Annotated in this window: 54 protein-coding genes; 28 read left to right on the top strand and 26 right to left on the bottom strand. The window is 70.1% G+C overall.

The window, feature by feature from the left end:
* Window positions 1–115 precede the first annotated feature (115 nt).
* Window positions 116–1,153 (top strand): C40 family peptidase, encoded by a 1,038-nt coding sequence (locus ACFT9I_RS02850; RefSeq protein ID WP_382559777.1) that lies wholly within the window; start codon window positions 116–118, stop codon window positions 1,151–1,153.
* On the opposite strand, the gene ACFT9I_RS02845 is transcribed toward ACFT9I_RS02850, so the two are convergent.
* The 6 genes from ACFT9I_RS02845 to ACFT9I_RS02820 form a co-directional block, all read right to left on the bottom strand.
* Window positions 1,150–2,064 (bottom strand): M56 family metallopeptidase, encoded by a 915-nt coding sequence (locus ACFT9I_RS02845; protein ID WP_382559775.1) that lies wholly within the window; start codon window positions 2,062–2,064, stop codon window positions 1,150–1,152. The two genes, ACFT9I_RS02850 and ACFT9I_RS02845, sit on opposite strands and share 4 nt — an antisense overlap.
* Entirely contained in the window at window positions 2,061–2,441 is a 381-nt protein-coding gene (locus ACFT9I_RS02840) for a BlaI/MecI/CopY family transcriptional regulator (RefSeq protein ID WP_382559772.1), read from the bottom strand. The genes ACFT9I_RS02845 and ACFT9I_RS02840 overlap by 4 nt, the downstream gene beginning before the upstream one ends.
* 79 nt (window positions 2,442–2,520) lie before the next feature.
* Entirely contained in the window at window positions 2,521–3,180 is a 660-nt protein-coding gene (locus tag ACFT9I_RS02835; RefSeq protein ID WP_382559769.1) for a DsbA family protein, read from the bottom strand.
* Between the two features lie 34 nt (window positions 3,181–3,214).
* A complete protein-coding gene (locus ACFT9I_RS02830; RefSeq protein WP_382559767.1) occupies window positions 3,215–5,251 on the bottom strand; it encodes a cytochrome c oxidase assembly protein in 2,037 nt (678 codons plus the stop codon).
* On the bottom strand, window positions 5,241–5,864 hold the full coding sequence (locus tag ACFT9I_RS02825) for a copper resistance protein CopC (protein WP_382559764.1): 624 nt from the start codon (window positions 5,862–5,864) through the stop codon (window positions 5,241–5,243). Before ACFT9I_RS02825 ends, ACFT9I_RS02830 begins: the two co-directional genes overlap by 11 nt.
* A 78-nt stretch (window positions 5,865–5,942) precedes the next feature.
* On the bottom strand, window positions 5,943–6,539 hold the full coding sequence (locus tag ACFT9I_RS02820; RefSeq protein ID WP_382559761.1) for a hypothetical protein: 597 nt from the start codon (window positions 6,537–6,539) through the stop codon (window positions 5,943–5,945).
* 332 nt (window positions 6,540–6,871) lie between these two features.
* Between ACFT9I_RS02820 and ACFT9I_RS02815 the strand changes: the two genes are divergently transcribed.
* From ACFT9I_RS02815 to ACFT9I_RS02805, 3 genes are all read left to right on the top strand, one after another.
* Window positions 6,872–7,207 (top strand): ArsR/SmtB family transcription factor, encoded by a 336-nt coding sequence (locus ACFT9I_RS02815; RefSeq protein WP_382559758.1) that lies wholly within the window; start codon window positions 6,872–6,874, stop codon window positions 7,205–7,207.
* Window positions 7,207–7,932, top strand: coding sequence for a cation transporter (locus ACFT9I_RS02810; RefSeq protein WP_382560231.1), 726 nt, complete (start codon window positions 7,207–7,209; stop codon window positions 7,930–7,932). Before ACFT9I_RS02815 ends, ACFT9I_RS02810 begins: the two co-directional genes overlap by 1 nt.
* Window positions 7,933–8,239: 307 nt before the next feature.
* Window positions 8,240–9,835, top strand: coding sequence for a DHA2 family efflux MFS transporter permease subunit (locus ACFT9I_RS02805; RefSeq protein ID WP_382559755.1), 1,596 nt, complete (start codon window positions 8,240–8,242; stop codon window positions 9,833–9,835).
* Window positions 9,836–9,982: 147 nt separating this feature from the next.
* Here ACFT9I_RS02805 and ACFT9I_RS02800 read toward each other — a convergent pair whose 3' ends face one another.
* The 3 genes from ACFT9I_RS02800 to ACFT9I_RS02790 all read right to left on the bottom strand — a co-directional run bounded on the left by ACFT9I_RS02800 (window position 9,983) and on the right by ACFT9I_RS02790 (window position 11,936).
* Window positions 9,983–10,456: an SRPBCC family protein gene (locus ACFT9I_RS02800; RefSeq protein ID WP_382559752.1), complete on the bottom strand. Its 474-nt coding sequence runs from the start codon at window positions 10,454–10,456 to the stop codon at window positions 9,983–9,985.
* Between the two features lie 84 nt (window positions 10,457–10,540).
* Complete coding sequence (locus ACFT9I_RS02795) at window positions 10,541–11,404, bottom strand: M56 family metallopeptidase (protein ID WP_382559749.1); 864 nt, start codon at window positions 11,402–11,404, stop codon at window positions 10,541–10,543.
* Between the two features lie 169 nt (window positions 11,405–11,573).
* Window positions 11,574–11,936, bottom strand: coding sequence for a BlaI/MecI/CopY family transcriptional regulator (locus tag ACFT9I_RS02790; protein ID WP_382559746.1), 363 nt, complete (start codon window positions 11,934–11,936; stop codon window positions 11,574–11,576).
* A 142-nt stretch (window positions 11,937–12,078) separates the two neighbouring features.
* Between ACFT9I_RS02790 and ACFT9I_RS02785 the strand changes: the two genes are divergently transcribed.
* The 9 genes from ACFT9I_RS02785 to ACFT9I_RS02745 all read left to right on the top strand — a co-directional run bounded on the left by ACFT9I_RS02785 (window position 12,079) and on the right by ACFT9I_RS02745 (window position 20,681).
* Window positions 12,079–13,230, top strand: coding sequence for a hypothetical protein (locus tag ACFT9I_RS02785; RefSeq protein WP_382559744.1), 1,152 nt, complete (start codon window positions 12,079–12,081; stop codon window positions 13,228–13,230).
* Window positions 13,231–13,236: 6 nt separating this feature from the next.
* Window positions 13,237–13,635 carry an iron-sulfur cluster assembly scaffold protein gene (locus ACFT9I_RS02780; RefSeq protein ID WP_382559741.1) on the top strand — a complete coding sequence of 133 codons (399 nt, stop codon included), beginning with the start codon at window positions 13,237–13,239 and terminating at the stop codon, window positions 13,633–13,635.
* Window positions 13,610–14,827, top strand: coding sequence for a cysteine desulfurase family protein (locus tag ACFT9I_RS02775; RefSeq protein WP_382559739.1), 1,218 nt, complete (start codon window positions 13,610–13,612; stop codon window positions 14,825–14,827). The genes ACFT9I_RS02780 and ACFT9I_RS02775 overlap by 26 nt, the downstream gene beginning before the upstream one ends.
* 127 nt (window positions 14,828–14,954) lie before the next feature.
* Window positions 14,955–15,998, top strand: coding sequence for a peptidase U32 family protein (locus tag ACFT9I_RS02770; RefSeq protein WP_382559736.1), 1,044 nt, complete (start codon window positions 14,955–14,957; stop codon window positions 15,996–15,998).
* A gap of 28 nt (window positions 15,999–16,026) precedes the next feature.
* The gene (locus ACFT9I_RS02765; RefSeq protein ID WP_382559733.1) at window positions 16,027–16,920 is read left to right on the top strand and encodes a hypothetical protein; all 894 of its coding nucleotides are present in this window, start codon (window positions 16,027–16,029) and stop codon (window positions 16,918–16,920) included.
* On the top strand, window positions 16,902–18,101 hold the full coding sequence (locus tag ACFT9I_RS02760; RefSeq protein ID WP_382559730.1) for an acyl-CoA dehydrogenase family protein: 1,200 nt from the start codon (window positions 16,902–16,904) through the stop codon (window positions 18,099–18,101). The genes ACFT9I_RS02765 and ACFT9I_RS02760 overlap by 19 nt, the downstream gene beginning before the upstream one ends.
* The gene (locus tag ACFT9I_RS02755) at window positions 18,098–18,439 is read left to right on the top strand and encodes an acyl carrier protein (protein ID WP_382559727.1); all 342 of its coding nucleotides are present in this window, start codon (window positions 18,098–18,100) and stop codon (window positions 18,437–18,439) included. Before ACFT9I_RS02760 ends, ACFT9I_RS02755 begins: the two co-directional genes overlap by 4 nt.
* Before the next feature lie 13 nt (window positions 18,440–18,452).
* Window positions 18,453–20,159, top strand: a complete 1,707-nt coding sequence (locus ACFT9I_RS02750; RefSeq protein WP_382559725.1) for an AMP-binding protein — start codon at window positions 18,453–18,455, stop codon at window positions 20,157–20,159.
* Window positions 20,160–20,195: 36 nt separating this feature from the next.
* Window positions 20,196–20,681 (top strand): flavin reductase family protein, encoded by a 486-nt coding sequence (locus tag ACFT9I_RS02745; protein WP_382559724.1) that lies wholly within the window; start codon window positions 20,196–20,198, stop codon window positions 20,679–20,681.
* Window positions 20,682–20,726: 45 nt separating this feature from the next.
* On the opposite strand, the gene ACFT9I_RS02740 is transcribed toward ACFT9I_RS02745, so the two are convergent.
* Complete coding sequence (locus tag ACFT9I_RS02740) at window positions 20,727–21,500, bottom strand: FadR/GntR family transcriptional regulator (RefSeq protein ID WP_382559721.1); 774 nt, start codon at window positions 21,498–21,500, stop codon at window positions 20,727–20,729.
* 240 nt (window positions 21,501–21,740) lie between these two features.
* Between ACFT9I_RS02740 and ACFT9I_RS02735 the strand changes: the two genes are divergently transcribed.
* Window positions 21,741–23,342 carry a bifunctional 3-(3-hydroxy-phenyl)propionate/3-hydroxycinnamic acid hydroxylase gene (locus ACFT9I_RS02735; RefSeq protein WP_382559719.1) on the top strand — a complete coding sequence of 534 codons (1,602 nt, stop codon included), beginning with the start codon at window positions 21,741–21,743 and terminating at the stop codon, window positions 23,340–23,342.
* Window positions 23,343–23,437: 95 nt separating this feature from the next.
* On the opposite strand, the gene ACFT9I_RS02730 is transcribed toward ACFT9I_RS02735, so the two are convergent.
* The 4 genes from ACFT9I_RS02730 to ACFT9I_RS02715 form a co-directional block, all read right to left on the bottom strand.
* Window positions 23,438–24,517, bottom strand: a complete 1,080-nt coding sequence (locus ACFT9I_RS02730; protein WP_382559716.1) for a pyridoxamine 5'-phosphate oxidase family protein — start codon at window positions 24,515–24,517, stop codon at window positions 23,438–23,440.
* A 249-nt stretch (window positions 24,518–24,766) separates the two neighbouring features.
* The gene (locus tag ACFT9I_RS02725) at window positions 24,767–25,213 is read right to left on the bottom strand and encodes a MarR family winged helix-turn-helix transcriptional regulator (protein ID WP_382559713.1); all 447 of its coding nucleotides are present in this window, start codon (window positions 25,211–25,213) and stop codon (window positions 24,767–24,769) included.
* A 45-nt stretch (window positions 25,214–25,258) separates the two neighbouring features.
* Window positions 25,259–25,630 carry an antibiotic biosynthesis monooxygenase family protein gene (locus ACFT9I_RS02720; protein ID WP_382559711.1) on the bottom strand — a complete coding sequence of 124 codons (372 nt, stop codon included), beginning with the start codon at window positions 25,628–25,630 and terminating at the stop codon, window positions 25,259–25,261.
* A 242-nt stretch (window positions 25,631–25,872) separates the two neighbouring features.
* Window positions 25,873–26,739, bottom strand: coding sequence for a fumarylacetoacetate hydrolase family protein (locus tag ACFT9I_RS02715; protein ID WP_382559707.1), 867 nt, complete (start codon window positions 26,737–26,739; stop codon window positions 25,873–25,875).
* A gap of 109 nt (window positions 26,740–26,848) precedes the next feature.
* Here ACFT9I_RS02715 and ACFT9I_RS02710 point away from each other — a divergent pair, with 109 nt between their 5' ends.
* On the top strand, window positions 26,849–27,343 hold the full coding sequence (locus ACFT9I_RS02710; protein ID WP_382559704.1) for a VOC family protein: 495 nt from the start codon (window positions 26,849–26,851) through the stop codon (window positions 27,341–27,343).
* Between the two features lie 83 nt (window positions 27,344–27,426).
* Entirely contained in the window at window positions 27,427–28,230 is an 804-nt protein-coding gene (locus ACFT9I_RS02705) for an IclR family transcriptional regulator (RefSeq protein WP_382559701.1), read from the top strand.
* A 38-nt stretch (window positions 28,231–28,268) separates the two neighbouring features.
* Here ACFT9I_RS02705 and ACFT9I_RS02700 read toward each other — a convergent pair whose 3' ends face one another.
* From ACFT9I_RS02700 to ACFT9I_RS02690, 3 genes are read right to left on the bottom strand one after another with little or no spacing between them, the layout of a single operon-like run.
* The gene (locus ACFT9I_RS02700) at window positions 28,269–29,189 is read right to left on the bottom strand and encodes a VOC family protein (protein ID WP_382559699.1); all 921 of its coding nucleotides are present in this window, start codon (window positions 29,187–29,189) and stop codon (window positions 28,269–28,271) included.
* A gap of 15 nt (window positions 29,190–29,204) precedes the next feature.
* Complete coding sequence (locus tag ACFT9I_RS02695) at window positions 29,205–30,062, bottom strand: fumarylacetoacetate hydrolase family protein (protein ID WP_382559696.1); 858 nt, start codon at window positions 30,060–30,062, stop codon at window positions 29,205–29,207.
* Window positions 30,063–30,101: 39 nt separating this feature from the next.
* Window positions 30,102–31,334 (bottom strand): acyl-CoA dehydrogenase family protein, encoded by a 1,233-nt coding sequence (locus tag ACFT9I_RS02690; RefSeq protein ID WP_382559693.1) that lies wholly within the window; start codon window positions 31,332–31,334, stop codon window positions 30,102–30,104.
* Between the two features lie 83 nt (window positions 31,335–31,417).
* On the opposite strand from ACFT9I_RS02690, the gene ACFT9I_RS02685 reads away from it, so the two are divergent.
* The 7 genes from ACFT9I_RS02685 (at window position 31,418) to ACFT9I_RS02655 (ending at window position 38,873) form a co-directional block, all read left to right on the top strand.
* Window positions 31,418–32,248, top strand: coding sequence for a FadR/GntR family transcriptional regulator (locus ACFT9I_RS02685; protein WP_382559690.1), 831 nt, complete (start codon window positions 31,418–31,420; stop codon window positions 32,246–32,248).
* A 279-nt stretch (window positions 32,249–32,527) separates the two neighbouring features.
* A complete protein-coding gene (locus tag ACFT9I_RS02680) occupies window positions 32,528–33,508 on the top strand; it encodes a TAXI family TRAP transporter solute-binding subunit (RefSeq protein WP_382559687.1) in 981 nt (326 codons plus the stop codon).
* Entirely contained in the window at window positions 33,505–34,212 is a 708-nt protein-coding gene (locus tag ACFT9I_RS02675; protein ID WP_382559684.1) for a class II aldolase/adducin family protein, read from the top strand. The genes ACFT9I_RS02680 and ACFT9I_RS02675 overlap by 4 nt, the downstream gene beginning before the upstream one ends.
* Window positions 34,213–34,255: 43 nt before the next feature.
* Window positions 34,256–35,002, top strand: coding sequence for a dienelactone hydrolase family protein (locus tag ACFT9I_RS02670; protein WP_382559682.1), 747 nt, complete (start codon window positions 34,256–34,258; stop codon window positions 35,000–35,002).
* 59 nt (window positions 35,003–35,061) lie between these two features.
* Entirely contained in the window at window positions 35,062–36,063 is a 1,002-nt protein-coding gene (locus ACFT9I_RS02665; RefSeq protein ID WP_382559681.1) for a hypothetical protein, read from the top strand.
* Window positions 36,064–36,126: 63 nt separating this feature from the next.
* Complete coding sequence (locus ACFT9I_RS02660) at window positions 36,127–37,227, top strand: alcohol dehydrogenase catalytic domain-containing protein (protein ID WP_382559678.1); 1,101 nt, start codon at window positions 36,127–36,129, stop codon at window positions 37,225–37,227.
* Entirely contained in the window at window positions 37,224–38,873 is a 1,650-nt protein-coding gene (locus ACFT9I_RS02655) for an FAD-dependent monooxygenase (protein WP_382559676.1), read from the top strand. The genes ACFT9I_RS02660 and ACFT9I_RS02655 overlap by 4 nt, the downstream gene beginning before the upstream one ends.
* A 183-nt stretch (window positions 38,874–39,056) precedes the next feature.
* Here the strand turns inward: ACFT9I_RS02655 and npdG are convergent, their stop codons facing one another.
* Together npdG and ACFT9I_RS02645 are read right to left on the bottom strand one after the other, a co-directional pair.
* Window positions 39,057–39,776, bottom strand: coding sequence for an NADPH-dependent F420 reductase (npdG, locus tag ACFT9I_RS02650; protein WP_382559674.1), 720 nt, complete (start codon window positions 39,774–39,776; stop codon window positions 39,057–39,059).
* Between the two features lie 58 nt (window positions 39,777–39,834).
* Window positions 39,835–41,283, bottom strand: coding sequence for an MFS transporter (locus ACFT9I_RS02645; RefSeq protein ID WP_382559672.1), 1,449 nt, complete (start codon window positions 41,281–41,283; stop codon window positions 39,835–39,837).
* Window positions 41,284–41,687: 404 nt separating this feature from the next.
* On the opposite strand from ACFT9I_RS02645, the gene ACFT9I_RS02640 reads away from it, so the two are divergent.
* From ACFT9I_RS02640 to ACFT9I_RS02630, 3 genes are all read left to right on the top strand, one after another.
* Entirely contained in the window at window positions 41,688–43,949 is a 2,262-nt protein-coding gene (locus ACFT9I_RS02640; protein WP_382559670.1) for an MMPL family transporter, read from the top strand.
* 129 nt (window positions 43,950–44,078) lie between these two features.
* Window positions 44,079–45,278: a sensor histidine kinase gene (locus tag ACFT9I_RS02635; RefSeq protein ID WP_382559668.1), complete on the top strand. Its 1,200-nt coding sequence runs from the start codon at window positions 44,079–44,081 to the stop codon at window positions 45,276–45,278.
* Window positions 45,275–45,940 (top strand): response regulator, encoded by a 666-nt coding sequence (locus ACFT9I_RS02630; protein ID WP_382559665.1) that lies wholly within the window; start codon window positions 45,275–45,277, stop codon window positions 45,938–45,940. The genes ACFT9I_RS02635 and ACFT9I_RS02630 overlap by 4 nt, the downstream gene beginning before the upstream one ends.
* Before the next feature lie 25 nt (window positions 45,941–45,965).
* On the opposite strand, the gene ACFT9I_RS02625 is transcribed toward ACFT9I_RS02630, so the two are convergent.
* Together ACFT9I_RS02625 and ACFT9I_RS02620 are read right to left on the bottom strand one after the other, a co-directional pair.
* A complete protein-coding gene (locus ACFT9I_RS02625) occupies window positions 45,966–46,904 on the bottom strand; it encodes an NADP-dependent oxidoreductase (protein ID WP_382559663.1) in 939 nt (312 codons plus the stop codon).
* Between the two features lie 208 nt (window positions 46,905–47,112).
* Complete coding sequence (locus tag ACFT9I_RS02620; RefSeq protein WP_382559660.1) at window positions 47,113–47,523, bottom strand: winged helix-turn-helix transcriptional regulator; 411 nt, start codon at window positions 47,521–47,523, stop codon at window positions 47,113–47,115.
* Window positions 47,524–47,752: 229 nt separating this feature from the next.
* On the opposite strand from ACFT9I_RS02620, the gene ACFT9I_RS02615 reads away from it, so the two are divergent.
* Entirely contained in the window at window positions 47,753–48,358 is a 606-nt protein-coding gene (locus ACFT9I_RS02615) for a TetR/AcrR family transcriptional regulator (protein ID WP_382559657.1), read from the top strand.
* Between the two features lie 137 nt (window positions 48,359–48,495).
* On the opposite strand, the gene ACFT9I_RS02610 is transcribed toward ACFT9I_RS02615, so the two are convergent.
* The 5 genes from ACFT9I_RS02610 to glnA all read right to left on the bottom strand — a co-directional run bounded on the left by ACFT9I_RS02610 (window position 48,496) and on the right by glnA (window position 55,558).
* Window positions 48,496–49,458 carry a quinone oxidoreductase family protein gene (locus tag ACFT9I_RS02610; RefSeq protein WP_382559654.1) on the bottom strand — a complete coding sequence of 321 codons (963 nt, stop codon included), beginning with the start codon at window positions 49,456–49,458 and terminating at the stop codon, window positions 48,496–48,498.
* A gap of 325 nt (window positions 49,459–49,783) precedes the next feature.
* A complete protein-coding gene (locus tag ACFT9I_RS02605; protein WP_382559652.1) occupies window positions 49,784–51,262 on the bottom strand; it encodes a hypothetical protein in 1,479 nt (492 codons plus the stop codon).
* A gap of 625 nt (window positions 51,263–51,887) precedes the next feature.
* Window positions 51,888–52,373 (bottom strand): hypothetical protein, encoded by a 486-nt coding sequence (locus ACFT9I_RS02600; RefSeq protein WP_382559650.1) that lies wholly within the window; start codon window positions 52,371–52,373, stop codon window positions 51,888–51,890.
* Window positions 52,374–53,405: 1,032 nt separating this feature from the next.
* On the bottom strand, window positions 53,406–53,819 hold the full coding sequence (locus tag ACFT9I_RS02595) for a hypothetical protein (protein ID WP_382559647.1): 414 nt from the start codon (window positions 53,817–53,819) through the stop codon (window positions 53,406–53,408).
* 329 nt (window positions 53,820–54,148) lie between these two features.
* Entirely contained in the window at window positions 54,149–55,558 is a 1,410-nt protein-coding gene (gene glnA, locus ACFT9I_RS02590; protein ID WP_382559644.1) for a type I glutamate--ammonia ligase, read from the bottom strand.
* A gap of 284 nt (window positions 55,559–55,842) precedes the next feature.
* On the opposite strand from glnA, the gene ACFT9I_RS02585 reads away from it, so the two are divergent.
* On the top strand, window positions 55,843–56,307 hold the full coding sequence (locus tag ACFT9I_RS02585) for an RDD family protein (RefSeq protein ID WP_382559641.1): 465 nt from the start codon (window positions 55,843–55,845) through the stop codon (window positions 56,305–56,307).
* Window positions 56,308–56,351 lie beyond the last annotated feature (44 nt).

The raw sequence follows: 56,351 nt of genomic DNA, 5'->3' as shown, positions 1-56,351 counted from the left end.
ATCACGCATCCGGGTCGGCAGTGAAGGTGCCGCCAAATCCGTTGCGCCCGCGCGGAGTCGGAGGACAGCCGAGTTGTCCGTCCGGCAGCGGCCGAGGAAGAAGGAGCTCGCCTCCATGGCGTCCCACCGTCGTCCGAAGCAGCCGACCCCCGCGTACACGGGCGTGCTCACCGTGACTGCCGCCGCGGCCGTGGCGCTGTCGACCCAGTCGGCGTCCGCCGACCCGCTTCCCGATCCCAACGCGAAGGGCGTCCAGGCACAGATCGACCGCCTGTACGAGGAGGCGACCCAGGCCACGGAGAAGTACACCGGGGCGCAGGAGAAGGCCGGCAAGCTGGAGAAGCAGGTCGAGAACCTCCAGGACGGGGCGGCCCGCCGCCAGGACGGTCTCAACGAACTCCGCAACAGCCTCGGCTCGGTGGCCACCGCCCAGTACCGCAGCGGCGGGCTCGACCCCTCGCTCCAGTTGATGCTCTCCACCGACCCGGACACCTATCTGGACAAGGCGTCGGACATGGACCGGCTGAGCGACCGGCAGGCCGAGACGCTGAAGCAGTACCTCTCCCAGCAGCGCGCCTACCAGCAGCAGCGGGCACGGGCCGGCGAACAGCTCAAGGCGCTGCAGGACACCCGTAAGGAACTGGGCAGCAAGAAGAAGGAGATCCAGGGCAAGCTGGCGAAGGCCCAGACGCTCCTCAACTCGCTGACGGCCGAAGAACGCGCGGAGCGAACGGCCAAGGAGGAGCGGATCAACCGCGACAGCGACCGTGTCGACCTCGGCAACGAGGCCAGCGGGTCACAGCGCGGCGCGTCGGCGTTCGACGCGGCGAAGAGCCGGGTCGGCATGCCGTACGTATGGGGAGCGTCCGGCCCGAACTCCTTCGACTGCTCCGGACTGACGTCCTGGGCGTTCCAGCAGGCCGGCGTCTCCATACCCCGTACCTCCCAGGCCCAGGCCAATGTCGGCACCCGTATCAACTCCCTGAGCGCGCTCAAGCCCGGCGACCTCATCATCATGCGCACCGACCTCAGCCATGTCGGCTTCTACGCCGGGAACGGCCAGATCCTCCACTCCCCGAAGCCGGGCGCCCAGGTGCGCTACGAGTCGATCGCCCGCAGCGGCATGCCGTTCATGTGGGGCGTACGCCTCTAATACACGCCCTGAGCCAGTCCGGGAGGGCAGGCGAGCAGCAGGGGCAGCACCGGCATCAGCACGGCCGACCCGGCCACAACGGCCCGGAACGCGGGATGCGTACGCCGTGTCGGCGCCAGAATCCGGCGCAGCCGTACATGCACCGTGCGCCCCCCTGCCGACAGCGCGCCCTTCGGGACCGCGCCCGCCGAGGCCATCTCGAACATGGCGGTGACCAGCGTCCGTCGCGGATGGACGTGCAGGGCGCCGTCGTCGGCGGCCATCTCCAGCAGAAGGGGAATCTGCTCCCCCGTCCGCCGGGCCAGCGGCACTCCTCTGAACACGACGGCGAAGGAGCGCGCCGCCGCGAGCAGGAGATGATGCCGGCCGGCGATATGGGCCCGCTCGTGCGCCACGACAGCGGCGATCTCCGCGTCGGACAGCAACTCGACGGCGCCGCTGCTCACCACGATCCGGGAGCGGTGCCCCGGCAGACAGTAGGCGGTCGGGGTCAGGTGATCGAGGACCGTGGCGCCCAGCCGCGCCGACGGCCGGCCCACCTTGTCGAGGACCTTGCGGTGCCGGGTACGAGCCACGCGGGCGCGCAGCACGTGATACACGAAGGCGGCGGCCTGAGCCGTCGGTACGGCCACCGAGACGCCGACCCCCAACCGCCGCACCGCACCGGCGTCGGGCGGCCCGACTCCCAGGGCGACACCGCACGAGTAGAGGATGCCGTGCAGATGGGCGCCGGGCGTCGCGAGGTGCAACGCGGCGAGCGCGACACACACGGAGAACGAGGCGGCGAGCGCGAACCACACGGCGGCGGCCAGCACCGGCGCCCGGTGCGGCCACGCGCTGCGCAGCATCACGCGCGGCGCGAGCACGCCCACGGCGGCGGCGTAGCCGAGCAGCGCGGGAGCCGCGTTCACGGCTCGACGTCCCGGTCGACGTCGCGGTCGACGGCCCGCAACGCCTCGCGCAGCGCGGCCACTTCGTCGTCCGACATGCGTTCCACGAAGTACGCCAACGCGGCCGGGCGGTCCTCGCTGGCTCCCAGCGCGTCCTCCATGAGGGCGGCCGAGTACGCCTCCCGGCTGCGCACCGGCGTGTAGAGCCACGCCTGGCCCTGCTTCTGCCGGGTCAGCCAGCCCTTGGTGTGGAGGATCGAGGCGACCGTCATGACAGTCGTGTACGCGGCGGGGCGGCGCGTGTTGATGTCGTCGACCACCTCACGAACGGTGGCGGGCCGTCCCCACTTCCACAGACAGTCCAGGATCTCGGCCTCCAGATTCCCCAGCCACCGCACTTCCCCGAGTTCCTTCCGCCATCTGCCGCGCCGTCGCCTGCACGACCATCGTAGGCGCGCTCCGGAAGGCAGGACGCGTTCACCGGGCGAGCCCGGTCTCGATGAGATCCCTGAACTCCTCGTACGAGCCCGGTGTCGGGATCTTGGCACCGTCCACGACGAAGGTCGGCGTGCCCTGTACGCCGAGGCCCAGGCCGTCGCGCTGGTCGGTCCGGACCCGCTCGTCGGTCCGGGGATCGGCGACGGCCGAGTCGAACTTCTCCATGTCGAGGCCGAGGTCCTTCGCGTAACCGCGGAAGGTCGCCGCCTTGGACTCCCGCGCCTCGCCCCATTGCTTCTGGGTGTCGAACAGCTTGCTGTACATCTGCTCGAACTTCCCCTGCCCTGCGGCGGCTTCGACGGCCAGCGCGGCCGTCTGGCTGTTGCGGTGACCGGGCATCGGGAAGTAGCGGGCCACGAACGTGACGCGGTCCTTGTACTCCTCGCGGAGCCGTTCGACGACGGGATACATCGCCCCACAGCCCTCGCACTCGAAGTCCAGGAACTCCACCACGGTCAGCTCGCTGCGTGCGGGATCGGTCAGGCGATGGCTCGACGCGCGAACGGGCTGGGCATCGGCGGCGGGCTCGGCGTCGACCGTGCCGGAAGTCGAACTGTTCGCGGAGAGTGCGAGAGCGACACCGAAGCCGACAGTCAGCACGGCCAGGAGAGCCGCCGCGACAAGGAAATGCTTCTTCATGAGTCCTCAGTCCTCAGTCCTCGGTTCTCGGTTCTCAGTTCTCGGGGGTCTTTGGGGATCGGGCGGGGGCGCGGGGCCTCCGGTCGCGTGCGTGCAGACTCGCGAGGTACGCGTTGTACGCCGCCAGCGGGTCGTTGGCGTCACCCCGGTCGATCCGGCGGTCGACCCGCCGCGCCTCGCGGGCGTCGGAGCGGACCCACTGGGCCGCGAGAACGATGGTGGTGATCAGTACGGGGATGTCGCCGGTCGCCCAGGCGATGGCTCCTCCGTTGTACTGATCGTCCGCGAGGGACTCGCCCCACCTCCGGCCCACGTCCGTCCACCAGCCCTCGCCGATGATGTCCGTCGAACTCATGACCGAGATGCTGAACCAGGAGTGGAACGGCATGGTCAGGATCAGTACGAACAGCCGCCCCAGGTAAGGCAGTCGGCGTGGTCCGGGATCCACCCCGATGATCACCCAGAAGAACAGCAGCCCCACGGCGAGGAAGTGCACCAGCATCGCCGTGTGACCCAGGTGGCTGCGCATCAGGCCCTCGAAGAGCGAGGTGTAGTAGACGGCGAAGGCGCTGGCGATGAACAGGACGCTCGCCACCACCGGATGCGAGATCACCTTCACGTAGCGGCTCCGCAACAGCGCCAGCAGCAGCTCGCGCGGGCCCGCCGTCCCGCCCTTGGCCGCGGCGGGCAGGGTACGCAGGGCGAGGGTCGCCGGCGCTCCGAGGACCAGGAGGACGGGGGCGGTCATCGCGAGGATCATGTGCTGCCCCATGTGCACGCTGAACATCACCTTGCCGTAGACCGCGAGGCCGCTCATCGTGGCGAGTACGGTCACCGCCAGCCCGGCCATCCACGCGATCGTGCGCCCGAGGGGCCAACTGTCGCCCCGGGCACGGAGCTTGCGTACGGCAGCCAGGTAGGCGAGGGCGGCGGCAGCCGTACCGAACGCGAACAGCGGGTCGAAGTGCCACTGGGTGAACAGCGGCGTCCACGGGAAATCGCCCAGCGGCGGCGGCATCGCGAAGCCCAGCAGCTCCTCGGCGGGCGACAGCGCCGAAGCCTCGGCGCCGGGCGGCGGTGTACGGGACAGTGCCGCCGCGAGTCCCGTCGCGGCTGCCATCACCAGCAGTTCACCGGCGGCGAGCTTGATGAAGGGCCGTCTCGATCCGCCGCTCAAGGTGGGCAGGACGCGTTGTCGATGCCACCACCCCAGACCGCCCAGGACCAGCAGCGCCACCGTCTTGAGCAGCACCATCAGGCCGTACCGGCTGCTGAACACGTCGGCGGCGGAAGGCAGTCGTACGACCGCGTTGACCACGCCGCTGGCGGCGACCGCGAGGAACGCCCCGGCGGCCAGCGGGCTGAAGCGCCGTACGGCCGTATCCAGACCGGCGTCCCGTTTCACGGCGGCGACCAGCAGCAGCGCCAGCCCACCGACCCAGACCGCGACACCGACCAGATGCAGCGCGAGACTGGTGACGGCGGCGTCGTGATTCCCCGCCCCCGCGGAGTGGCCGGTGAAGGCGGGCGGCAGCAGTCCGGCGACGGCGAGCAGGAGCGCGGCCCCCGCCCAGCGCACGGTGCCGATGCCCAGGCACACCGTGGCCAGGATCGCTCCGGCACCCGTCATCAGCGCGTACGAACGCCCCTGCGCGTCCGTGAGGACGAAGTCCGCCAGTACATCGGGGGCGAGGACCTGGCCGACGGGCCGGGCGAAGAGGTCGGACAGGGTGAACACCAGCAGGGCCGCCGACGCGACCGCCCACACCGCCGCCGCGCACGCCGCCCAAGTCATATAGCGCAACCGCGAATCGTCGAGCCGCCGGCCTCCCGGCAGCAGAACGGTCACGAGCAGCAGCGCGCCGATGACGACGACAGCGGCGGCGTTCGCGACCGTACGGGCCACGGGCAGAGCCCAGGTGGTCAGCGCGCCGGGGCCCTGGATGCCGGGGACCTGCTCCGCAGATGTCCCTCCTGCCCACAGCGTCAGGACGGCTACGGCGACAGCTGTGCACAGGCCGCCCCCGAGCAGCAGAGAGGGGTACGGCGCGCGGCGGGCGTCAACTGCCATGGCGGACACGCCTCCGTCGAATCACCGCGACGGACACAGCGGCTGCGCCGAGCAGGAGAAGACCGCCGGCGGCAACCATCGCGGGAACACCGGACGAGGTCTCCTCAGCACCGGACGGGGTCGCGTCCCCCGCTTGCGACGGGTCGGGCACGGAACGAGGCGCCGGGGTCGGGGACCCGGCAGCCGCTTCCGTTCCCCCTTCCTCCTCCTTCCTCTCTTCTTCCTCCTCGACGGTGAACCGGTACGAACCGGCGACGGGGTGACCGTCGGCGGAGACGACCCGGTATCCCACCGTGTAACTCCCCGCAGGGAGGCCCGGCTTCACCGGCAGTGTGACGGTCCTGCCCGTGACCTGCGGCGCACCGGCGGCGCCTTGCTCACCGTCCGGCGCCGTGAGGGCGACCTTGGCGTACCGCGACGTCATCTCGTCGCTGAAGGTCAGCTTGATGTGCCGCGGGAGCCGGCTCTCCGAAGCGGCCTCGGCAGGGCTGCCGGAGACAAGTTCGGTGTGGGCGAACGCGGGCTGGGCGGCGAACCACGGCAGCGCCACGGACAGGGGTACGACGAGACAACGTGCCGCCGCGCGGGCGGCACGCCGGTTCACAGCGTGCATGAGGGGGTGCTCTCTGAAGGTCCCCGGCTCGGCCGGGACGGAAGCGCCGATACCCGGCCGCCCCCGTGGCTGTGCCCGTCAGGGCAGGCGGGGACCGCCGACGGGCATCGGCCCGGTCAGCGAGTACAGGCCCGGCGCGAAAGACCCGGGCCAACGACGCGGAGGCGCCCGTCCGGCGTGCAGCCGGGCCAGCACGGTGGACGCGGGCGGTCCGGAGCCCTCACGCGAGCGCGGAACCGGACGCGGGTCGTGTGCCGACTGCCGCAACGGCCAGACGAATTGAAGGAGCAGCCGCAGAGCCGCGAGCGCCGGCTTGCCGCGCCACACGAGTCGCTCGGTGACGCCCAGCAGCCGCGCGGCGATCAACAGCGTGACCAGTTGTCCGCCGACGAGGACTTCCGGTGGCGGTCCCTCGGCGGGCACGTGCTCGAAGAGACCGCGAAGACCGGCGGGATCGGTGACAGCCGCGCAGGCCCCAGGCAGGGAGTACGCGACGTGATACGCGAGTTGGGCCGCCGCCAGAGCGGCGAGCACCTGGCTGTCCGACAGCCGGGGTCCGGTCAGACACACCAACGCGGGCAGGCCCAGGCACGCCGTCGTGGCGAGCAGCAGCCAGCCCGGCGCGTGGCCCTGCGAAAGAGCGTGACAGGCCAGCGGCAGCAGAACGGACAGCACGGCCAGCGCACCGGCAAGCAGTCCACGCAGTCCACGTAGGCCACGCGGTCCAGGCAATCCACGCCGCCCGCGCAACGCCCCATCAACCGCGAGAGCCACGCGCTGCGGGCTGGTCGATGGCATGACGTCTGCGCTTTCGAAGAGTCTGATCGGCGTCGCGGGCACGCGGGTCCGGCGCGGGGCGTGCCGCATTCCTCCGCAGCGTACCTGTCTGCCCTGAGCCGGTTCTCGACGGGCCGCTACCGCCACGGGCGGCGATCATCGGGACAGCTCTTCGATCCGCCCACTGTCCACGCTTCCCTGAATTCAGGCTTCCGTGTATCGTTTTCGTCGTGCTGAATCTCGCGTCCGAAATCGAGGTGCTGGCACGGTTCGGCCGCGCCCTCGCCGATCCGATCCGGTGCCAACTGCTGCTCGCCCTGCGGGCGGCTCCCGCGTACCCGTCCGACCTGGCCGACACCATCGGTATTTCCCGCACGCGCCTGTCGAACCATCTGGCGTGTCTGCGTGACTGCGGGTTGGTCGTGGCGGTGCCCGAGGGGCGCCGTACCCGGTACGAGCTGGCCGATCCCCGGCTGGGGCACGCGCTCGACGATCTGCGCGAGGCCGTGGTGGCTGTCGCGGAGGACGTCACGTGCCCGGAGGCGGAGGAGAAGGGCTGCTGCTGATGACCGCGGAGATCTCGCTCGGCGCGGCACCCCACCGCCGCGCGGAACTGACCCGTCGCATAAGGCTGTTGGTGGCCGCCACGATCGGCTACAACGTGATCGAGGCGATCGTCGCCCTCACCGCGGGGTCGATGGCATCGTCCTCCGCCCTGGTGGGCTTCGGCCTCGACTCGATCGTCGAGGTCTCGTCGGCGGCCGCTGTCGCCTGGCAGTTCTCGGCTCGCGAGCACGCCGTGCGCGAAGCGCGCGAGAAGAAGGCGCTGCGGGTCATCGCGGTGTCGTTCTTCGCGCTCGCGGCATTCGTCACGGTGGACGCGGTCCGGGCGCTGGCGGGCGGTGGTGAGGCGGAGTCGTCGGTCCCGGGCATCGTGCTGGCCGCCCTGTCGCTGGCGATCATGCCCTTTCTGTCCGCCGCGCAGAGGCGGGCCGGACGGGAGTTGGGGTCGGCGTCGGCGGTCGCGGACTCGAAGCAGACGCTGCTGTGCACGTATCTGTCGGCCGTACTGCTGGTGGGCCTGGTGGCAAACGCCACCCTCGGCTGGTCCTGGGCGGATCCGATCGCCGCTCTCGTCATAGCCACGATCGCGGTCAGGGAAGGCCGAGAGGCATGGCGCGGCGACAACTGTTGCGCGCCTGCCGGTCTCAGCACGCTGAAGGCCGACGCCGCACCGGCGCCGGCCGAGGACACCTGCGGTTGCGCCCCGGGGTGCGACTGCTGCAACTGACCTGACATCGCTGCCGGTCGAGGCAGCGGCCGGGCCCGGTGCCCGAGAACTTCACGAGGGGGATTTTCCGTCGCCCCTTGAGCGCGAACAGCTCAGGGGGCTTTCAAGTGCGCCCGTACGCAGCCTCAGGCAGCCCATACGCGGCCCGTAGCGGCCTGCACTCAGCCCGCAGCCCGCAGCCCGCAGCCCGTACGCGGCCCGGCCGCGACAGATCCTGCCCGATCCCGATCGGCCGCTGTGTCCGACCGAGGGCTGACGTACCGGCATCGAATCGCGTTCTGTCCGCGTCCCGTTGAGGAGAGCATCCATGGCGAAGCCCAGCACCACCGCATCCGATTTAACGCCAACCCCGCCCCCCGGCCTGGTCAAGAGGCGCTGGCTGGCCCTGGCCGCGCCCGTCTTCGGCCTGATGATCGTCGGGCTGGACGCCACCATCCTGACCGTCGCCCTGCCCACGCTGGCCACCGATCTGGAGGCGACGACCACCGAACTCCAGTGGTTCACCGACGGCTACACCCTTCCCTTCGCCGGTCTGCTGCTGCCGCTGGGTGTGCTGGGTGACCGTATCGGCCGCCGACTGGTCCTGATCGGGGGCCTGTTGCTGTTCGGCGTCGGCTCCCTGATGGTCATGGGGGTCGACAGCCCCGACGGCCTGATCGTCGCCCGGATCGTCATGGGGGCGGGAGCCGCCGCGATCACACCGCTCGCCCTGTCGATCGTGCCGCTGATGTTCCCGCCGGAGGAGCGTTCCAAGGCCATGGCGATCGCCACCGCCGGATTCGCCCTCGGGCTCCCGCTCGGCCCGCTGGCCGGCGGCTGGCTGCTGAGCAACTTCTGGTGGGGCTCGATCTTCCTGATCAACATCCCGGTCGTCATCATCGCCGTGGTCGGGATGCTGGTGTTCGTCCCGGAGACCCGCGACCCCAACGCCAAGCGGCTCGACATCGTCGGCGCGGTCCTGTCCCTGGTGGGTGTCTCCGCCTTCGTCTACGGCGTCATCGAGGTGCCGAACGCGGGGTGGAGCGACCCCACGGTTCTCCTCACCGTGATCGGCGGACTCCTGCTGCTCGGGCTGCTGTTCGTATGGCTGCGCCGGTCCGCCAATCCACTGGTGGACCTCGGTTTCTTCCGCAACGCCCGTTACACCTGGTCCAGCGTCGCGATCTCCGCGGTGATGTTCATCCTCTTCGGCGTCCTGTTCGTGGTGCCGCAGTTCCTGCAGCAGGTCCAGGGCAAGGACGCCATGGACACCGGACTGCACCTGCTGCCGATGATCGGGGCGCTGGTCGTCGCGGCGGCGGTCGGCGGTCGGCTGGTCGGGCGGATCGGCACCAAGGCCATCGTCGCGTTCGGCATGCTGCTGTGGGTCGCCGGGCTGGGCCTGCTGGCCACCGTGGAGGCGGACACCGACTTCCTCGTCACCGGTACGGCGCTGGCCGTCATGGGCGCGGCGCTCGGGTTCACGATGCCCACCACGCTGGACGCGATCCTCGGCTCACTGCCCCTGGACCAGGTGGGAGCCGGGTCGGCGCTGGCCAACAGCATGCGGCAGATCGGCGCCTCGGTGGGTGTCGCGGTACTCGGCAGCTCGCTGAACTCCGTCTACCGGAGCAACGTGGAGGACGACGTGCCGCCGGGTCTGCCCGCCCGGGCGACGGAAGCGGTCGGCGACAACGTCGCGGCGGCCGTCCAGGTGGCGGAGCAACTGCCGGGCGCGCAGGCCACCGCTCTCGCCGATTCGGCCCGGGACGCGTTCGTCGCCGGCATGTCGACCGTGGCACTGATCTGCGCGGGACTCGCCGCCGTCACCGCGATTCTTGTCGTGGCGCTCCTGCCCGCCCGCGCCAAGACGCCGGTGGCCGAGGAGGCTGTCCCGGGGAAGGCCGAGACGGCGGTTCCGTAGAAAGACTCCCTGGGCTCCCGGCCGTCGCCGGGTGCCCAGGGAGGCGCGGTACGGCTTCATCCCCCGTATCCGTATCGCGCCGCGGCTGCCAGGCCGGTACCCCCCACCGGCCCGGCGGCCCACCTGCCGTTCACGGCCGATCCTCGCTCACGTGGCGTGGTGTTCCTTCTCCAGCGACTCCTTGAGGCGCTGGAGCGTGACCTCCATGGTTCGACGGTTGTGGGTGGCCCGGTCGTGGATCCCGCTCACCTTCGGGCCGATGAAGTGCATGAACCAGCCGCGCTGGTCGATCCAGGTCTCGGTGACCTTGGTCGCCCTGCCGGAGTCGAGCGATTCGAACCGGTAGCTCCAGATCGCGACGCGCAGACCGACACCCTTGGCGAGAAAGGTGAATCGCTCGCCGGGCTCGGCCGCGGTCACGGTGCACTGCGTGGACCAGGGCCGCTTGGGGGACCGGTTGTGGCCGGTGAACTTCATGCCCGGCGTCACTCGTCGGGCGAGCTCGTCGCCCTTGACGTCGGCACCGGTGCACTCGGGGCTCCAGCGGCCCATGTCGGCCACGTTCGTCACCGCGTCGTACACGACACCGGGCGGCACGGCTATCTCTATGGTCTCGGACACTCGCTGTTCCATCATGGGGTCCCTTCTCGGAGACGTACGCGACGTACGACGGGCAATGAAAAGGCCCCTCGCGCTGGAGGGGCGTCAGTGGCGGACGTACGTACACGCGGCCGTGAGGAATCCGACGGCGGTCAGTACGACCGGGGCGGCGGCGACGGCACAGGCCAGGCAGAAGACGGCCGAGGACGCCAGGGAGTTGCAACATCGCTCGTTGGACAGCAGATGGCGGCGCCGGGCCGCGACGGGGCAGCCGGAGTCGGCGGTGGGCTCCGCCGGGCTGTCGGGCGCCATGCGGGCGAGCGCCTGGGCGATGGCGTACCGGCCGCACTTGACGCGGGCCGCGCAGTCGGCGCGCATCTCTATCAGGCTGTGGAAACGCTCGGAGAAGCGGACGGAACAGAGCCGCTTCGGCAAGGACGCGCACAGGGCCTCGCTGAGCTGCGTCAGCAGGTGGTGGCGCTGGCGCAGATGGGCGTGCTCATGAGCGAGGACCGAGGCGATCTCCTCGCGGCTGAACCCGGTGATCACGCCGTCGGAGATGACGGCACGGCCGCCCTCGGGTCCGGGCACGCTGTAGGCGAGCGGATGCCGGCTGGGCAGGATGACCGCCGAAAGATGCTGGACCGGGTGTCCGAACAGTCCGAGCAGGGTCAGATGCCGCTCCCGGCGTCGCGCTCCCTGACGGTGCACCCGGACATAGGCCACCACGACGTGACCGACGAACGCCCACGCACCGACGACGGCCAGCACATCCAGGGGAAGACGAAGCCTCTCGTGGGCGAGTTGCGCGTCCAGGTGCGCGAACAGCGCGTACGTGGCGCACCCCAGCGCGGTGAGTCCTCCCGCGCAGCCGGCCAGCCACAGGGCCAACGCCGCGCACGGCGCCCGTAAGGGCCACTTGGTGAGCGTGACCACGGCGGACACCGAGGCCATCAACAGTACGGACAACAGCACAAGGCACAGCGCATCCACGTAACCCCCCGTTACCTATGTGAACTTGTGTTCTCCAGCGATGGCCGCCCCGTCCCCTGAGGCGGGCCCGTCGCACATCAACCTGCTGTGATACCGGAGGTCGGTCCGTACTCACCGCGAGTTTCTGCTTACCGCTCGTCCTTGCCTACCGCTTGTTCTTCTTCTGCTGGCCGAGGCCCTCGGCGAGGGCTGCTCGCGCCTCCGGGCTGATGACGTCGACGAAGCGGAGCATGGCCTCGTGCTCGTCACCGGCGATGCCGAGCGCGTCGGTCATCAGCTCGGTGAACATCTCCTCGCGTGTGGCTTCCGCGCTGAAACGATGAGCCCTGGCCTGGGAGTCCTGGGCGACCAGACCCTTGCGGGCGAGACGCTGCAGCGTGGTCATGACCGTGGTGTAGGCCAGCTGTCTGCCCGCCAACGCCTCATGCACCTCACGTACCGTCTGCGGCTCGTCCGCCTGCCACAGGCAGTCGAGGACCGCCCGTTCGAGGTCACCCAGTCTCGCCATGGCGAGCAGCATAGGACATCCGCCGATCCTTGACTATCCGCGTAGTACTACTGCAATAGTAGGTCGCGCCGCGGCCGGTGCGTTCAAGGACACCGGGGCCGCGTGCCGCAGTTTCTCGCTGCCCGAAATCTAGGGGGATTTCATGGAACTCGCTGCCATGCTCGGCTGTCCGGACGTCGCGTTCCGACTGCCCGAGAGCGAGTGGAAAGCTTCGGTGACCGCCGCGATGCGCGGCTCGTTCGCCGAGCACGCCACGCACAACGCCTTCTACCGCGCCCAGAGCGACGCGGCCGGCGTGAGTGCCGACGACATCAAGGAACTCGCGGACCTGGTGAAGATACCGCTGCTGCCGGTACGGATGTTCAAGCAGCCCGACGCGCATGTGCTGATGACCGCCCCGCTGACCGACGTCGAGCTGGAGATCCGCTCCACCGGCACCGGCGGCGTGCCGAGCGTCGCCCGCCGCGACATCACCACCGTCAGCCGGGTGATGACCGCGATCTTCGCCCAGTACCGGGAGTTCTTCCAGGTCGGCAAGGGCGCCGGTCTGTTTCTGTGCCCGTCGACGGCCGAGACGCCGGAGATGGGCATGGTCAAGGCGTTCAACGTCCTCAACGGCCTGCTGGACACCCACGCCTACATCGTGCGCGACTACGCCTTCGACCCCGAGGAGGCCATCGCCCAACTGGACTCGTGGGAGGAGTCGATGACGCGGCACATCATCGGCCCGCCGTTCCTCGTCGGCCGTCTGCTGCGCTTCCTGGAGCTGGAGGACATCACCCTCAAGCTCGACCCGGAGTCGCTGGTCATCACCCTCGGCGGGTGGAAGCGGTACACCGGCGAGTCCATCAGCCGCGAGGAGTTCAACGCCAAGATCGAGAAGTACCTGGGCATTCCCGCCGACCGGGTCCGCGACATGTACGGCATGATCGAGTCGAACATGCTGGCCATGGAGTGCGAGCACCATCGCAAGCACGTACCGCCGTGGTCGTACATCTCCATCCGCGACGTCGAGAACACGGACGTCGAACTCGCCCCCGGCAGGACCGGCGTGATCGCCCTCATGGACGCCCTGTCCACCGGCTATCCGGCGTTCATCCTCAGCGAGGACGTCGGCGAGGTCGACGAGAGCCCCTGCCCCTGCGGCCGTACCGGGCAGACCGTCTCCTTCCGCCGCCGACTGCAGGGCGCCGAACTCGGCTGCTGCGCCGTCAGCATCGAGAAGTTCATCGACAGCCAGGAGATTGTCGCCGAGTGCGAGGTCCCCGCCGCTGCCGCACCGGCGAAGGGCTGAGAGGCCATGCCGCGCTACAGCCCCACCGTGGTGGACCACTTCACCGATCCGCGCCACGCCGGCGAGCTGGAGAACCCCGATGTGCGGGCGTTCATCGGCAACCCCGTCTGCGGCGACCAGATCATGCTCACCGCCACCGTCACCGACGGCGTGATAACCGAGATCCGCTTCCGCGCCCACGGCTGCGCCGCCTCACTGGCCACCGCCAGCGTCATCGCCGAAGCGGCCTCCGGCAGCGCGCTCGCCGACATCGAGACCTGGGACGACGAGAAGGTCGAGACGCTGCTCGGCGGCCTCGCCCCCGACCAGCGGCACGTCGCCGCCCTCGGCCGACAGGTGGCACACCGCCTGGTGACCAACCACCGGGAGGGAGTGGACGATGACGCGCCTCTCATCTGCGCCTAGCCCGTTCCTGCCCGGCACGGGCGGCACGGGCGTCTACCTCGACCACGCCGCGACCAGCCCCGTCTGCCCCGAGGCGGCCGAGGCCGTACTGCGCGGCATGAGCATCACCGGCAACCCCTCCTCACGGCACGCCGCCGGCGACGAGGCCAAAGAGGCACTGGAGTTCTCACGCGCCCAACTGGCCGCGCTGCTGGACTGCGGACCCGACGAAGTCGTGTTCACCGGTGGCGGCTCGGAGGCCGACGCCCTCGCCGTCGTCGGCACCGTCCTGGCCGCCGAACACCGCGGCGCGCATGTGATCACCACCGCCATCGAGCACTCCGCCGTCCTCGAATCCGCCGCGATGGCGCGCGAGTTCGGGGCCGAGGTCACCGTCCTGCGCCCCGACCCACGCGGCTGGATCGACCCCGACGACGTACGCGCGGCCCTGCGCCCGAACACGGTGCTGGTGTCCGTGATGCACGCCAACAACGAGACCGGTGTCCTGCAGCCCGTCGCCGACATCGCGGACATCGCCCATCAGGCGGGCGTGCTGATGCACACCGACGCGGTGCAGACCGCGGGCAAGGTCAGCCTGACGGGCATCGGCGCGGACCTGGTGTCGGTCTCCGCGCACAAGTTCTACGGCCCCAAGGGTGTCGGCGCGTTGAAGGTCGCCTCCGGAGTACGGCTCGCACCGCTGATCCGCGGCGGCAGCCAGGAACGCGGCATGCGGGCCGGCACCGAGAACGTGCCCGGTGTCCTCGGCATGGGCGCGGCCGCGAGCGCCGCGCTGCGCCACGTGGACGACCCGGCGTTCGAGGAGCACCGTCACAAGCTCCGCGTCCGCCTGCTCAAGGGACTTGAGGAAGCGGGCGGCATCGAGATCAACGGCGCCGGGGCGCCGTGCGTGCCGGAGACGCTGAACGTGTCCTTCGCCGGGGTACGTGGTGACACCCTCGTCGACATCCTGGCCGTGTACGGCATCTGCGTCTCCGCCGGATCGGCCTGCCACGCCGGCAGCGACGAGCCCTCGCACGTGCTGACCGCGATGGGCATCCCCGCCGAACGCGCGCGCTCCTCGGTGCGGTTCAGCCCCGGCCGTACGACCACGGTCCTGGCCGTCGAGGAAGCCACGGCCCGGGTGGTCGAGGCCGTCGCGCGGCTCAGGGCCCTCGGCCCGGCCGACGTACCGCAGCCGGCCCACGCCTAGAACGCCGGTAAGGCCGGTGACGCCGGTACGAGTCGGCGGCAGGCCCGGCCGGTCCATCGCACGACAACACACCTGCGCGACAACACACCAGCGCGTCAACACACCTGCGCAACGGGGGCGGACGGACATGAGTGACGTAACCGACCAGTGGGAGCTGGCACCACCGCACACACAGCGGGAAGCGGCGTTCGTCGCCGTGCCCGACCCGGCCTCCGCGGCGTCCGTGGGGCTGGACGCCCCGGTACGCAATCTGCAGATGCTGGAACTGCAGGTCACCGGCGGGGCGACGGAGATCTACCTCGCGCACCGGCCACCGGCCGGCCGGCGCGCGAGTTTCGACGCACTGCCGGGCAAGCGGGACGGCGACCCCACCCAGGTGTCCAACCCCCGCCTGCTCAAAGCGATCATCACCCAGGCACACGCGGCCGGGATGAAGGTCCACCTGTGCGCGGACGCGCCCGCCGTCGGCGCCGACGACAGGAACGCGTTCCTCACCCACGTGGGACAGGGCGTCGACGCGGGCGCCGACACCGTCGTCGTCGGCGCCCTGCCCACCGCCCGCTGGATCGCCGACACCCACCCGGGGATCCCCCTGGTGGCCGGCGCGCATCTGGGCGTCACCTCGGTCGCCTACGCGCGGCATCTGCGAGAGGCGTACGGGGTACGGCGGATCGTCGTACCGCACGCCTCGACGCTCGACGAGATCGCCGCGTTCTGCGCCGTGGACGGCCTGGAGGTCGAAGTGCCCGTGCAGACCGGCTCCGGCGCCAACTGCCACCAGTGCCGGCTCCCGGACCAGCGCGGCACCGGGCTGGGCTGCCGCGCCGGATACCAGAACGCCCCCGCGCCCGAGGGCGCGGTCAGGGATCTGGGCGGGTTCCTCGACGGTGCGTCGGACTGCGCCCTGTGCGACGTGCCGTCCCTCGTCGGACTCGGGGTGGCGGCCCTGCAGATCCCCGGCCGGGAGAGCCCGATCGTCCGCCAGAACGCCAAGATCACCCAGATGTACCGGCGAGCGCTGAACGGGGTCACGAAGGGCTGGAGCACGAAGCAGACCATCGCCGACATCGATCGCACCGAGCTGATGTGGCAGATGGGCTGGGTCCCGCGGATGTGCGAACAGCAGCGCTGCCGCTTCCGCGACACCGCGCGGCGCCGCGCCCACGTCTGAGAGAGCTGAAAGGAAGGGGGAGCGACCCATGAAGGTGGAAGTCCAGGTAGCGGCCCAGGTGGAAGTCCGCCTGACGACCCTGGAGCGTCTCGACGAGATCCTCGGCCTGGGCGTGGACGCCGTGAGCATCGGCCAGGAAGGCTGCGCGGCCAAGCTGCCCGACACCGAACTGCTGCGCGCAGCGGCCGAGCGGATCAGGACCGCCGGGGCGCGGGCCGGCGTGGTGCTGCCCGCCGCCTGGCAGCGTACGGCGGCTCAACTCGTACACACGGCGGGGGCGTTGGCCGGGGACGGGCCGCTCACGCTCACCGTCAACGACCTCGGCACACTGGCCACGCTCGCCGCCGAGCCCGCGCACGGGCGGGAGTTGGCCGCGGGCCTGGCCCTCTTCCCCGGCCGCCCGCACGACGCCGCCGAGGCACCGCGCGGTCCGCTGGAGGCGGCGGTCTACGAGGACGCCTTCCTCCAGGAACTGGAAGTCTTCGGCGTACGGGTCCTCGAAGCCGAGGCGGCAGCGGTGGTCGCCGTACGGAACGGCTGGCGGGTACGGCGGCTGGCGGACGTCACCCCGCTCGCCTGGGCCCGCTCCTGCCCCACCGCCCGCCACCATCAACTGGCCGTGCCGGACTGTGTGACCACCTGCGACACACCGACCGCGCTCACGGCCAACCAGCGCTGGCAGCTCGGCCACGGGCACCGCGAACCGGTCCCGGTCGCCGACCGGCCCAGCCAGGTGCCACTGACCGTGTTCGGCAACGCGGTCTACGCCCACTCCACCGCCGACCCGCCGGCCGGCGCCGACGTCGTCATCGACGCCCGTTTCCACACCCCGCAGGCCCTGGCCCGACGCGTCGGTGCCGTACGGCCGCGGGTAGTGGCGGCGTCCCTCCAGGAGAGTGCTTCATGGTTGACCTCGCACTGAGCAGTGACCAACAGGACATCGTCGACGAGGCCCGGGCCGTCGCCCGTCGCTGCCTCGCACCCCGCGCCGCGGACCACGACCGCGCTGCCACCTTCCCGAGCGACAACATCGCCGACCTGCACGAAGCCGGCCTGCTCGGTCTGCTCGTCCCGACCGAGTACGGCGGCACCGGAGCCGATCTGACCGCGTGGGGACTGGCGGTCGCCGAACTCGCCGAAGCCTGCGGCTCCACCGCCCTGATCTTCGCCATGCACTCGGGCGCCGCCCGCCTGCTGGCCGCCGACGCGACCGACAACCCTGTCGCCCAACGCGTACTGAAGGAGATCACCACCGAAGGACGGCTGCTGTCCTGGGGATTCTCCGAGCCCGGCACCGGCGGCAACATCCTCAACCCACAGCTGCGCGCCACAGCCGACGGGGACGAGGTGCGTCTGCGGGGGACCAAGGCGTTCTGCACCGGCGCCGGCCACGCCGACTACTACCTCATCAACGCCCACAGCGGCGAGACGGAGTTCCGCCGCAGCCAGACCATGGCCCTCATCCCCGCCGCCCAGGAAGGGCTGGCGGTCAAGGAGACCTGGGACGCGATGGGTATGCGCGCCAACAGCGCCAACACCCTCCTGCTGGACTGCCGCGTCCCCGCCACCCACTGCGTCGGCGGTCCCGGCGGCGGCATGCCCCTCCTCACCCACGCCCTGCCCGCCCTCATCCTCGGGCTGGCCTCCGCGTCCCTCGGCATAGCCCGCGCCGCCCAAGGGTTCGCGAACGAGCACGTCCTGCGCCGCAAACTCGCCCCCACCGGGCAGTCCCTGGCCGCCTTCCAAGGCGTACGACTGCATGTCGCCGACATGGCCACCACCGTCCACACCGCCCGCCTCACCCTTCTGCACGGCGCCTGGACCGCGGAGAACGATCCGCTGGAAGCCCTCGGCGCGCTCAACATGACCAAGTACCTCTGCAACAAGGCCGCGATCAGCGTCGCCGACACCGCCATGCAGGTCACCGGCGGCCATGGTTTCCTGCGCGCCAACCCGCTCGAACGCCACTACCGCGACGCCCGCGCCGGCGCCGTCATGGGCGCCAACCTCGACGCGCTCCGCGACATGATCGGCAAGGCGGCCCTCGGCCTGGACCCCCGTAGCGACACCGTCACCGCACCCACAGGAGAGACCCGGCCGTGACCACGACACCGACCACGCCCAGCGCGTCGACCACGCCCGGTGCGTCGACCACCCCCACCGACGCCGACATCCTCGCCGCCCTGCGCGAAGCCCTGGCCGACGTACTCGAACCGGCCGACCTCGCCCACGTCGACCTCGACGCCCTCTCCCGGACCACGGCGCTGCTCAGCCTGCCGCTGGACTCCATCACCCTGGTCGCCGCCATGACCCGGATAGAGAACACCTTCCGCGTCTTCATCCCCGAGAAGGAGGCGTTCTCCTTCACCCACGTCGGCGACCTGGCCGACTTCGTCCGCGAGCGGGTGGCGGCCAAAGCCGCCCGTGGCACGAACAAGTGAGGGGGATCCACTGATGGGAGCCACCACCCTCCACGGCCGACTGCTGGACTACCGCACCATCGGCGACCACACCGCCGAGGTCACCTTCCTCGACTCCCGCGGCGTCACCGCCCGTCTGAGCTACCGGCAACTCGCCGAGCGGGCGGGCGAAGCCGCGGGAGCGCTCCTGGCCCGGGGCCTCGTCCCCGGCGAGCGGGTCCTGCTGCCGCTGCCGACCGGGACCGGCCATCTCACCGCGCTCCTCGGCTGCCTCCTGGCCGGACTCGTGCCCTGCACGATCGTCGAACCCGCCAACCCCGGTGACGCCGACTCGACCGGCGCGCAACAGTTCCGCGCCGTCGTCACCGTCACCACCCCGGCAGCCGTCATCACCGCCGACACGTCGACCGCCGACGCCCTCGGCGCACTCGCCCCGGGACCGGCCTACCTGAGCACCGCCGAACTCGACGCCCCCGCGGGCTGGGACGGCGAGCTGCCCGTACGAGGTCCCGACGACGCGCACCACATTCAGCTCACCTCCGGCTCCACCAGCGCCCCCAAAGCCGCGGTCCTGACCCACGCCCAGGTCACCGCCAACGTCCGCGCCATCCACCAGGCACTCCAACTCGCCCCGGAGCGCGACCGGGTGTGCCACTGGCTGCCGCTCCACCACGACATGGGCTTCATCCTCTCCCTGTCGACCATGACCAAAGGCGTACCGCTGGACCTGATGCCGTCCATCAGCTTCCTGCGCGACCCGCTGTCCTGGCTGCGGCACATCTCCGAACGCGGCGCGACCATCACCACCGCGCCCCCGTTCGGCTACCGCACCACGACCGACCGCTACCGCCGCGCCCCCGTCCAGGACCTCGACCTGTCCACGCTCCGGCAGGCGTACGTCGGCGCGGAGCCGATCCCGCTGCGGACCCTGACCGACTTCCGCGACACCTTCGCCGGGCACCGGCTCGGCGAGGACGTGATCATCCCCTGCTACGGCATGGCCGAGACGGTCCTGGCCGCCACCATGTCCCTCCAGCACCGGCCGGCAGGGGAGTTGAGCTGGGGGCGGGTCAAGGCCCTGCGCCTGGACCGCGAAGACCTCCACCACCACAGCAGAGTCACCGACGCCATCGATGCCGCCGACAGCACTGACGCCGCCGACGGAAGGCCGTCGCTCACCGTCCTCGCCTGCGGCCGGCCTCTCGGCGACCTCACCGTCGACATCCGCACCCCCGACGGCACGGCCTGCGCGGACAACGAGATAGGCGAGATCCACCTGCGGGGCGAGTTCGTCATGGCCGGCTATCTCACCCCCGACGGCACACCGCGGCCCCTCACCGACCGCACCCACGCCACCGGGGACCTCGGCTTCACCCGCGACGGCGACCTCTACATCGTCGGCCGCGTCAAGGAACTGCTCATCGTCAACGGCCGCAACCTGCCGCCGTACGACGTCGAGGAAGCCGTCGAAACCCATCCCGACATCGACGCGGGCAACAGCGCCGTCTTCTCCCACACCGACGACGGCGGGGAGCACGTCGTGGCGGTCGTCGAAACCCGCCTGCGCGCCGACGCGCACGAGCGGATCCGGCGCGAGACCGCGACCCTGGTACGCCAGGCGTTCGGCTTCAACCTCCATGAGGTGATCGTGCTGCGACGCGGCGGCATACCCCGCACCACCAGCGGCAAGCGTCAACGCAACCGCCTGCGCGAGCAGTATCTGACCGGGGGGCTCACCTAGATGTCACACAGCACCGCGCCCCACCCTCTCTCCGCCATGAGCGACCAGAGCGACCAGGAGCACCAGCAGCAGTTCCGCCGCGTCATGGCCGAACTGCCCGCCGGGGTGACGGTGCTGACCACCATGTCGCCCCAAGGCCCCGTGGGCATGACGACCAGCGCCTTCACCTCCCTGTCCATGGACCCGCCCCTGGTGCTGGCCTGCCTCCACCACCGCTCCGGCACCCTCGCGGCGATCCTCGAACACGGCGCCTTCGCCGTGAACGTGCTCGGCGACACCATGGACCACGTCTCGCGGGTCTTCGCCGAGAAGCCCCTGCCCGACCGGTTCACCGGCGTACCGCACCACGAACGGGACACCGTGCCGGTGCTCGGCGACGCCATCGCCTGGATCACCTGCCGTATTCACGCCACCCACCCCGGCGGAGACCACACCGTCCTCATCGGCACCGTCACCCGTGCCGGCCGGGGGAACGGTGAACCCCTGCTGCGCCACCGCGGCACCTACCGCCGCCTCGTCTGACGACGCGGCCGACCACCGGGTGATCCTCGAAGAAGGTGCCCATGGTCAGGGTGCGGTGGCGGAGTCCTCGCTCCGGAGCGTGGTGTTGTGCTCGTGGATGAGGCGCAGCGCCGTGTCGCGGTCACGTCGGTCCAGGGCGTCGACGAGGGCGCGGTGCAGTTCGTGACGGTGCGCGATGTACTCGCCCAACGGCTGATCGGCGGTCGGCAGGACCGACAGTGTGTGTGACTCGATCAGGTCGAGAAGGTGGGTGTAGAGAGAGCTGAGCAGGACGTTCGGGCTGATCGCCGCGATGGCGGCGTGCAGCCGCCAGTTGGCGTGGATGAAGGCGACAGGGTCGGCGGAGGCCACGGCGTACCCCATGGACGTGATGTGCCGGCGCAGTCCCGCGATGTCGGCCGGTGAAGCGTGCCAGAGGGCGTCCTCGATCAGCAGCGGGTCGAGGGCGTCACGGATCCGGACGGCGGCGGCCACATCGTTCGCCTGCGCGTCCAGGGCGAGCACCGAGTTGCCGAGGCGGACCATCGGGGACTGCTCGGCGCTGAACAGCCCGCCCCCCGGGCCTGGTTTGACGGTGACCAGGCCGCGGGCCTGAAGCAGCCGCAGCGCCTCGTTGAACGTACCGACGGACACGTTGCACAGGGTCCGCAGGTCCTCCTTGGTGCCCAGCCGGGAGCCGGGAAGCAGGCTTTCGACCAGCTGCGCGACTCGTCGCGCGGCTCCTTCGGCGCGTCCCGAGGGTGTCTGCCGGGGCGGACCGTCGAGGCCCACGGCGCTCGGGCCGTTCGCCTGGGTGGGGCGGTCGGGGGTGGCAGTCACCTGGGTTCCTCACGTTCGCCGTATTCGTCATGACCATTTTACTCGGACCCCTTGACGCCTTGGTCTGCACGAATGCAGCATCAAGGTAATCATCATGCTGAAATGTTGGGGGCCGGGCAAGGGCGCCGTTGTGGACGGCGGCGACGCCTCGCCTCGCCCCGGCGGTCCGGGGCTTCGCCCCGGCGGCCTCAGCGGCTCTTGCCGATTGATGACGGAATCCACAGCGAGTCGAGGAGAGCCGTGAGTAGAAGTCCCTCGAAGGTGCACGACGCCGCGATCGTCGGCTTCGGTCCCATCGGCCAGATGCTGGCCCTGCTGCTCGGCCGGGCCGGTCATGACGTCATCGCACTCGAACGCTGGCCGGGCTCCTACGACCTGCCCCGGGCGGTGCACTTCGACCACGAGATCGGCCGGGTGTTCCAGGCCGCGGGAGTGGGGGAGGAGGTGCGCGCGGTCACCGACCCGGTGCCCGACCACTACGAGTGGCGCAACGCCGCCGGTGAGTCGCTCGTGCGCATCGACTGGTCCGGCGACGGTCCGTCCGGCTGGCCCACCGCCAACTTCTTCTCCCAGCCTCAACTGGAGGCCGTCCTCGCCAAGGCCGCCGAGAGACAGCCCACGGTCACCGTGCGCCGCGGCTGCGAGGTCACCGACCTGCGAACGGACGAGGAGTCCGTCCGCCTCACCACCGGTGGGGACGACGGCGCGGGCGAGATACGGGCCCGCTATGTGATCGGCGCGGACGGGGCCAACAGCTTCGTACGCGACCGGATGGACACCTCCATCACCGACCAGGGCTTCTTCTACGACTGGCTGATCATCGACACACTCCCGCACGAGCGGGCCGAGTGGTCTCCGATGAACTGGCAGCTGTGCGACCCCGAGCGCCCCACCACGATCGTCTCCGGCGGCCCCGGCCGGCGCCGTTGGGAGTTCCTGCGGCTGCCGCACGAGAGCGTCGAGGAACTCAACACCCCGGAGACGACCTGGCGCCTGCTGGAACCCTGGGGTCGTACACCGGAGAACACCACGATCGAGCGGCACACCGTCTACACCTTCCAGGCCCGCTGGGTGGACCGCTGGCGCGACGGACGGCTCATGCTCGCCGGCGACGCCGCCCACCAGATGCCGCCGTTCGCGGGGCAGGGCATGTGCTCGGGAATGCGTGACGCGATCAACCTGGCGTGGAAACTGGACCTGGTCCTGAAGGGGCGGGCGTCGTCGTCGCTGCTGGACACGTACACCTCCGAGCGCAGCAACCACGTCCAGCACGCCATCGGCATGTCGATGGCCCTGGGGAAGGTCATCTGCGTCCTCGATCACGACACCGCCGCAGCGCGTGACGCCCGGATGATCGCCGCCGGTGCGGACCCGCGGCACGCGCTCCCGGCCGCCCCGCCGCCCGTCCTCGGCGACGGTGTCCTCCAACGGGCGCCCGACGGCACCCGCGCCCCGCATGTCGGCCACCTCACCCCGCAGTACGTGATCACCCATCAGGGCCGTACCGCTCTGCTGGACGACCACACCGGCGGCGGGTTCACGGTCCTCACCGACGGAACGGCCCCGCTCGACGCCCTGGACGCGGCCGACCACGACTTCCTCTCGGACATCGGCGCGACCGTCGTCCCGCTGTACGCCGACAACGCCCCGCCCGAGGGCTACCTCGACGGACCGGACGGCTACCTGCCCCACATGCGCGGGCACGACCATGTCGCCGCGATCGTCCGGCCGGACTTCTACCTGTTCGGCGCCGCCGTCGACGGGTCTGAACTGAAGGGCCTGGTGGGCCAGTTGCGGCAGCAGCTGGGGCAGCCCGCCCCGGCCGCCGTCGCCGAGGGGTAGGCGTCCACGGCGGACAGCACCGCGCGCCCCGCTCGGCTTCGGCCGTGCGGGGCGCGCGGTGCGTTCGGGCGAGGCGCGAGGCGCGGGGCCGGGCGTCAGGGGCGGCCGGGCCGGCCGGGTCCACCAGGTCCGCCGGGGCCGCCGCCCAGTTCGGGGTGGGCCTTCGCGTACTCGCCGATCGTCGGCTGCATACGGCCCGACTTCGTCACGACGCTGACCTCGGGCCACGGGGCCGCGGGCAGTTCGCTGTCCGGCGTGGTGATCGCCAGGTCCAGGTGGTCCAGGTGAATGTGCAGGGAGGCCATCATCGGCAGTACGGCGTCGTCCTTGCCGAACGGGCCGTAGGAGACCTTGAGCGCACCGTCGGTGAGGACGTAGGAGAGCGTGACGTCCGGCGACAGGGCCGGGTGCGTCGTCGTCCACCGGAAGGCCAGGGCGTGCGCGGGTTCGACCAGCGTCACCTTGCCCAGGGCGAACGCCTTGGCCTGCGGGTTGAGATGGGCGTAGACCGTGGCGCCCTCGCGCAGCTCGGGGAAGAACTCGACCGGGTGCTGCCACAGCACCAGCCGCGCCGGCTCGGTCAGCGCGGCCCAGACCGCCTCGGGCGCATGGGACACGGTGCGCTCGAACTCGATCCACCGGCCCGCCTCGTCCTCCCGGACGACGCCGTCCGGGGCGGTGCGCGGGACCTCGTCACCGGCCGGTGCGCCGGCGTCCGGACGGCCGCCCGGACGGCCGTCAGGCCGCTGACGGGCGGCCGGACCGAGCTGGCGCGGGTCGAAGCTGTGGTACGTGACCTTGGACGGCGTCACACGGATCTGGAGGACGGTGACGGCTGCCTGCTCCTGGTCGGTGGGCGCCGCCGTGCCGCCCTCCTGCGCGTGCCCCTGGAGGAGCCGGGCCTTCTGCTCCTGCGGGAGTTCGTGGACGGTCGCCGTTCCCCGTACCTCCACGTACCGCATGGGGGAGGCGGGGTCGATGATCAGGACGTTGACCCGGGGGTCGGCCTTGAGGTTCTTCAGCCGCTTCGCGGTCGGAGCGGTGTTCGTGACCAACTGGTCACCCTCCAGCACGACTCCGGAGACGACGGAGTGCGGACTGCCGTCCGGGAGAAGGGTGGTGAAGGTGGCCGGGGTCTTCGTACTGAGGAGAGCTGCGGCTTCTGGAGGAAACATGGTTACTCCCTGGGTGCGTGAAATGGGCTCGGGGCGCGGGGGCGCCGGGATCCGTGGGGACCGCGCGATCCTCGGGTCCCGGGTCGTTCGGTCAGCCGGCCGGGGAAGCGGAAGAGGACCCCTGAAGGCGGAGGGGTACCGCTCGGCCAGCCGAGTCTTGCATGTCAGCTGCCTTGTCCCGCAAAGCGGGAAAGGGGGCGGTGTGTCGCGTCGGCCGTGTGTCTGAGTACGTCAGGGGCGCTGCGGCCCTCAGGGAGCCTGGTGCGCGGCCTCGGCGAGGTCGCGCAGGTCCGGCAGGGCCGCGGCGATCCGTTCGACGGCACCGGGGCTGAGTGTGCTCAGCGCGGCTTCCACGTTGCGGTAGATGCCGGCGTTGACCTCCCGGCCCTCCGCGAGCATGAGAGGGGTGGGCCGCAACTGCGCCTGACGCCGGTCGTCGGGATGGGGCGACCGCTCCAGCAGCCCGTCCTTCACCAACTGGGTCACCAGGGTGCTGACGTTGTTCGGCTGCATACGGAGCATCCCCGCCGCCTCCCGGACGCTGACCCCGGGCCTGTCGGTCACGAGCTGGAGCAGTTCCACCTGCGCCGGGGGGCGTACGTGCTCGCCGACCGGAGTCCGGGTGGCCTGCAACAGTGTCCGGTGCAGGGTCCACACCAGGCGGGCGAGGTCGGTGGGGAGATCCTGGTGCGGCATGGCCGGACTGTACCTCTTGGCCGTACTGGGCACACGGAGGCCTGGTCAGGCGACGCAGATGCCGGGCATGGCCATCTTCTGGTACAGGACCGGGTAAGCGACCGAGCCCTCCGGCGGGAGGATGAGGGAGTCCGCGAAGTCCTGGCGGGCGAAGACCGCCTTGAGCGCGTCTCCCGACTCCCACACCGCGATGTTGGTGAGGGCCCTGCTGTCGCCGACACCGCGGTAGAGCTGCGCCGAGATGAATCCGGGCTGGGCCGTCATCACTTCACACTCCTTGGCCCACGCCGCGAGGCAGGCCTCGACTCCCCCCTCGGGGGCGATGAAGGTGTTGATGACCGTGACAGGGCTGTCGTCCGACTGCTCGACCTGGGTGAAGAAGGGACAGCTCTCGTCGATGTTCCTGATCTCCATCATGGTGTTCTCTCCGTTCCGGATGCTGGATGGGTGCGCCGGGTGCGGGTGCGGGACGCCTGGTGATGAGTCGTACGGTCGCCCCGTCGTCCGGCGCGGGTGCCGCGGAAAGGGTCGGCGGGGAGGGCTCCGGAGTGAGGCACCCTCGCCGCGCCGTGATGCGACCGGCTGCTCGCGCGGGCCGCCTTCGACCGCCTCGCAATTAACTCTACCGCTAGAGGTTATGAAACGCATCCCGTCGCAGGTCAAGACTTTTCGGCAGATCCGCCGAGTCCGCGCGGCTCCTCCTGGACGCATGTGTTGCGCGTCTCGCCCAGCCCTTCGACGACCGTGCGCAGTACCTGTCCCTTCCGGAGGTAGACCTTGGGGTCGCGGCCGTCGCCCACGCCGCCCGGCGTCCCCGTGCAGACCACGTCGCCCGGCAGGAGCGTGATGATCTCGCTCAGGTACACCACGATGTCCGCGATCCCGAAGAGCAGGTCGGAGGTCCGTGACCGCTGCATCACGACTCCGTCGACCTCGCAGCTGATCTCCAGGTCGGGCTCCCGGCCCCCGAACTCGTCGGCCGTGACCAGCTCCGGGCCGATCGGGGTGGTCGCCTCGAACGTCTTGCCCGCGAGGAACTCGCGGGTGCGGCGCTGGTAGTCGCGGACCGTCACGTCGTTGACCACCGTGTAGCCCGCGACGTACTCCAGAGCCCGCTCGTGTGTCACATGGCGCGCGGGCCGGCCGATCACGAAGCCCAGTTCCGCCTCCCAGTCGACGCGGTCGCTGACGCGCGGCAGCACGATCGCGTCGCGGGCGCCGATCAGGGAGCCGTCGTACTTCGCGAAGAGCGTCGGGTACTTGGGGGTGTCGCGCCCCATCTCCGCTATGTGCGAGGCGTAGTTCAGGCCGAGGCAGATGATTTTGTTCGGGTGGGGGACGAGGGGCGCGTAGTTGGCCTCCTCCACGGCGACCCGCCCCCACTTGCCGTCTGCCGCCGTCCGCCGGTGGTCACGCCCCGAGGCGAGCAACTCGCCCACGTCGGGCTCGGGAAGCAGGGTGTACGAGTCCCCGTCCAGGCGTGCCGCAAAGGTCTGTTCCCGTACCCGCAGTGTGGCGAGTCGCACGGTGCACCTCATCTTTCGTCGTTGACCTACCGCACGGGCGATCGTACGCTAGTAGCGATATGCAGGAAACATGTCCTGCAAAACGAGACGCTAGAGACGGGACGAGAACGTGGCGATCACCGGCCTGGGTCACACGGGGCTCTGGGTGTACGACCTGGAGAAGATGCGCGACTTCTACGAGAGGGTGCTGGGGCTGACGGTCACCGACGCCGACGACGGGCTGGCGATCGTCTTCTTCAGCGCCCGGCCCGACGAGGAGCACCACGAGTTCGTCCTCCAGCGCGGCCGGACCGCCGCGATCGGTGACAAGCAGCAGCACCAGATCTCCTGGCGGGTGGAGACGCTGGAGGATCTGCGCGCCTTTCACGCGCGGTTCGCCGCGGAAGGCGTCGACGTCCAGCAGGAGGTGACCCACGGCAACGCCTTCGGGATCTACTTCTTCGACCCGGAGGGGAACCGCAACGAGGTCTATCTCCGCGTCGAGCGGGACGTCCGCCAGCCGTTCCGCAAGTCGATCGACTTCGGCCTCCCGGCGGAGGAGATCCACGCCGAGGCCGACCGGCTGCTCGCCGACGGGGAGAACCCCTACCAGCCGGTTCAGTAGGCCGCGCCGACCAGTGCAGAGCCCGGTCTCGGGGCCGAGGGAGCCCCGCCGGTTCCCACGGGCCGCCCTGGTACGTTTCCCGCATGTCAGGAATCACACGGCGGGAGACAGGCGCCGCCCCGGCGTACCGCGGACGCAACTCCACGGCGGACCGGGCCCTGGACATCCTGCTCATGTTCACCGACGACCGGCTCGACCTCTCCGCCACGGAGGTCGCCACCCGCCTGGACGTCGCACGTTCCACCGCCTACCGGTACCTCCAGAGCCTCACCTCCAACGGATTCCTGGAGGAGAACGACGGCTCCGGCTTCCGGCTCGGCCCCCGCGTCATCGATCTCGCCCGGCTGGCCCGCAAGGGCGTCGGACTCTCCGACCTGGCCCGGCCCGTCATGCGGGAACTGGCGGAGCGCACCGGTGTGTCCGTCCTGCTCACCCGGCGCTCCGGCGCGGCCGTGGTCTGCCTGGAGCGTGAGGAGGCGAGCACGACCCTGCGCCTGTCCTACGAGCGCGGCCAGGTGCTGTCGGTCAACGCCGGCGCCGCCGCGCTCGCCCTGACCGCCTGGGCCCCGGCGGCGGAACTCGACGAGCTGCTGGCCCTTCCGCTGCCGCGCTACACCGACGCGACCCACACCGACCCCGACCTGCTGCGCGCGTACCTCGCGGAGATCCGCGAACAGGGGTACGTCGTCGGCCGAGGTGAGCTGGACCCCGACGTCCTGGGGGTCGGCGCGCCCGTGACCGGGGAGCACGACCGGGTGGTCGCGGCGCTCAGCGTCGCCGCGCTCTCGCACCGCGTCCCCGACCGCGAGGTCCCGCGCTACGTCAAGGCGGTGCGGGAGGCGGCGGCCGAACTGTCGGGCCAGGTACGCCGTATGGGCGTCGGCTGACGACCGCCCCACCCGCCGCTCCGGGTCTCCCTCCGGACCTACTCGCTGTGGGAACCCGTCATCAGGCCCGCCAGATCGTCCGGCCGGATGAACGAAGGCGGCGGGGGCGGACCCCAGTTGAACAGTCCCTTGGCGCCCTCGAACACCTCGGGCTTCCACAACTGGTCGTCGACCACACAGTCCATGTCGGAGTAGTACTCGGAGAAGTTGCCGGCCGGATCCTTCAGATACCAGAAGAAGTTCGAGCCGGCGTGGTGGCGGCCCAGCCCCCACACATGCCGTTCGGGGTGGTCCTCCAGCATCGTCATCGCGCCCCGCCCGATGTCGTCCACGTCGTCGACCTGCCAGGAGGTGTGGTGCAGGAAGGTCACGGGCGCGGCGAGCACCAGGACGTTGTGGTGGTCGGTCGAGCAGCGCAGGAAGGCGCCGAAGTCGCCCATCAGGTCCGAGACCTTCAGTCCGAGGCCGTCCCGGAAGAACCCGGTGGTCGCGGCGAAGTCGGTGGTGCCCAGGACGGCGTGCCCCAGCTTGCGCGGCCGGACGCGGTCGTCCCGCGACAGACCGGGCGCGCGCCGGTCGACGCGCTCGGTGCGGCCGGGCCCGTTGTAGGGCGTGGCGGTGGTCGCCGGCTGGCTTGTCCGCGGCTCGACCCGCAGAACGGCGCGCAGCCCGGTGATCTTCTCGATCGAGGTCAGGGTGGAGCCGTCCCGGTGGGCGTGGACGCCGAGCCGGGTCAGCCGCGCGGCGACCCGTTCGAGGTCGTCGGGGCTGTCCACGCCGATGGACATCTCCACCAGTCGGCGGGTGGGCGCGTGGACGACCTGGAGCTGGCGTCCGCCGTCGCGGGTGCTCAGCCAGCCCCCGTCCTCGGGGCCGAGGCCGAACTCGGTGTAGTAGGAGATCGTCCGGGCGGGATCGGGAACGCCCATGACGACGGAGGACAGACGGTGCAGGGACATGTGGGACTCCCGGGTTCAGAGACTCGGCCGGTCGTGGAAGGTCTGGCGCAGTTCCCCGATGCCTTCGATCCAGCTGACCAGTGAGTCGGCGGCGGATATCCGGCGCTGTGGACTCCTACCCATGCCGACACCGGCGGGCGTGCCGGTGAAGACGACGTCACCGGGGAGCAGCGGCAGGACCGCCGACAGCCGGGCGATCAGCGCGGGGACGGAGAAGACGAGGTCGTCGGTACGGCCCTTCTGGACCTCCTCGCCGTTCAGTGAACAGCCGAGCGCGAGATTGTCGGGATCGTCGACCGCGTCCGGGGTGACCAGGAACGGGCCGGTCGGCGAGAAGCCGGGGAAGGACTTGGCGAGGCCGAACTGCGGTGCGGGGCCGGACAGTTGGCTGACGCGCTCGGAGATGTCCTGTCCGACGGTGAGGCCGGCCACGTGCCGCCAGGCGTCCTCCTCCGTGACGTGGCGGGCCCGTTCGCCGATGACGACGACCAGCTCCACCTCCCAGTCGGTGTGGCCGTCCGGCGGAAGCTCCACGTCGGTGACGGGACCGGTGATGCTGGAGACGTACTTGGGGAAGACCGGCGGCAGCGTGGTCGGGACCTCGAAGCCGGACTCGGCCGCGTGGGCGCGGTAGTTGAGCCCGATCGCGAAGACCTGGCGGGGCCGCGGCGCGGGTGCGCCCAGCTCCTCGGGGGTGAAGGCGCGTCCTGGCGGGAGGACGGCGGTGGCCTGCCAGTCGCGGAAGCCCGGCCAGTCCTGGTAGATGTCCTGCGGATCGGGCCCGAACCGGCCGTCGCTGGCCTGTTCGACGTCCACGGCCAGACCCTCGTCGGTGACGAGGACGAGACGGCCGGAGAGATTGGCGGTGCGCACGTGTTGCTCCTGTTCGCCACGGGGGCAGGGACCCTCGCCTCAGACGAGGGGGGTGATCGTTTCGTCGACGCCGAGCAGGGCTTTGCCGTACACCTCCAGGGCCACGGCCGGGGCGGCCATGGCGTGCCGGCCGGCCGTGTTGGCGTCCCGCCAGATCCGCTGGAGGGGGTTGGTCTCGGCGAAGGAGGCGGCGCCGTGGACGTTCAGCAGGATGCCGATCGCCTCCAGCACGTTCTGGACGGCCCAGCCGGTGTACGCGCGTACGCGGGCCCGCCGGGTGAAGTCCGGGTAGGTGCCGCGCCGTGCCGCCTCGTCGATGTCGGCGGCGGCCCGTTCGGCGAGGAGGGTGGCGGTGTCGATCCGCAGCGCGGCCTCGGCGATCTGCGTCTGTACGGCGACCGAATCGGCCTGGGTCTCGTAGAAGGTGTACGAGACGGGCTTCCGGCCCGCGTTCTCCGTCACGTACCGCAACGCGGCCCGGCCCAGGCCCAGTTGGGGACCGGCGAGCACCAGCGTGAGGAGCGGCACGAACGCCGCGCGGGAGAGGACCTCGTCCTCGTGCTCCGTGGCGTGGTCGCCCCCGATCGCGGCGAGCACCGAGATGACGCGGTACTCGGGGACGAAGACGTCCTCCCCGACCAGGCAGTTGGCGGCGGCGCCCCGCATGCCCGTCATGAGCCGGGTGTCCTCCAGGGACAGGTCCGTACGCGGTATGAGGGCCAGCCCCTGGTCGACCACCGTGCCGTCGGCGTCGTTCAGCGGGACGCCCAGGACGGCCCAGTCGGATCGCGAGGAGCCGAGGCCGGAGCCGGAGTCGCAGGACCAGCGGCCCGACACCCGCCAGCCGCCCTCGACCCGGACGGTCGTGGAGGTGGGGGTGAGGACGCCGGTGACCCGGGCGTCCGGGTCGGCGCCGAACACCTCGTCCTGCGCCTTGGTGGGGAAGAGGCTGGTCAGCCAGTTGCACGCGGTGACGAGGGTGACGACCCAGGAGGCGGATCCGTCGCCCTCGGCGAGCGCGGCCGACACGTCCAGCATGGTCCGCACGGACGACTGGTGGCCGCCGTAGCGCTTCGGGGTGGCGAGTCCGAACAGGCCGGCCTCGGCGATGGCGTCGATCACCTCGTCCGGCACCCGGCGGTTCGCCTCGGCGTCGGCGGCGTGCTCGCGCAGCAGCGGCCGCAGGGCCACGGCACGGGCCAGGAGTTCCTCGTGCGTGGTCATCGTGCGTTCCCTGTCACCGAGGGCGACGGCCATCAGGACTCCATTCATAATGATGAATATAGTGATGCTGCACGGTGATTCCCCCGAGCGTCAAGAGGTGCGGGCCAAGAGGTGCGACGCTGTCCGCCACAATGAACGGACTGTTGGGTGGACTGCGGGCGGGAGCGGTTGTGGCGGCGCGAGGCGGAACGGACGGCCGGAGCGGGCGGGCGCGGGGGGCGGGCGAGCATCTCGACCCTCCGGCGCTGCGACGGGCGGAGTGGGAGCGGGCGCCCGTGAAGTCGCGGGCGGAAGGGGCCGCCGAGTTCGTGGCGCACCTCGCCGCGAGCGTCGAAAGCGGTTCCCGGCTGGGCACCAAGGACGAACTGCGCGTGCGCTGCGGGGTGTCGGTGGGCACGTTCAACGAGGCGCTCCGGCTGCTGCTGGTGCGCGGAGTCGTGACGGTCCGACGGGGGTCCGGCGGCGGCCTGTTCGCCGCCGAGCAGAACCCCATGGTCCGTCTCGGCAACTCGGTCCTGGCCCTGGACGCCTCCGAGGCGGACGTGACCGAGGCCCTGCGTATCCGCAGGGTTCTGGAGCCGCTGCTCTGGCAGGACGCGCTCTGGCACGCCTCCCCGGCGGACGTCCGTGACCTGCGCGTCATCCTGGCGGAGATGCGGGAGGCGGCCGAGGCCGGCGACGCGGACATGTTCGTGGGAGCCAACTGGAGGCTGCACAAGCGGGTCGCGGATGTCGCGCCCCACGCGCTCCTGCGGTCGCTGTACACGAATCTCCTCGATCTCGTGGCGAGTCATACCGTGGGCGTCCAGCCCGGTGCGGGCGTGTCGCTCGACGAGTACGTCCTGGACCGCTTCCGGCAGCACGCGGCGATGGTGGACGCGCTCGACAAGCGGGACGAGGCCGCCTTGATGCGCCATGTCGCCGACCACGACCCGGTCGCCGACGAGGTGGTCGAGGGCTGACCGGAGTCGGTGCCTGGACCGGCGCTTGGATCGGTGGCTGACCACGAGGTGGTCGGCCGCTGAGGTGGTCGGTCGCTGAGGTGTCCGGCCGGCGTCGGCCGCACCGTACGAACTGTTCCGTCCGTCCTGTGGTGACTTCCAGGGGGATGAGTCTAGCATTATAGGTCTAGTAGTAGAGTTAAATTGACTCCTGCTTTCCTCGACCCTCGCTTTCCGGCGAGTGGGCTCCTATGCTTCCCGACAAGCAGGACATGGTTCCTCATATTCAGGACAGAGGCAATGATGGATCCGACTCGCCCCGGACAAGAGCGCCCCGCCGAACCCCGTATCGACCGTTCCCTCACGCTGCAGTTGCGCGGTGACTGGGGGACCGCGAACCTCCACCGTGTCTGCGGCTGGATAGCCCAGGAACTCGCCGACCGCTGCGGCCCGTACACCCGGATCGCCACCTGGAACAGCCGCGGCTTCAGCGACGCCGTCCACGCCGTCGGCCGCGGCGAGGTTCAGGTCGCGCTCACCACCCCGGTCGCGTTCGCCGTCGCCGCCCTCGACGGCCGGGGCGTCTACACCGACGAGCACCACCCCGGCCTGCGCGCCCTCGGTGTGATCCCGCAGCGCGACCGCCTGGTCGTCGCCGTCCACAAGGACCTGGGCATCACGAGCTTCGCCCAACTGCGCGCCGAGAAGCCCGTCCTGCGGCTGGCCACGTCCGTCCACGACGGCGTCAACCACGTCGGACTCGCCGCGCACGAGATCCTCACCCGCTCGGGCGTCGACGTGACCGGCTGGGGAGGCCGACTGCTGGAGGACGAGCGGCCGTTCGAGTCCCTCGACCACGCCAGGGACGGCCGGGCGAACGCCATCGTCCACGAAGCGGTCATGCTGCCCGCCTGGCAGGACATCGGTCGCGAATTCACCTTCCTGGCCGTCGAGGACGAGGTGCTGGACGGGCTGCGGGCCGACTTCGGCTGGCCCGACGCGTACGTCGACGACGGCTGGTTCGCCGGTCAGGACGGCTTCCGCACCCTCGACTTCTCCGACTTCCTGGTCCTCACCCGGGACGACCTCCCCGAGGACGTCGCCTACGCCATCGCCTGGGTGCTGGGGGAGACCCGCCATCTCATCGAGGGGCAGTACCGCCACCTGCCGCCCGAGCGCAGCCCCATCACCTACCCGCTGGACCCCGTCACCATGGGCCGGTCACCCGTACCCCTGCACCCCGGGGCCGCCCGCTACTACGACGCACTGCCCCCGTCATGACACCCGGTCAGGCCCAGCGGCTCACCGTCGAGGCCTCCCACGCCCTGGCCGCCGCCGGACAGGGCGACATGGTCTGGGGCCACGCCGCCGTACGGGACCCGCAGGGACGAGGCATCTGGATCAAGGCCCCGGGCTGGGGCCTGGAAGAGGTACGGGAGGACCGCCTCCAGCTCGTCCACTGGGACGCCACGGTCCTGCGCGGCAGCGGCAGCCCGCACAAGGAGTGCCATATCCACCTGCAACTCCTCACCGCGTCGCCCGAGTTGGTCTGCACCGTGCACACCCACGCGCCGGCCGCCGTCGCGTTCGCCGCCCTCGGGACCCGGCTGCTCCCGCTCTCCCACGAGGGCGCCCTCTTCGGCGGCGAGGACGTACCCCGCTTCCGGGCCACCGGCGCCCTCGTCAGCACCCCTCAGCTCGGCAAGGCGCTCGCCACCGACCTGGGAACGGCGCCCGCCGCGCTCCTTCCCAAGCACGGCCTGGTCGGCGTCGGCCGCACCGTGCCGTCCGCCGTGATGCACGCCGTCCTGCTGGAGCGCGCCTGCGCCGCACAGCTCCGGGCCGCGGCGGCGGGCACGGTCCGCATCCACTCCGGCCGGGCCGAGGCCCGCGCCAAACGCGCCGAGTGCTGGCCCGACAGCCAGTTGGAAGCCGGCTGGCACTACCTCCTGCGCCGAGCGGCCGGCACCCTCCCGCCCCCCTGAACTCCCGCCCCCTGAACTCCCGTCTCCCGTGAGGACCCGCACCATGACCGACAGGAACAGCGCCACCCCGCCCAACGACGACTGGACCACCGTCGCCACCGCCGACGGACCCATGCGCGTCTACGCGGCCCGCCCCCCGTCCCCCGCGGACCGGGCCGTGATCGTGCTCCAAGAGGCGTTCGGGGTCAACGAGCACATCCAGGACATCACTCGCCGCTACGCCGCGCGGGGCTTCCTGGCCGTGGCCCCCGACCTCTTCCACCGCAACGGTGTCGGCACGCTCGACTACCGGCGGCATGCCGAGGCCATGCCGCTGATCGGGGCGATCGGACCGGACGACATCGTCACCGACGTCCGGGCCGTCCTCCGGCACCTGGAGTCCGCGGAGGGCATCGCCGCAGGCCGGACCGCCGTCAACGGCTTCTGCTTCGGGGGCCGGGCGGCCTTCACCGCCGCCACCGGCATCGGCGGACTCGGCGCCGTCGTCGTGTTCTACGGCCCCGGCATCGCCGCCGGACCGCATGCGGTCGTGGACCGCGCCGACCGGATCGACGCCCCCGTCCTGCTGCACGTCGGCTCGGCGGACCCCACCATCCCCGCCGACCAGGTCACCGCCGTCGACCGGGCGCTCACCGCTGCCGGAGCGGACTTCGAGAGCCACGTCTACCCGGGCGCCGGCCACGCGTTCGCCTGCGACGCCCGGCCGCACATGTACGTCGAGGACAGCGCCCGTACCGCCTGGCAGCGCACCCACGCCTTCCTCGACCGGCACCTGCCCGACGGCGCCTGACCCGCCCGCACCGACGACCGCGAGGACCCGCACCCACGACTTCAAGGAAGGGAAACGTCATGCCGACCGTCACCGAAGTACTCACCACCGCGTTCTCCGAACAGACCGACGTGTACATCGAACGCGACGAACGCCTGCTGCTCTCGCCCCCGCACCCCAACCCGTTCCCGGTGAAGCTGTGGAGCGACCACGAGCCACTGGGCGTCGTGCACCACCCGCAGAAGTACGAGGCCGTGCCGTTCGCCCCGCCGCGCGGCGTCTACGAGAGCGCCCAGGTCCGCGTCGAGTGGCAGACCATGGACAACCGCCAGCCCTTCTACCACCGCAACTGCGACGTCGACGAGATCTCGTACCAGATCGCGGGCGACCGCACACTCATGACCGAACTCGGCGTGGTGGAGCACCGGCCCGGTGAGTTCTCCCGTATCCCCCGGGGTGTCGCACACGACAACTACGGCCGCCGCGAGAGCCATCTGCTGTTCTACTCGCCCGCCCCGGTCACCGAGGAGACGGAAGCCGCGCGCCGGTCCGAGGCCGTACAACCGCCCTTCCCCGGCTGGGAACCCGGCGACCGCAACGAAGCCATCACCCAGTGCATGGGCACCCCCGGCCACGACATCACCGTGGCGCCCGTCGACGAACGGCAACTCCTCGACCATGTCCACCGGGACAAGCGGCGGCTGAGCGTACTGGCGCTCCCGGACGCGCCCGACGCGACCTGGCTCTACCGCTCGGACACCTTCCGGCTCGGCGCCGTACGGCAGTTGCCCGGCGGGCAGTTGCCCGGCGCGCCGCGGATCTACCGCCGCACTCTCGACGCCGACGAGATCCAGTACCAGATCAGCGGCCGGCGCACCCTCGTCACCCAGCGCGGGACCGTCGAGCTGGGCCCCGGCGACTTCGTCCGCATCCCGCTCGGCATCGCGCACACCAGCCTGTGCGCCGCCGGGGAGAGCCGCCATCTCGCCCTCCAGTCGGACCGGGACCTGCCGCAGATCGGACAGACCACCAGGACCGCCGCGTACCTCTCGCCCGGCGACCTGACAGACCTGCTCGCCTGACCCACTCGACCAGGGACCTGACCCCTCCGGCCAGGGACCGACCCCCTCGACCAGGAGCCGCACATGACCGCCATGCTCGCCGCGCGTGCCCAGCAGGGCTCCGACGCGCTGCACCTGCACAAGATCGCCGTCCCCGAGCCCGGCCCCACGGAGGTCCTGATCCGGGTCGCCTCCGCCGGACTCGCCCCCGGCATGATGACCTTGCTGGCCCAGGGCGCCTTCAGACATCTGCCGACCACCCTCGGGCACGAGGCGGCGGGGACCGTCGCCGCCGTCGGCGGCGAGGTCACCACGGTCGCCCCCGGCGCCCGCGTCCGGGTCCACCCCAACCTCAACTGCCGTACGTGCGGCCACTGCCGGTCCGACCGCGACATGATGTGTCCCCAGCAGGCCATGATCGGACACGCCGCCTTCGGCGACGTTCCCATGCCGCTGTACGACCGCTACCACGACGGCGGCCTCGCGGAGTACCTGCGCGTGCCGTACTGGCTGGTCGACCCGCTGCCCGACCACGTCTCCTTCGACGTCGGAGCGAAGGTCCACGACCTGGCCAACGCCGTCCGCGCCCTGAAACGCGCCGAACTGCCCCTGGGGGCCACCCTGGTGGTCACCGCCGCCACCGGCACCATGGGCACCGCCACCATCAGTCTCGCCCGCCACTTCGGCGTCTCCCGCCTGATCCTCGTCGGCCGCAGCGCCGAACGCCTCGACGCCGTACGCGGCCTCGCGGACGGCGTCGAGACGCACACGGTCGCGCTGGAGGAACTGCCGCCCAACTGGCCCGCCGAACGCGGACTGACCCGGGCGATCCGCGCTCTCGCCCCCCACGGCGCCGACGCGGTCGTCGACTACATACCGGACGGGCCGGCGACCGTGCAGGCACTGACCTCGCTCGCCACCGGCGGAACCCTCGTACACATGGGCGCCAACAGAACCCAGCTGACGGTGCCGCTCGCGGCGGTCATGGTGAACTGCTGGCGCATCGTGGGGACCCGCGCCTGCACCCGTACCGACGCCCAGGAAGTCCTCGACCTGCTCGCACGCGGCGGCCTGCGCGCAGAGCGCCTCATCACCCACCGCTACCCGCTGACCGAGGCCCACGAGGCGGTCGCCGCACTCCAGAGCCGTACCGAGCCGATCTGGATGGCGGTGGTCAACCCGTGACGGCGGCGGCCCCCCGTGCCCCCGTCCTCGTCCCCGCCCCTGCCCCCGTCCTCGTCGTCGGCGGCGGCCCGGTCGGCCTCACCGCCGCCAACCTCCTGGTGGCCCGGGGCGTGCCCGTCGTCCTGGTCGAGCGCAACTCCGCCACCAGCGACGAGGCCAAGGCCATCAGCCTGGACGACGAGTCCCTGCGCACCCTCCAGCCGGGCGGCCTCGCCCAGCGGGTGCTCGACATCGTCGTCCCCGGCACCGGCACCCGCTACTACGACCGCCGGGGACGCCCCCTCTTCCACGCGCGGGGGCCACGGCCGTACCGCCTCGGCCACCCGTTCAAGAACCAGTTCGCCCAGCCCGAACTGGAGAAGATCCTCCTCGACGAACTGAAGTCGAACCCGCTGGCAGACGTCCGGTTCGCCACCGAACTGCGCACCGTGCGGGAGCGGGCCGACGGCCACGGCGTCACCGCCGGACTCGCGGCGACCGGCAGCGCCCCCGGCACCGAACTCCTCGACGCCTCCTGGCTCCTGGCGTGCGACGGCGCCCGGTCCACCGTGCGCGAGCTGTGCGAGATCGGGATGACCGGGACCAGCCACCAGCAGGTGTGGCTGGTGGCCGACCTGACGGGGGACGAGCACGACGAGCGCTACGGCATGCACCGGGGCACTCCCGACCGGCCCACCGTGATCGTGCCCGGCCGGGGCGGACGCTGCCGCTACGAGTTCCTCCTGCGTCCCGGCGAGGGGGAGAAGGGGACCACCCCTCGGTTCGAGACACTGCGCCGGCTCGTCGCCCCCTACCGGACACTCGACGAGGACCAGGTCGAGCGCTGCACCACGTACACCTTCAACGCCGTCGTCGCCGACCACTGGCGCCAGGGACACGTGCTGCTGCTGGGCGACGCCGCGCACATGATGCCGCCGTTCGCCGGGCAGGGCCTCAACTCGGGGATCCGGGACGCCGCGAACCTGGTGTGGAAGGTCGAGCGGGTCTGGCACGGGACCGCGGCGGAGAGCCTCCTCGACACGTACGCGGCGGAGCGGCGGGAGCATGTCACGGCGGTGGTGAGGTACTCCGAGCGGCTCGGCGACATCGTCATGACCACCTCACCGGCCCGCGCCCTCGTACGGGACCTGACGGTCCGTGCGCTGCTGCGGGTGCCGGCCGGGCGCGACTATCTCACCGGGATGCGGTTCCGGCCCGTCGCCCGGCACCGGGCGGGGCTCGTCGTCGGGGACCATCCACTGACCGGCACCCAGCTGCCGCAGCCCCTGGTCCTCGTCCCGCCGAGCCTGCGCCCGCGTCTCCTGGACGAGGTGCTGGGCGAGTCGTACGCCCTGCTGGGCGTGGACGTGCCCGAGACGGCCTGGGCCCGCTTCGACACCGGCGACTGGCCCGAACTCGCGCTGGACGTACGGCGGGTGGATGTCCTCCTCGGCGACCGGCTGCCGTCGGCCGGGGGCAGCCGGACCGCCGTCGCGGACGCCGACCGAGGCCTGGAGGAGGCACTCGGCGCCGCGCGTAACCGCTTCGTCCTGGTCAAGCCCGACCGCTACATCGCCGCCGTCATGGGTCCGGGCGACATCCCCGCGGTCGCGGCGGCTCTCCGGCGAGTCCTGCCGGTGGCCGGTGGTGAGGACGGGCAGGACTGACCCCGGTCGCCGGCTCCCGTACCCGTACGCGTTCCTTCGAGCATCCCGTACGCCATGCACATCGCCGTACACCTCGCCGTACACATCGCCGTCCCGAGGAGACCAAGGGCTCCGACCTCGTCCAGCCACGGAGAGGGCCCGGCCGCGATGTCCCGACCGACGGGACCCGCGCCGGGCCCGCTGTCAGACGTCGGTGACGCGGAGTCCGGCGTGCGCCTTGTAACGGCGGTTGACGGAGATCAGGTTGGCGACGAGGGACTCGACCTGGTGGGCGTTGCGCAGCCGTCCGGCGTAGACGCCCCGCAGCCCCGGAATCCGCCCGGCCAGGGCTTGCACGGTCTCCACATCGGCGCGTTCCTCGCCCAGGACCATGACGTCGGTGTCGATCCGCTCGACCGCCGGGTCCTGGAGCAGCACGGCGGAGAGGTGGTGGAAGGCGGCGGTGACACGGGAGTCGGGCAGCAGGGCGGCGGCCTGTTCGGCCGCGCTGCCCTCCTCCGGCTTCAGCGCGTAGGCGCCCTTCTTGTCGAAGCCGAGCGGATTGACGCAGTCGACGACGAGCTTGCCCACCAGCTCCTCCCGCAGTGACTCCAGGGTGGCGCGGTGGCCGTCCCAGGGCACGGCGACGATCACGATGTCACTGCGGCGGGCGGTCCCGGAGTTGTCCGCGCCCTCGATCCCGGGACCCAGCGCCTCGGCGACGGCCTCGGCGCGATCGGCCGCACGTGAACCGATGATCACCTTCTGGCCGGCCTTCGCCAGGCGGTAGGCCAGGCCCCGGCCCTGGGGGCCGGTCCCGCCGAGCACGCCGACTACCAGACCGGAGACGTCGGGCAGCCCCCACCGATCCTTCGCGGCGGCCTCGGAACGGATGTCGTGAACGGGGTGGTGCGTGGTGGACATGGACAACCTTGCGGTGAGAGGGCGCGGGTGCGCCCTGCGGGGGCGGGAGGCGAGAGGACTACTTGGCGAGCGCGTCGGCCGGACGCGCCACGCGGGGCATGAGCGTGGAGATGAGGACGCCGAGGGCCGCCATGGCGGTGAGGACGTAGTAGCCGTTGGTGAACGCCGCGTCCTGGTAGAAGGCGGTCCCGTTCATGACGTTGGACTCGTTCGACATCACGACGAACACCAACTGGAGCCCCAGGATGGCGATGACGGCGCCGAGCATGCCGCTCAGTCCGTTGGCGGGGGCCTGGTCGTCGGGTCCGACGACCGACACGATCATGGCGTTCGAGGTGCCCTGGACGACACCGGTGCCGACGGCGACCACGATGCCGGTGAGGATGATCTCGGTGGTGGTGCGGTGGTACAGCGCGCACAGGAACAGCCCGGCGGTCAGCGTCAGACTGCCCGTGAGCCACACCGCGCGCGGCGGTATCGCGCGCAGCGCGTACCCGGTCAGCAGTCCCGCCGCGATCCACGCCAGCGCGGCCGGGATGCCGATCAGCGCCAGGTGCGTGAGGCTCCAGCCCAGGCTGGCGGACACGTGGGGGATCGCGGGGAACAGCGCCAGGAACGTCAGGACCGTGGGGGCGATGTTGGAGGTGCCGACGAGGAGCGCCGGCCCGGTCAGTACGGTGGACACCGACCGGCGGCCCAGGATCCGGACGTCGAAGATGGGCCGTGGCGCGCGGAGTTCGACCACCATGAAGAGGGCGAACAGCACGCCGCCCCCGATCAGACAGCCCAGGACGCCCGCGCTGGTCCAGCCCCAGTCCCCGCCCATGCCGAAGCCGATGGCCACGAGGGCGGTACCGGTGCCCATGAGGATTCCGCCCGGCCAGTCCAGCCCGGCCAGGCTGCCACGTATCGGCGTCTCCGGGATCGCGGCGATGCACACGACGGAGAGCACGGTGACTCCGGCCATCGTCCACAGCACGCTGCGCCAGCCGAAGTTGTCCATCAGCAGGCCCGCCACGAGCGGGGACGCCAGGGAGGCGCCGCCCATGACGGCGCCGATGACGGTGTACACGTTCGCCACGCGCTCACGCGGGAAGAGGTCGCGCACAGAGGCGAACACCAGCGCGGCGACCGGCCCGTAGAAGCCCGCGAGGGCGCGGCCGGCGAGCATGACCGCGTAGTTCGGGGACAGCGCCACGACCACGTCACCGACCAGGCCGATGCCGATCAGCACGAGCATGACCTTGCGCTTGCCGTAGATCTGGCCGAACCGCATGGCGAACGGTGTGATCGCCAGGGTCACGATGAACAGCGTCACGACGAACCAGGCGATGTGCGTCGTACGGAAGTGCTGGGCCACGGCAGCCTGCGCGTTGCCGCTCATGGTGCCCACGATCGCGATGACCTGGGCGGGCCAGGTCACGGCGGCGAGGAGGTACAGATAGCGCCCGCGGGACATCGGCGGCGGCTCCTCGGAGACGGCTTCGGGCGCTCTGACTGTGGTCATGGTGCGGCTCCTGTTGTCTGAGGGGAGGTCTCAAGGGGAGGTCTCACTCGCGAGCCGTGATGTGCCAAGGCAGGCTGTTCATCATGATGATTACAGTGAGATTGCCTGGGGTTCTCACAGGCAGTCAAGAGGCGCGTAACTAATCATTATGATGTTTGTCGACGGAGGCGGTCCCGCCTGCGGCTCGACCCGTCCGACCGCGCGTCGCGGCAGCCACGTACAGCGGCTGCCGTACGTCGAAGGGCCTGCCGAGAGACGACGACGATGACATGTCCGCGGATGAAGCATTGGGACACATTCCCCGGGGCTGCCGCCGGTCTTCGCCGGCCGTGACCGGCCTCCGCCGGTCGGCCCCGAACGGGGCGCCGCCCTGTTGCCCCGATCCCGACAGGAGAGCTTTCTTCGTGGCTACCTTTCTCTACCGACTGGGTCATCTGGCGTTCCGGAGGCGACGATGGGTGGCGCTGATATGGGTGGCGATCCTGGCCGCCACCGCCTTCGCCGCGGTCAAGGCGCCGGCGGCGCCCGACGACGGGTTCGCGATGCCGGGCACGGAGTCGCAGAACGCGTTCGACCTGCTGGACCAGCGCTTCCCCGCGGGCAACTCCGAGGGCGCTGACGCCCGCCTCGTCTTCGTCGCGCCGGACGGCCAGAAGATCACCGCGACGCCGTACAAGGAATCCGTCGACGAGGCCGTCACCGCGGTGGCCGACGGCGGGCAGGTCGCGACCGCCCTCAACCCGTTCGACGCCCACGCGGTGAGCAAGGACAACTCGACGGCGTACTCCAGCATTTCGTACGACGCGAAGTCCGAGGACCTCACCGATGCCACGAAGAAGACGCTCACCGACGCGGCCGACGAGGCACGTGAGGCGGGTCTGACCGTCGAGATCGGCGGCTCCGCGCTGGGGGTCGCGCCCGCGTTCGGCGGGACCACCGAGATCATCGGTGTGGCCATCGCCGCCGTGGTGCTGCTCGTCACCTTCGGGTCGCTCGTGGCGGCGGGTCTGCCGCTGCTCACGGCGCTGCTGAGCATCGGCGTCGGCGTGGCCGGGATCGTCGCCGTGGGCCTCTCCACGACGACCACCACCCTCGCCCTGATGCTGGGGCTGGCGGTGGGCATCGACTACGCCGTGTTCATCGTCTCGCGCTACGGCTCCGAGCGAGCCGTGGGCCACAGTCCCGCGGAGGCGGCGGCCCGCGCCACGGGAACGGCCGGCTCCGCGGTGGTGTTCGCGGGTCTCACCGTTGTCATCGCGCTCGCGGGACTGTCCGTGGTGGGTGTTCCCACGCTCACGAAGATGGGCCTGGCCGCGGCAGCGACGGTGGTCATCGCCGTCCTGATCGCGGTGACCCTGGTGCCCGCGGTCCTGGGCTTCGCGCCGAAGGCGGTACTCCCACGCAAGGTCCGCAAGGCCCGACGGGGCGGCGAGGCTGACGAAGCCGGAGCGTCGAGCACCCAGGCATCACGGGCTACGGAGCCGCTTCCCACGGCCAAGGTGAATCTGGGCACGCGCTGGGCCCGCTTCGTGGTGGGCCGGCCCCTGCCGGTGCTTCTCCTGAGCATCGTGGGTCTGGGGATACTCGCGGTGCCGACCCTCGACCTACGACTGGGCCTGCCCGGTGACGAGGCGCAGCCCACCTCGACCACCCAGCGCCGCGCCTACGACGCTCTGGCGGAAGGCTTTGGACCGGGCTTCAACGGGCCTCTGACCGTGGTCGTCGACGCGAAGGGCGCACAGGCCCCGAAGGAGGCGGCGCAGAAGGTCGCCGAGAAGCTGGCCGCGACCGACGGTGTCGTCTCCGTGTCGCCCCCCATGTTCAACAAGTCCGGCGACACCGCGATCATCAGCGCCACCCCCTCCACCGGCCCCAGCGAGGCCGGGACCAAGGATCTCGTCCACACCCTCCGCGACGAGAGGGCCGACCTCAAGGCCGACACCGGGGCGACCATGCTCGTCACCGGCACCACCGCGGTCAACATCGACGTGTCGCAGAAACTCACCGACGCGCTGGTGCCGTATCTGGTGGTGGTGGTGAGCCTGGCCTTCCTGCTGTTGATGATCGTCTTCCGATCCGTCCTTGTACCGCTGAAGGCCGCTCTGGGCTTCCTGCTCTCCGTGGCCGCGTCGTTCGGGGTGATCGTCGCGATCTTCCAGTGGGGCTGGCTGGCCGACCTCGTCGGTGTCGAACAGACCGGTCCCGTGATGAGCATGATGCCGATCTTCCTGATCGGCGTGGTCTTCGGGCTGGCCATGGACTACGAGGTCTTCCTCGTCACCCGGATGCGTGAGGCGTACATTCACGGTGAAAGGCCGGGGCAGGCCATCGTCACCGGATTCCGGCACAGTGCACGCGTCGTCGTCGCGGCGGCCGTCATCATGATCGCTGTCTTCGCCGGATTCATCGGGTCCGGAGAATCTCTCATCAAGATGATGGGTGTGGGGCTCGCCTCCGCCATCTTCTTCGACGCGTTCGTCGTCCGTATGACCATCGTCCCCGCCGTCCTGGCCCTTCTGGGCGACAAGGCGTGGTGGATGCCGCGCTGGCTGAACAAGATCGTGCCCAACGTGGATGTGGAAGGTGAGGCGCTGGGCCAGGGACAGCCCGGCCGGCCCCTTCCGGGACACCTGGACGGGCAGGACCGCGAAGCGGTTCACGTCTGAGAGTCCCGTACGCGAGCGGGAGGGCCGCGCGTGTGGCCGCGCGTGTGGCGACACGCGTGGCCCTCCTCCGGACGGACCGGGCGCGCTCCATCGCCGACGATGGTCGGACCTGAGGAGGAAGAGTTCAGTATGACCACCGATCGGTACTATCCGGACAGGCGCCTGCCCACCAGGGGCGACTGCCTTCTCGCCCTTGCTCTGTACGGTGTCTCGATCGCCGGACTCTCCATGACCGACGAACTGCGTCCGTCCGGCCTCGTACTCATGGCGGCCGCGTGCACCATGTTGGTGTGGCACCGGGCCCGCCCTCGGACGATGGTCGTGCTGGCCACCCTGTGCACCGTGGCCGTGGGAGTCCTGGGCGGCGAGTTCAGCCCCATGCTGATGGCCCCGGTGCTCGCCGCCGTCTACCTCCTGCCCCAGCAGGTCGAGCGCCGTACGGCCCAGGTCTTCGCGGTCACCGCCGTGAGCCTGCTGTTGATCACGTCGCTGGCGTTCGGGACGGGAGCGATCCTGGGGCACGAACGGCTCGGCTTCGTCCCCTGGGTCCTGCTGGCCGGCGCCATCGGCGATGGGGTCCGCAACCGACGCGACTATGTGAGCGCGGTGGAGGCGCGGGCGGAACTGGCCGAGCGTACGCGCGAAGAAGAGGCGCGCCAGCGGGTCGGCGAGGAACGTATGAGGATCGCCCGGGACCTCCACGACGTCATCGCCCACCACATCGCGCTCGCCCATGCCCAGGCCGGCACCGCCGCGCACCTGCTGCGCAGCAACCCCGGCCAGGCGCAGCGCCTGCTGAGCCACCTCACGGACACCACGTCCTCGGCGCTCCGGGAACTGAAGGCGACCCTCGGCCTGCTCCGCCGGCCCGACCACCCGGACGCTCCACTCGAACCCGCCCCCGGCCTGGCACAACTGCCCGACCTGGTCGCCGCGTTCGAGAAAGCGGGACTGGTGGTCACCGTCTCGTGGCAGGGGACGGTGGAGCCCCTTTCCCCCGGCGTCGATCTGACGGCCTACCGCGTGATCCAGGAATCGCTGACCAACGTCGCCAAACACGCGGGCACCGGCGAGGCCGCCGTACATCTGGACTACTCCCGCCGGTGCCTCACGATCACCGTCTCCGACGACGGCCAACCGATCGAGTCGGAGGACCGGGCCCCCGGTTACGGATTGATCGGCATGCGGGAGCGGGCCCGGTCCGCCGGCGGGCACCTCTTCGCGGGGCGCCGTCCCCAAGGCGGATTCGAAGTGACCATGGAACTGCCCCTGCGGAACAACAATCCGGGCCGGGGCGGCGGGCTCGACGAGGAAAGCGTGAAGCCTTGACCATCCGGGTGGTACTCGCGGACGACCAGGCCCTGCTCCTTGGGACGTTTCGACTACTGATCGATTCCTGCGACGACATGGAAGTGATCGCGGTCGCGGGCGACGGGCACGAAGCCGTCGCGGCGGTACGGGCCACCCGTCCCGACGTGATCGTGATGGACATCCGCATGCCCGGCCTCGACGGTCTCGCGGCGACCGCCGAGATCTGCCGGGACGACACGCTGCGCGACACCAAGGTCCTGATCCTCACGACCTTCGAGACCGACGAATACGTAGCCCAGGCCCTGCGTGCCGGCGCGAGCGGATTCCTCGGCAAGGACGTCGAATCGGGCGCGTTCCTCGACGCCATCCGTACGGTGGCGGCCGGCGACGCACTGCTGTCCCCCTCGGCGGCCCGCTCCCTGATCAGCGACTTCCTGGCCCGCCCGGCCCGCGGCCGGTCCGGCTCCGCCGCGGCCGCCCTGGATGTCCTCACCGCACGCGAGCGCGAGATCATGGCCCACGTGGCCGCCGGCCTGTCCAACGACGAGATCGGCGCACAGCTCTACGTGAGCCCACTGACCGTACGGACCCACGTCCACCGCGCCATAGCGAAACTGAACGCCCGCGACCGCGCCCAACTGGTCGTCATCGCTTACCAGTCGGGCCTGGTCCGACCGTGAACCCCGACACGGGGCACGGGTCGGCTTACGGCACCAGCACGATCCGACCGCGGCGGCCGCCCTGGGTGAGCTGGGCGTGGGCTTCGGCGGCCTGCGACAGCGGGTAGATCTGCCCCACGCGCGGCGTCAGCACGCCAACCTCCGCGAGCGCGGAGAGGTACGAGAGACGGGTCGCTTCGGGACCGGCGGTGGTGAGCCGAACCACCACGCCCCGCTCCGGGGCCGGCAGCACGTCACCCCTCACGCTCACGAAGATGCCGCCGTCGCGGACAGCCGCCAGCGCGGGCGCGCCCAGTGCCGCCGCGTCGAGCACGCCGTCCACGCCTTCCGGTACGAACCGGCGCACCGCCCCGCTCAGTTCCTCGTCGCGTGACTCGTCGCGTGATACGAACCAGGTCGCGCCACGACCGCGGAGGAACTCCTCGTCCTCGGGCCGCCCTTGAGCGACGATTCGCACGCCCCGGGTCCGGGCCAGCTCGACGGCGTAGCCGCCCACGGCTCCGGCGGCACCTGTGACAAGCAACGTGTCGCGGGGGCGCAGCGGAAAGTGGTCCAGGGCCAGTGAGGCGGTCATCGCGTTGAGAGGGATCGTCGCCGCGAGTGTCAGGTCCATACCCTCGGGGGCGGGGGCGATGGAGTTGACGTCGGTCACCAGGTATTCGGCCTGGGCCTTCGTGGGGCGCAGCACGGGGGCGTCGAACACGATCACCGGGGTTCCGACCTTCAGCAGGGAAACACCCGGGCCGACCGCGTCGACCGTTCCGGCCGCGTCCAGGCCGAGGCCGGTGTATTCGACTTCCTCCAACGGCCTGAAGACTCCGGCCCACACAGCGGCGTCGGCGGGATTGAGCGCGGCGGCCGCGACCTTGATACGGACCTCGAAAGGACCTGGTTCCGGGAGGGGGACCTCCACGACCTCTACGGCCTCGGGTCCACCGATCTTCTTGACGACTGCTGCGCGCATGATCTTCGCCCTTCCCTTTGCATATTGGAACGCTGGTGAGCGCTACAAACGCTAGGCAAGTTACGATCGAATCGGAAGTAGGCACTTTGAAGTGCGTTACGCCCCTGAGCGGGCAGATGGCCACCACGGTGAAGATTCCGCGGCCCACCTGCGCGGGCCCCCGCCCATGACGTAGCAGGCCGCGGTTCAACGGGGGCTTCCGCTGTCGTTACTGGTCGGTCTGCCGGTTGTCGTAACGTGTTCGGGCCTCGTCGACCTCATCGGTCTTGTCCACGGCCCAGTCGCGTATCTGGGACAGCAGGCCGTAGAGCCCTTGCCCGAGCGGGGTCAACTCGTAGTCGACGCGCACCGGCACAGCCGGTGTGACCGTCCGCTTCACTATGCCGTCGCGTTCGAGCATGCGCAGGGTCTGGGTGAGCATCTTCTGGCTGACGCCTGGGATCTCGCGGCTGATGTGGCTGTATCGCATCGCGTCGCCGTATGACCCGAGGGTGCACATCGTCAGGCTGACCCACCGGTTGCTGATCGTCGAGAGCAAGGCCACCGCAGGGCAGTCGTGCATGTACGCCTCGTACGTGCCGGGCTCGATCCGGCGCGCGGGCTTCGCCGTGGTGGCCATCCGTATCTCCTGTCAGGGGCGCAACGCACTCAGTAATGCCTACTTACGTATCGATCGTAACGCGCCTGGCGGTTGTGTTGTTTGGCAACGCAAACGAAAGAGCGAAGCTCGTGCGAGCAGTTGTCCAACGGTCTCCGGCTCCGGCGCCGGCAGATCCGCGGTGGGTGGAGTTGGCCGGGTCGGCCCTCCGCTACAGTGGACCGGATGGTCCAATTTGTGAGGTGGGTCGATGGACGGCGGGCTGACGCCGAAGGGCCGGGCCACCCGGGCGCGCATCGTCGAGGGCGCCGCCCAAGTGCTGCGCGAACGCGGTGTGGCGCTCGCGACGTTGGACGACATACGGGCGCGGACGGGCACGAGCAAGAGCCAGTTGTTCCACTACTTTCCCGACGGCAAAGACCAATTGCTGCTGGCGGTCGCGCGGTACGAGGCGGACCGGGTCCTGGACGACCAGCAGCCCTATCTGGGCCGCCTGGATTCCTGGGAGACCTGGTACCGCTGGCGGGACGCGGTCGTCGAGCGCTACGAGGCGCAAGGCGACCAGTGCCCACTGGGGTCGCTGTTCCTGCAGGTCGGCCGCTCGAATCCCGGAGCCAGGGCGATAGTGGTCGAATTGATGCGCCAGTGGCAGGAGTACCTCGCCGCGGGGATCCGCGCGCTGCAGGACCGCGGGCAGGTCGGAGCCGGCCTCGATGTGGAGCAGACCGCGGCCGCGCTGCTGGCCGGTATTCAGGGCGGCGTGTCAATCATGCTGTCCACGGGCCGGTCCACACATCTACGGGCCGCTCTCGACGTCGGGATCATGCGGCTGAGGTCCGGCCCGATCGGCGGCTGACGGCAACCGGCAGGCCGACGTCCCACCACCGCGTCGAGACCGACGGCAGACCGTCCATACGGAAGGTGCCTCGGGGGGCACGTACGATCTTGGAATAGTCGTCGAACGTCCATGTACGGGCGTCCGCCGGGTCGCCGTCACGGCAGGAGCAGAAGCTTTCCGGTGGTGCCGCGCGATTCGATGTCGGCGTGCGCTCTGGCCGCGTCCATCAGCGGGTAGCGCGCTCCGATGCGCGCGGTGACCTGCCTGGTTCGGATCAGATCGAAGATCTCGCCGGTGTGCCTGACGAGCGCGTCACGGGTGCGCACGTGGTCGCCGACCACCGGATAGGACATCAGGATGCTGTTGGGCAGGTCCCTCGGATTGAGCAGCATGTCGCCCATCAGGACGCCGTAGTAAGCGTGGACGCCGTGCGTGCGCAGCGCCAAGTGGGACGAGCGCAGCGTCGCCGGCCCCCCGCCGTCGTACACGACGTGCGCGCCCTCGCCGCCGGTCAGTTCCCTGACCTGCTGCTCGAAGCCGCCCCCGCTGGAGACCAGGACATGGTCGGCCCCGGCCTCTTCTGCGACGGCGGCCTTCTCCTCCTGGGAGACCAAGCCGATCACCGTGGCCCCACGGGCCTTGATCATCTGAGTGAGCATCAGGCCGACGCCGCCCGCGGCCGCGTGCACGACGGCCACATCGCCGGGCCTGACGGAGTAGGTGTCCGTGATGAGGTGGCTCGCGGTCAGCCCCTGCATCATCACCGCCGCGGCCGTCTCGTCGTCCACGTCGTCCGGGACCTTCACCAGGGAGGCCGCCGGGATCGCGAGCTGCTCGGCGTAACTGCCCTTGTGGTAGTACCACGCCACGCGGTCGCCCACGGTCAGGTCGCGCACTCCGTCGCCCAACGCCGTTACCCGGCCCATGCCCTCGACGCCCAGGACGGTGGGAACCGACCAGGTGGGAAGCGGCGCGGTTCGTGTCCCCACGTCCATGAAGTTCACCCCGGCAGCGCCCAGCCGGACGAGTACCTGACCGGGACCGGGCTCCGGGTCGGGGAACTCGGTCCAGGCCATGACCTCCGGGCCGCCGTACTCGCGTACGAATATCGCGTGCATGGGAACTCTCCTATCGCCTCACACTCCGCCGCGATCAGGTTGCGCGCGGGTCGGACGCTCTGAACGGTAGGTCGACAAAAATGGACCAGCAAGTCCAGAAACGGCCCCTCTCGGCTACCTGCCGCCGCACACAGAGCCCGGACAAGCCGACGAGGGCCGCTGCCCCGGCTTATGGGGTAGCGGCCCTCGTAGCGATTCTGACGTCACGTCAGGAAATCGGCCCTGCGGTTCAGATGTCGAAGTACAGCCCGAAGGAAGCCCTGGCCTGCGGTGATTAGCTCTGGCTGCTGGGCCCGGTGCACATCAGGTGCACACCCTGTGGGGTTCAGTGTCCGGAGCGGGAAAGGCGTCGGGTTAGCCCGGCGATGATGGTGGTGGCCAGGAGCCAACCGGCTATCGCACTTGTCCAGGCAACCCATGCGGTGTTGCCGGAGGGTGCGAACGCCTTCTCCTGGCCGAGGTCCAGGATGGGCAGGATGAGGTCGAGGGCGAATGCGACCGGTTGGAAGGCCGGACCGTTGGCGCGGATGGGGTGTGGTGGTACTGCTGCGAAGACGATGGCGACGAATGTCGTGAGGGCGAAGAGCCATACGAGCGCGCGCCCTGGGCGGTAGCCGTAACCGACGGTCAGGTCTTCGAAGTACCCCCAGAGCCGGGCAGGCAGCTGTGCGGAGCTGCGTCGCCTTCGGTGGCGTGCCAGCTGCACGGTTCGGGCATCGTCGTCATGGCCGAGCTGTCGGTAGTAGGCGGCCAGGCGCTCGTACGCGTGAGGGCTGTACTCATTGTTGCAATCGAGCCATGCCAGACGTTGAGTAGCCGGCAGCAGGGGGCGAAGATCTTGATAGGTCAGCCCGTCCAGCTCGATCCGCGATGGCCACGCGGTGGGGGAATCGTCGATACGCCCGATGGTTGCAGCGCGAAGATCGAACACGGGGGGCCGCGTGTTGGTCGACATCATGTCCAGGACGCCCACGGTTGCGTGCTGAAGATCGATCGTCGAAGCTTCGGCGAATGTGGAGCCGGCTAGGCGCAGCGTCCCCTTGATTTCGGCATGTGGCAGGGTTATGCCGCTAGCGATGGACGCTCCGTCGTCCAAAATGAGGTTCGCTTCAACGCGCATTCCTGGGGCCCGGAGTGCGTGATCGCCATGAGATGTGAGGGTGCAGCCGGAGAGTTCAATCGATTCGCCGACGGTGGCAGCGAAGAGATTGACTCCGCCGTATGCTGACATGCCGTTGGCGTAGATGCCTCCATCAACTCTTACCGAAGGGGCACTGACAGCCCAGCCAGTGTGGTTGCGTACTGCGGCTCTGTTGAACCACCATTGACCGCCGATCGTCGCCCCGAACAGAGAGATTCCTCCCCCGTCAACGGACAGTTCCGCACAGCGAAGGTCCTGCGCGACGCGGAGGCCGTCGCAGCGAAGGGCTGCATGACCCGTGCTGCTCAGGCAGCCCTTGGTCAACTCAAGTGTGAAAGCCTGCGCGCCCCAGAGGTTTATCCCGCCCGTGGCCTTGATGGCCAGTGCGAACAGCGCGCCACCGACGCGCAACTGAGGTGCGCTTAAGGCGTATCGGGAATCTTCGCTGACCAACTCGGCGCGGTTGAGCCGCATGTTGCCAGAAATATCAGCCCTGGATAGAGATACAACTCCGCTAACCGTTCTGGAAAGCGTCAGATCGCCCTCTACTTTAAGCCTGTCGGCACTCAAGCCCGGAAGGAATGACCCAGTAAAGTCAACAGCAGGGAGTGAGGCGTCGCTTAGGTCGACGGCATTGTCGAAACGGCAGTTGACGAAGGCCACAGGAATCTCGACCTTCGCATACGACAGCTGAAGGTCTCCCGTGACGGTGGCGCCGATCAGGTGCAGTCGTGGAATTGCGCCAGGTTGTGGGGCCGGCGGGTGCAGCAGGAGTCGGGTGATGGCTTCTGCTGTTACTTGCCGATGCCGCCCGGTTGTGGTCTCAGACGTAGGAGCGGAGAGATCCAAAGGGAGGCCCGCGCGTACCGCGTGCCATAATTGTTGAGCGTTCGGTGGCCACTCAGCCGGAGGTGTGGACATAGCTCATTCCATCACCACTGTCTCGCCCCGATGGCGGGTTGTGAGAGTTCCCGTGCCCCTCAATTGGCGCACTCACAGATCGTCGCGCTCGGCCGCAGCCCTCTGCGCGGCCCGCCCGGCGTTGGCGAGATCTCTGTGGTTGGCAGGTCTGCGTAAGCCACTGCAGCCCGGCGGGCCTCGCATCCGCAACTGACGAGCGCCGCCGGCACCGACGATGCGTAGGGACGGGCAAGATACTTCGTGGGGGCCGACCGAGGTGTTCTATCGCCGCGGAAGGTGCCGAGTAGTCCACCGAGGCCGGTAGTGATGGCCAACTCAGCACGAAAGCCCGCAGACTAGAGCCTCTTCAACTCCCGAGCCTTTCCGGTCACGCCCGGCGTGCCGCGCCGTCCGGCCATACGACGTCGACGGGCAGTCCTGCCGCGCGTGCCTCCTCGACGGTGTCTGCGGTGCCCCCGCCCTTGCCTGAGGGCGGAGTTCCATCCCACACCGCGACAAGCCGGCCCGCGCGCTTGAGCAGTTCACTGTTCGCCGCCTCGTAGGCGGCTCGGTTCGCCGTTTCGTGCGGCATCGTCACCACGTCCACGGCTGCCTCAACGAGGTGGTCGAAGACCGCGGCATGGTTGGGCTTCACTTTCGTCTCGCGGTAGTCCCGGGAGGGGATTACGACGACAAGCCGGCCGCCGAGCGCGGTGACTTCCTCGGCGAACAGCGCGTCGGCCCCGGCGGCGATGCACGAGACCCCGGTCAAGTCCTCGCGGTACGGCTCCAGAAGGTCACGTAGTGCGGACCGTACCAGTGGCACGCTCTCCTCGGTCAGGTCCATGTGTCCGGTCACGGCCAGCGTCGTCACGCCGTCCTCCTCAGCTCGACAGCAGGTCGCGGATACTATCCCGCGCCTCGCGCACTGACCGCGATGCCTGGTGGCCCACCCCGAAATGCCACCTGCTCCTCGCCACAGTCCTCGACCAGGCCCTACCGGTCGAGAACAAGCACGACTACGACGCCCGCTACCCCGCCCTGGTCGATCACCACACGCACGCGCTTCCCACCGAAGGCAAGATCCCGCACCAGCCCGTCACCAGCGACCCCAACAGCCAGGCGCACGCCGTCGAACTGGCACTCCAGCTCTGCCTCAACCTGGCCACGTCATGAGCATCACCCGGCAGGCGGTATCACCATGACCACCTCGGTCTCAGTTCAGGAACCAAAGCTGGAAGGAGGGACGCGTCGGCAAGCCGGCAGAGACTTAGGGCCCGTGACCTATGTCTCGTACTTCTCCGTCGCGGCCCGAGCCGACTTCGCGTTGGAAGTTGCGTTGAGACGGGCTACCTGCGCGCGTTGCGAGACTTCGCCCCCGAAAGAGGACCACCCGAAGAGAGAAGCGAGCAGTTCGGCTGCAACAGCCGCTGCTGTCGTCAACGCTGCCATCACCCCGCACATGGACGCGGGGGGCCTAGCAACCCATCGGCCTCGGCTTCTTGCAGCCGCGATGGCGCATTGCTCCGACCAGAGCTCAAGGACCTGAGCGAGACGGGCGAAGCAGGCTGCCGCCGCAGCCAAGCAAATATAGAAGCTAGTGAGCCCTCCGCCGATGCGCGCAGCGATACCAGGAGGCGGTCCTTCGTCGCTCCAAGGCCAACCCATGACGGAATAGACGACGGCCAGACCGGCCGAAGCTGCTATCCATGCAGACCCGAACAGAGACTCCAGGTGGCCCTCGTAGTCATCCTCTTCCTTGTCATCCTGCTTGGGCTGTCGTTCAGTCGACGCAGGTTCGCCGGACGTCTTTTTTCCTGAGGGCGGGAGAATGATCTGCCAAAAGCCACCGTGGACGTCGCCGCCCACAAACGTGCCGGAGCCGTGGTTGTGCTGTTCCCGGTGCTCAGCGTCCGCCATCTGACGCCCCGCCGTAGTTGAATGTCACGCCACCGTGCACGTCACCACCGATGAACGTGCCAGTGCCAGTGTTGTGTTGGTTCCAGACATTCGAGACCGGCGGGTCAGGCACTGCGAGTTCGTCCACCTCACTCATGGCGTCGCGGTGCTCGTCGAGATAGTGAGCGATGAGCTGTACCCAGGCAGTCGCTGCGAGCGCCTGAGCTTCTGGAGAGGGCGAGGTGAGCTGCGCTGCGGTGTCATCCACTGCCTGGGCAGCGGCGCGCTGTTGATCCGGGGCCGCCCGGCGGAAGAAACGCGCAACTCTCAAGCGCATCTTCTCGGAGCCCGATGTGGCTATGGCTGCGACCAGCGTGCCAGCTGCACCAGTGGCCACAGCCATTAATTCGGCGTCGTACATGATCGATATCTCCCCATCCGTGATGACGTGCCCCAGCAGAACCTACCGGGCATCACTGACACTCCGAGGGGACAATCCGCAGTCAGTGGCCTCTGGAGAGTTGCCGCCGCACACAGCGACCGAACAAACCGACGAGGGCCGCTACCCCGGCTATGGGGTAGCGGCCCTCGAATTGGTTCTGACGTCACGTCAGGGGATCGGTCCGGCGGTGCACACTCGGTACACAAGGGGGTGGAAAGCGAGCGGTCACTGTGAGAACTGGTGAGAAGTGTTCTCGCAGGTCAGCGCCTTTTTGTGAGCCTTCCGCCCAAGTGGCCGGACCCTGCGGTTTAGATGTCGAAGTACAGCTCGAACTCGTGCGGGTGCGGACGCAGTTGGATCGGGGCGATCTCGTTCGTGCGCTTGTAGTCGATCCACGTCTCGATCAGGTCCGACGTGAACACGCCGCCCGCCTGCAGGTACTCGTTGTCGGCCTCCAGGGCCTCCAGTACCGCCGGGAGGGAGGTCGGGACCTGGGCCACGCCCGCGTGCTCCTCCGGGGCCAGCTCGTAGAGGTCCTTGTCGATCGGCTCCGCCGGCTCGATCTTGTTCTTGATGCCGTCGAGGCCCGCGAGGAGCAGGGCCGAGAAGGCCAGGTACGGGTTGGACGACGGGTCCGGGGCGCGGAACTCCACGCGCTTGGCCTTCGGGTTGGAGCCCGTGATCGGGATGCGCATCGCGGCCGAGCGGTTGCGCTGCGAGTAGACCAGGTTGACCGGGGCCTCGAAGCCGGGGACCAGGCGGTGGTACGAGTTCACCGTCGGGTTCGTGAACGCCAGCAGCGACGGCGCGTGCTTGAGGATGCCGCCGATGTAGTAGCGGGCGGTGTCCGACAGGCCCGCGTAACCCTGCTCGTCGTAGAAGAGCGGGTCGCCCCCGGCCCACAGGGACTGGTGGACGTGCATGCCGGAGCCGTTGTCGCCGAAGATCGGCTTGGGCATGAAGGTTGCGGTCTTGTTGTTGCGCCAGGCGACGTTCTTCACGATGTACTTGAAGAGCATCAGGTCGTCGGCCGCGGCGAGCAGCGTGTTGAACTTGTAGTTGATCTCGGCCTGGCCGGCGGTGCCGACCTCGTGGTGCTGGCGCTCGACCTGGAGGCCGACGGCGTCCAGCTCCAGGGAGATCTCGGCGCGCAGGTCGGCGAAGTGGTCGACCGGCGGGGCCGGGAAGTAGCCGCCCTTGTAACGGACCTTGTAGCCGCGGTTGTCCTCGGTGGAGCCCGTGTTCCAGGCGCCGGCTTCGGAGTCGATGTGGTAGAAGCTCTCGTTCGACGTCGTGTTGAAGCGCACGCTGTCGAAGACGTAGAACTCGGCCTCCGGGCCGAAGTACGCGGTGTCCGCGATGCCGGTGGACGCGAGGTAGGCCTCGGCCTTCTTGGCGATGTTGCGCGGGTCGCGGCTGTACTGCTCGCCCGTGATCGGGTCGTGGATGAAGAAGTTGATGTTCACCGTCTTGTCGCGACGGAACGGGTCCACCCGAGCGGTCGAGAGGTCGGCGCGAAGCGCCATGTCCGACTCGTGGATCGCCTGGAAACCGCGGATCGACGAGCCGTCGAAGGCCAGTTCGTCGTCCGGGTTGAACGCCTTCGCCGGGATCGTGAAGTGCTGCATCACGCCAGGCAGGTCGCAGAATCGGACGTCTACGAACTTCACGTCCTCATCCGCGATGAACTTCTTGGCGTCATCGGCGTTCTGGAACATCCAGCTCCTCCTCCTCCCGTCCCCGGGGAGGGGCGGGGGTTTATCGCTACTGGTCGTGCGGCCAGTGCGGTGGCACACGCAGGACCCGACCATAGGTATGCGGGATTTCTCAAGCATGACCCATTTGTTTCGCCGAAGTTAACCGGCCTGGGTGTGCGCCGTTCCACACACCGGCCACAGCGGCTTGAAACGGCGGGGTGACGGGAGGGAGAGGAGAGGAGGCGGATGGAGTTGAGCTGTACCCAGGGGGCGGTGCGCCGACACACGCGCAGTACCGTGGTCGGGTGGACAACAGGCAAGCAATCGGATCGTGGCTCTCCGGACCGCGCGCGGCCGCCGAGGAGATGGGCACGGACTTCGGGTACCGGGGCGAGCGCCTCGGGCTGCCGAAGGAAGGGCCCGGTTCCCTCGCCTCCGTCGGGCGGCGCTTCGGTGCGCTCTTCCTCGACTGGGCGCTGTGCATGCTGATCGCGTACGGGCTGTTCGCCCGCGACGCGCAGAGCGCCGCCAACTACGCGCTCGGCGTTCTCCTCGTCCTGCACATCCTCACCGTCGGGACCGTCGGTTCCACCCCCGGCAAGCGCGTCTTCGGCCTGCGGGTCGTCTCCGAGGGCCGCGACCGGCTCGGCTTCGGATGGGCCCTGGCCCGCAGCGTGCTGCTGTGCCTCGCCGTACCCGCGCTCGTCTGGGACCGCGACGGGCGCGGGCTGCACGACCGCCTCGCCCGCGCCGTACAGGTGCGGATCTAGCCGACCACCCAACCCCCGGAGCGGGTCAGGGCGTAAGAGAGGGC

It is taken from the genome of Streptomyces sp. NPDC057137, from assembly GCF_042670825.1.
GTDB lineage: Bacteria > Actinomycetota > Actinomycetes > Streptomycetales > Streptomycetaceae > Streptomyces.
This window is presented reverse-complemented; position numbering and strand designations above follow the sequence as displayed.

Excerpts from the sequence above, each read along its gene's own strand:
- ACFT9I_RS02850 (WP_382559777.1), top strand. The coding sequence starts at position 116 with ATGGCGTCCCACCGTCGTCCGAAGCAGCCGACCCCCGCGTACACGGGC.
- ACFT9I_RS02835 (WP_382559769.1), bottom strand. The coding sequence starts at position 3,180 with ATGAAGAAGCATTTCCTTGTCGCGGCGGCTCTCCTGGCCGTGCTGACT.
- ACFT9I_RS02830 (WP_382559767.1), bottom strand. The coding sequence starts at position 5,251 with ATGGCAGTTGACGCCCGCCGCGCGCCGTACCCCTCTCTGCTGCTCGGG.
- ACFT9I_RS02825 (WP_382559764.1), bottom strand. The coding sequence starts at position 5,864 with ATGCACGCTGTGAACCGGCGTGCCGCCCGCGCGGCGGCACGTTGTCTC.
- ACFT9I_RS02810 (WP_382560231.1), top strand. The coding sequence starts at position 7,207 with ATGACCGCGGAGATCTCGCTCGGCGCGGCACCCCACCGCCGCGCGGAA.
- ACFT9I_RS02805 (WP_382559755.1), top strand. The coding sequence starts at position 8,240 with ATGGCGAAGCCCAGCACCACCGCATCCGATTTAACGCCAACCCCGCCC.
- ACFT9I_RS02790 (WP_382559746.1), bottom strand. The coding sequence starts at position 11,936 with ATGGCGAGACTGGGTGACCTCGAACGGGCGGTCCTCGACTGCCTGTGG.
- ACFT9I_RS02785 (WP_382559744.1), top strand. The coding sequence starts at position 12,079 with ATGGAACTCGCTGCCATGCTCGGCTGTCCGGACGTCGCGTTCCGACTG.
- ACFT9I_RS02780 (WP_382559741.1), top strand. The coding sequence starts at position 13,237 with ATGCCGCGCTACAGCCCCACCGTGGTGGACCACTTCACCGATCCGCGC.
- ACFT9I_RS02775 (WP_382559739.1), top strand. The coding sequence starts at position 13,610 with ATGACGCGCCTCTCATCTGCGCCTAGCCCGTTCCTGCCCGGCACGGGC.
- ACFT9I_RS02770 (WP_382559736.1), top strand. The coding sequence starts at position 14,955 with ATGAGTGACGTAACCGACCAGTGGGAGCTGGCACCACCGCACACACAG.
- ACFT9I_RS02765 (WP_382559733.1), top strand. The coding sequence starts at position 16,027 with ATGAAGGTGGAAGTCCAGGTAGCGGCCCAGGTGGAAGTCCGCCTGACG.
- ACFT9I_RS02760 (WP_382559730.1), top strand. The coding sequence starts at position 16,902 with ATGGTTGACCTCGCACTGAGCAGTGACCAACAGGACATCGTCGACGAG.
- ACFT9I_RS02750 (WP_382559725.1), top strand. The coding sequence starts at position 18,453 with ATGGGAGCCACCACCCTCCACGGCCGACTGCTGGACTACCGCACCATC.
- ACFT9I_RS02745 (WP_382559724.1), top strand. The coding sequence starts at position 20,196 with ATGAGCGACCAGAGCGACCAGGAGCACCAGCAGCAGTTCCGCCGCGTC.
- ACFT9I_RS02730 (WP_382559716.1), bottom strand. The coding sequence starts at position 24,517 with ATGTTTCCTCCAGAAGCCGCAGCTCTCCTCAGTACGAAGACCCCGGCC.
- ACFT9I_RS02725 (WP_382559713.1), bottom strand. The coding sequence starts at position 25,213 with ATGCCGCACCAGGATCTCCCCACCGACCTCGCCCGCCTGGTGTGGACC.
- ACFT9I_RS02720 (WP_382559711.1), bottom strand. The coding sequence starts at position 25,630 with ATGATGGAGATCAGGAACATCGACGAGAGCTGTCCCTTCTTCACCCAG.
- ACFT9I_RS02705 (WP_382559701.1), top strand. The coding sequence starts at position 27,427 with ATGTCAGGAATCACACGGCGGGAGACAGGCGCCGCCCCGGCGTACCGC.
- ACFT9I_RS02700 (WP_382559699.1), bottom strand. The coding sequence starts at position 29,189 with ATGTCCCTGCACCGTCTGTCCTCCGTCGTCATGGGCGTTCCCGATCCC.
- ACFT9I_RS02690 (WP_382559693.1), bottom strand. The coding sequence starts at position 31,334 with ATGAATGGAGTCCTGATGGCCGTCGCCCTCGGTGACAGGGAACGCACG.
- ACFT9I_RS02685 (WP_382559690.1), top strand. The coding sequence starts at position 31,418 with ATGAACGGACTGTTGGGTGGACTGCGGGCGGGAGCGGTTGTGGCGGCG.
- ACFT9I_RS02680 (WP_382559687.1), top strand. The coding sequence starts at position 32,528 with ATGATGGATCCGACTCGCCCCGGACAAGAGCGCCCCGCCGAACCCCGT.
- ACFT9I_RS02675 (WP_382559684.1), top strand. The coding sequence starts at position 33,505 with ATGACACCCGGTCAGGCCCAGCGGCTCACCGTCGAGGCCTCCCACGCC.
- ACFT9I_RS02670 (WP_382559682.1), top strand. The coding sequence starts at position 34,256 with ATGACCGACAGGAACAGCGCCACCCCGCCCAACGACGACTGGACCACC.
- ACFT9I_RS02665 (WP_382559681.1), top strand. The coding sequence starts at position 35,062 with ATGCCGACCGTCACCGAAGTACTCACCACCGCGTTCTCCGAACAGACC.
- ACFT9I_RS02660 (WP_382559678.1), top strand. The coding sequence starts at position 36,127 with ATGACCGCCATGCTCGCCGCGCGTGCCCAGCAGGGCTCCGACGCGCTG.
- npdG (WP_382559674.1), bottom strand. The coding sequence starts at position 39,776 with ATGTCCACCACGCACCACCCCGTTCACGACATCCGTTCCGAGGCCGCC.
- ACFT9I_RS02645 (WP_382559672.1), bottom strand. The coding sequence starts at position 41,283 with ATGACCACAGTCAGAGCGCCCGAAGCCGTCTCCGAGGAGCCGCCGCCG.
- ACFT9I_RS02635 (WP_382559668.1), top strand. The coding sequence starts at position 44,079 with ATGACCACCGATCGGTACTATCCGGACAGGCGCCTGCCCACCAGGGGC.
- ACFT9I_RS02625 (WP_382559663.1), bottom strand. The coding sequence starts at position 46,904 with ATGCGCGCAGCAGTCGTCAAGAAGATCGGTGGACCCGAGGCCGTAGAG.
- ACFT9I_RS02620 (WP_382559660.1), bottom strand. The coding sequence starts at position 47,523 with ATGGCCACCACGGCGAAGCCCGCGCGCCGGATCGAGCCCGGCACGTAC.
- ACFT9I_RS02615 (WP_382559657.1), top strand. The coding sequence starts at position 47,753 with ATGGACGGCGGGCTGACGCCGAAGGGCCGGGCCACCCGGGCGCGCATC.
- ACFT9I_RS02610 (WP_382559654.1), bottom strand. The coding sequence starts at position 49,458 with ATGCACGCGATATTCGTACGCGAGTACGGCGGCCCGGAGGTCATGGCC.
- ACFT9I_RS02595 (WP_382559647.1), bottom strand. The coding sequence starts at position 53,819 with ATGTACGACGCCGAATTAATGGCTGTGGCCACTGGTGCAGCTGGCACG.
- glnA (WP_382559644.1), bottom strand. The coding sequence starts at position 55,558 with ATGTTCCAGAACGCCGATGACGCCAAGAAGTTCATCGCGGATGAGGAC.